This window comes from Sinomonas atrocyanea, assembly GCF_030812675.1.
Lineage (GTDB): Bacteria > Actinomycetota > Actinomycetes > Actinomycetales > Micrococcaceae > Sinomonas > Sinomonas atrocyanea_B.
Map to the genome: position 1 here is coordinate 57,672 of NZ_JAUSTE010000002.1, position 56,967 is coordinate 114,638.

The window sequence follows — 56,967 nt, forward strand, 5'->3', positions numbered from 1 at the left end:
GCGGCGACCCGGGCGATGTCGTCGGCGAGCGCCTGCCCGCGCTCGGCGACCTTGACCTTGACCGCCTGCACCGGCCCGAACGCCGCGAGCACGTCCCGCACCTGGCCGGCGGGCACCGCGGGCACCGTCGCGTTGACCGGAACCCGCCCGCGCACGGGCTCGGGGAAGCCCTCCCACGCCGCCTCGATGCCGGAGGCGAGCCAGCGCGAGGCCTCGGCGTCCTCGTACTCGAGGAACGGGGAGAACTCGCCCCAGCCGGCGGGCCCGCGGACCAGCAGCGCCTCCCGCTCGGTCACGCCGCGGAACTTCACCCGCATCGGCAGGCGCACGACGGCGGCACCCGCCTCGAGCTCGGCGAGGTCCGGCAGGGCGGGGCGCGGGGCAGTGATCACGTGCCCACTGTACGCACGGCGCCGTCGAGCAGGACCCACGAGACGGCCCCGGCGAGCACGATCACCGCGGCGAAGGAGGCGAGCCACACGGCCGAGGGCACGCCGGTCCTGCGGGAGAGGATGTACGCGTCCGAGCTCGCCAGCTCGCGGCGCCGGCGGGTGTGGACGGTCACCACGTTCCACCAGTCGCGGGCGGCGCCGAGCACGAGGGCCAGGCCCACGGCGAGGGTGATGTGGACCTGGGTGTCAGGGGGCACGGCCACGACGATCGCCGCGACGGCGAAGATCGCCCCGACGAGGATCAGCACGCCCTGGAGGTTGCGGATGAACAGGAACACGAGCGCGAGCAGCACCACGGCCACCGACAGCGCTGCGCGGCCGAACCCGGCGGCCGACGCCCACACGAGCACCGCGCCCACCACGGCCGGGGACGGGTAGCCCCAGAACCCGAACCACACGGCCCTCCCCCGGCCCACTCCGTGGGTGGTCCCGCCCTGGTCCATGCGCAGGGTGATGCCGGTGACGCGCATCCCGGTGGCGAGGCCCGCGAACGCGTGTCCGAGCTCGTGCACGATCGTGACGAAGCGGCCGAAGAACCGCCACAGGAACGGCACCACGCACAGGGCCGCCGCGGCGGCGAGCACCATGGCCAGCTCCGAGGCCGGGACCGCGAGGGGCTGGGTGCGGGCGAAGCCGCCCACGAAGCCGTCGACGAACGCCTGCCACCAGTCCTTGATCACGTCTCCCGAGGGTAGCCGAGCCCGCTGGGAGCGCGCCGGGGCGCGGGCGCCGGGCGATTCTGCTCTCGGTTGCCGGGGCCCCCGGGCGACACGCGCACGCCACGCCGCCGGGCGCCCGGAGGGCCTGCGGGCGTGAGCAGAATCGCACACTGCAGCGGCGCCGCCAGGACCCCTCGAGTGGTTTTGGCCCGCGCACAGCCGGGTATGGGACGCTGGGTGTCATGCCCGCCCCGATCCGAGCCCCCGAGATGACGCAGGCAGCGCGCCCCGACGCCCCTGGACAGGAGCCCGGCCTCGCCCACCGCGGCCTGCGGTTCGCGCCCTTCCTCCTGGGCTCGCTCGCCGCGGTCGCTGCCCTGCTGGGCACCTACCTGTTCTTCGTGCGGACCACCACGGGCCAGTACATCGACGAGTCGGCGCTCGTGGAGTCCACCGAGCTGTACGGGCCTGCCAGCAAGGCGTCGCTGCGCTTCCTGGACTGCCTCCCGGCGATCTCGGTGCTCCTGGCGGTGGCCGGGCTGGGGTACGCCACGCTCGTACGACGCCGGTGGGCCGCCTCGCTCGTGGCCCTCGCCGCGGCGGGGGGAGCCAACCTGGCGACCCAGCTCCTCAAGAACGAGGTGTTCACGCGCCCGTACCGCGGGATCGAGACGTTCGCCGGGAACTCCCTGCCCTCGGGCCACACGACCGCCGCCGCCTCAGCGGCGGCCGCCGTGTTCCTCGTGGCCTCGCCGCGCTGGCGCCCGCTCGTCGCCTTCGCGGGAGGGACGTACGCCGTCGGCACGGGGGTCGCGACGCTCGTGAACCAGTGGCACCGGCCGGCGGACGTCGTCGCGGCGTTCCTCGTGGTGGCAGCCGTGATGTCCCCGGCGGCCTGGCTCGTGCTGCGCCGCGGCGGCAGCTGGAACACCTGCGAGGGGTTCGGCAGCCACCCCGCGTCGTGGCGGCTCTGGGTGGCGCTGCCCACGCTGATCGGCCTCGGCGCCGCGGCGGTGGCCGTGGTGGAGCTCGTGCGGATCGCCCCGGGGCTCGGGCGCGAGGCCAGCACCACCAACTACTTCTGGGCGGGCTGCGCCCTCATCGTCATCAGCGGCTACCTCGTGGCGAGCGCCGCGTCGTGGCTGCTCGCGACCTCCTCACGCGGCCGCGGACCCGGCGGCCGCGGTCCGGAGCCTAGCCGCACCTAGGCGGTGCTGCGCTGGGCTCGGGGGACGCTCCAGGCGAGGACCCCGGCCGCTGCGAGGCCGAGCGCCCCTGCGGCGGCCACGCCGATCCCCAGGCTCGCCGCGGCCGTCACTGCGGAGAGGATCACCGGGCCCAGGGTGCTGCCCGAGTCCGCCATGAGGCGCCACAGTCCGAGGAACTGGGCCCGGCCGTGCGCGGGCGAGAAGTCCGCCCCGAGGGTCATGATCATGCCCGAGCCGATCCCGTTGCCGAGGCCCAGGAGGCAGGAGACCGCCAGGAAGGGCCAGAACGAGGTGCTGAGGGGCATCGCGACGAGCGCGGCGCCCATGATGAGCATGGACGGCAGCGCGACGGCGAGCCGTCCGCGCAGGTCCATGAGCCGGCCGCCCGGGTAGAACAGGAGCAGGTCCACCCCGCCGGCGATGCCGTAGACGAGCGAGGCCGTCGGTGCGTCCATGCCCAGGTGCTCGGCCCACAGCGGGATCACGGCCTGGCGCGACTGCCGGACGGCGGAGACGAACAGGACGCCCAGTCCCACCGTGGCCAGGACCTTCCAGTGGGCCGCGGCCACGCGCCCGAGGCGGGGCTGCACGGCCCGGCCCGGCCCGGCGGCGTCGTCCTCGAGGTCCGGCATGAACCAGGCCACGGTCGCCGCCCCCGCGTACACGGCCGCTCCCACCCAGTACGCCCCGCGCAGTCCCCACACCTGCATGGCCGCCGCGCCGAGGAAGGGCCCGAGGAAGAGGCCCACGCGCAGGGTGCCGCCGAGGGTCGAGAGGGCGCGGGCCCGGAAGCCGGGCGGCACAGCCTCCGTGAGGTACTTCTGCCGCGCGAGGTTGGTCACGCTCGAGGCCATGCCGAGCGCGACGAGGGCGGGCATGAACTGCCACAGCTCGCGCGAGAGCGCGGCGACGACGAGGGCGACCGCCCCGGTGGCCTGGGCGCCGATGATGGCCCAGCGTTCGCCGAAGCGGATCGTCAGGAGGGACGCGGGGAGGTTGAAGACCAGCGAGCCGAGGCCGATCAGCGTGACGGTGAGCGCGGCGACGGCCACGGATCCGCCGAGGTCCCGGGCCGAGAGCGCCACGACCGGGAGCACCGCCCCCTCGCCGAGCGAGAAGAGCACCGAGGGGCCGAACGCCGGGACGGCTATGGACAGCAGGGAGAACTGATCGTTGCCTTCTCGAACCACTCCCCCACTCTAGGTCCCCCCGGAGCGCTTCCGGCGGTGTCCGGGGGTGTGGGGCGGCGGGGGCTACCTCTGGTAGCCGGAGACGATCGCCGCCGCGATCTCGCGGTAGGCCTGCCGGGTCGCCGGGCGGAGCCGGTCGAGGGCCACGAGGTCGCCGTCGGCCATGGAGCGGTCGTGCGGGACGGTGACGAGGGCGCGGCACATGCCCGAGAGCGTGGCCTCGATCGCGGCCTTGTCGACGCGCCCGGAGACCCCGTCCTTGTCCGTGACCACCACGATCGCCCCCTGCGCGAGGCGGTCGTAGCCGTGCGCGGAGAGCCAGCGCAGGGTGTCCCGGGCCCGCTTGGCGCCGCTGACGGCGTAGCCGGCGACCACCACGATGTTGTCCGCGTCCTCGAGGATCCCGCGCATCGCCGGCCGGCTCACGCCCGTCCCGCAGTCCGTGAGCGTGACCGCGAAGTGCTTGGACACGAGCGCCTGCACGCGGCGGTAGTCCTCGGCCGTGAGGGAGTCGGAGAGCTCGGGGTCCTGCTCGCCCGCCAGCAGGTGCAGGCTGCCGGCCTGGTGGAGGTAGCGCAGCAGGTCGGCGCGCGTCTGCACGGCGTCGAAGTCCCGCAGCAGGGCCGTGATGGAGCGGCGCCGCTCCGATTCGTAGGAGCCCTCCCCCAAGGCCCGCTCCACGAGGTCGCCGGCATCCGGGTTGGCGTCGATCGCGCAGGGCGGCTCGGAGCGCAGCTCGGCGAGCGTGAGGCCCACGCCCACGGTCGTGGAGGTCTTGCCGATCCCGCCCTTGAGCGACAGGAAGGCGGTGTTCCAGGTCCCCTCGAGCCGGCGGCCGATCTGCTTCTCGAGCAGCTCCGCCTGGCGGTCCTGCTCCGACGGCCCGAGGTTGAGCGCCCCGCCGCTGATCCGGTACAGGAACCCGCGTAGGCCCCCCGAGGGCGGCATGGGGGCGGAGCGGATGAACCCCGCGGGGGCTTCCGCCGGCTCGGCCGGCGGGGCGGGCCGCGCGGGCGCCGGGGGTGTGCTCGGCCGGGCCTGTCGCGGGGCCGCCTGGTTCGCTGCGGGCGGGGGTGGCGCGGGTCGGCGGCCCGGCGCGGGCCGGACGGCCGGAACTGCGGCGGTCGGGGCGTCGTCGGGCGCGGGGGTGCCCCGGTGGGTCGGCTGCTGGGGGGCGGTGTGCTGGTGGGCGCCGTGCGGGCGGGTCGGCGGTGTGCCCGGCCTGGGCGGGGAGGGGGCGGCTGCGCCGGGCTGCGTGGCCGCGGCGGCCTCCCCGGGCTGGGCCGCCGCAACGGACGACGGCGTCTCCCGCGCCTCGGCTGTGTTGCGGGCTCCGGCTGTGTTGCGGACCTCTGCCGTGTCGGGGGCCGGCGGCGCGGCCGTCGAAACGTCCGGCATCGGAGGCCGCGCCGGCGCCAGCCGCTCGGCCGGCGCTGGGGGCCGCGCCGGCGACGGAGGCTCGAGCACCGGAGGCTGGGGTGGGGCCGGCTCCACCGGAGGCCGGGGTGGGGCCGGCTGCACCGGTGCCGGTGACTCGGCCGGCATCGACGACCGCGCAGCGCGCCGGGCCTCCTCCGCCTCACGGAGCCGCCGCGCCTCGCGCCGGGTCAAGGGCGCAGACGAGGACGGCCTCCCGCCTTCGGGGTGGTTCTCGGTCATGCTGGCCCCTTGCCTCTGACGCGGTCTGGCGCTGGCTCGGTCCGGCGGCGCTGGCCCGGGCTCCCCCTCCGGCCGGTCAGCCGAGGCTTGCGGCCTTGAGGCGCCGGATGAACAGGCGGGACTGCTCGGGCCCGTACGGAAGGATCGGAACCGCCTTGGTGGCGTCGTCCGGGGTCTCCCGCGTGGCCTGCAGCGCCGAGCGCACCGCCGTGGCCATCGTATCCGCCATGGTGCGCACGAACGCGTCGCTGCACAGGCCTCCGTGCCCGGGCACGAGGCTCGTGTACCGGTTCCGCAGGGCGGAGATGTGGCGCAGGGCGTCGGCCCACTCCTCCGGGAACGAGTCCCCGAACTCGGGGTAGGCGCCCTCCTCGACGAGGTCCCCCGAGAAGAGGGTGGACTGGGTGCCGACGAGCAGGTCCCCGTCCGTGTGCCCCCGGCCCAGGTAGAACAGCGTCACGGAGGCGCCGCCGAGGTCCACGAGCACGGGCTGGTCGCGCACGATCGCGGTCGGCACCACGATCTGGGTGTTCTCGCCCTCGCCCGCGGCCATCTCCGGTTCCGACTCGGCGACGGCGGGCCGGTGCGCCTCGCCGTTCTCCGCGATCTCGGCCACCGCGTTCTCGTGCGCGTAGAACTCCACCGCGCCGCCGGCCGCGAAGACGGCGTTGCCGAAGTAGTGGTCGTAGTGCGCGTGCGTGTTGACCACGACGAGCGGCAGGTCCGTCTTCTCGCGAACCTTGGCGAGGATCGCGGCACCCTGGCGCGGCCCCTGCCCCGTGTCCACGACGAGCGCCCGGTCCTCGCCCACGACCAGGCCGACGTTGAGCCGCAGTGGCTCGGTGGCGAGGACGTAGGTGTTCGCTCCGAGATCTCGCCAGTCAGCCATGGGGGTGATGCCGTCCTTCCGTAGGGCGTTCGAGGATGTGCTCGATTCTGCCATGGCCGCTACAGGTCTGCGAGGACGCCGCCGGGGTGCTCGACCGCGTCGGCCACGAAGCGCAGGAACCCGCCGGCTGTGCCCCCGTCGCAGACCCGGTGGTCGAAGGTGAGCGTCAGCTGGACGACCTTGCGGACCGCGAGCGCCCCGTCCACCGCCCACGGCCGGTCGATGATCCGGCCCACGCCGAGGATCGCGGCCTCGGGGTGGTTGATGATCGCCGCGCTGCCGTCCACGCCGAACACGCCGTAGTTGTTCAGCGTGAACGTCCCCCCGGTGAGGTCGGCGGGCGAGGCCTTGCCGTCGCGGGCGAGGGCCGTGAGGCGCCGGAGCTCGCCGTCGAGCTGGCGGGCGCTCATCGTGTGGGCGCCGCGGATGGCGGGGACCACGAGCCCGCGGTCCGTCTGGGCCGCGAAGCCGAGGTTGACCCCCTCGAACCGGACGATCTGCTGGCCGCCCTCGCTGGCGTCCTCGAGGCGCGTGTTGAGCTCGGGGTACTTGGCGAGGCCCGCGAGCACGAAGCGCGCGATGAACGCGAGCAGGCTCGGCGCGGACTCCGGGTCCCGCCGCTTGAGGTCGGCCCGCAGGCGCACGAGCTCCGTCGCGTCCGCATCGACCCACACCGTGGCCTCGGGGATCTCGGTGCGGGAGCGGACCATCGCCTGCGCCACCGCCTTGCGCACCCCGGTGACGGGTGTCCGGGCGGCCACGCCCAGTCCCGTGCGCGCGTCCACCTCCCCCGCCGAGGTAACCCCGCCAGACGCCGAGGTCACCCCGTGGACGCCCAAGGTCATCCGGCCGGCATGCGAGGCCGCCCCGGCCGACTCGACGTCGCGGCGCACGATGAGCCCATCGGGCCCCGTCCCGGAGACCATGGCGAGCGAGACATTGAGGTCCCGGGCCAGCCTGCGCACGATCGGCGAGACGACGCGCACGGCCTGCTCCGGCGCCGTCGTGCGCGCCGCCGGTGGCGCGGCCACGGGAGCCGAAGCGGGAGCGGACGACGGCGCGGCCCCCTTGCGTCGCCGGGTGCGGCCGCCTGCCGTCCCGGCAGGGGTGCCGTAGCCGATGAGCACGTTCCCGGAACCCGAGGCCTGGCTCGCCTGGCTCGCCTGGCCGGGCTGGCCGGACTGGCCGGGCTGGCCGGACTGGCTGGGCTGGCGCGCGCCGGCGCGTTCCTCGGTCCGGTACTCCTCGCCCGCCGACGCCCCGACCTCACGAGCCCCCTGGGCGACCTCGGCGATGGTGATGAGCGGGGTGCCGACGTCGATCGTCGACCCGGCCTCACCGTGCAGCTGCGCGACGGTCCCGCCGAACGGCGTGGGGACCTCGACGATCGCCTTCGCCGTCTCGACCTCGGCCACGGGCTGGTCCACGGCGACGGTGTCCCCGACGGCCACGAGCCAGCGCACGAGCTCGGCCTCGGTCAGGCCCTCCCCGAGGTCGGGGAGCAGGAACGTCTTCTGGGCCGTCGCTTTCTGGGCCGTGCCGCCCTGGGCGGTCAGTGCGGTCGCCATGTCAGTCCTCCCACTGCAGGTCGTCGAGGGCGTCGAGGATGCGGTCGACGCTGGGCAGGTAGTAGTGCTCGAGCTTGGGCGGCGGGAAGGGGATGTCGAACCCCGTCACGCGGCGCACCGGAGCGGCGAGGGAGTGGAAGCAGCGCTCCTGGACCCGCGCCACGATCTCGGAGGCCACCGAGGCGAAGCTGGCAGCCTCCGCGACCACCACCGCACGGCCGGTCTTGCGGACCGAGGCGGCCACGGTCTCGTCGTCGAACGGCACGAGGGTGCGCACATCGACGACCTCGACGGACCGGCCCTCCGCGGCCGCGGCCTCCGCGGCCGCGAGCGCCGTCGGCACCGAGGGGCCGTAGGTGATGATCGTCGCGTCCGTGCCGGGGCGGGCCACCACGGCGGCGCCGTCCACGCTGAGCCGCCGCCCGCCGTCGTGCGCCTGCGAGCGGGGGCCGTCCGGGGAGCCGTCGAATTCGGCCCGCAGCGCGGCGAGGTCCACGAGGTCCTTGGACCAGTAGAGCTTCTTGGGCTCCATGAAGACCACGGGGTCGTCGCTCGCAATGGCCTCGCGGAGCATGCGGTACGCGTCCTGGACCGTGGCGGGGGTGAAGACCTTCAGGCCGGGGGTGTGCGCGTAGTAGGCCTCGGAGGAGTCGCAGTGGTGCTCGACGCCGCCGATCCCGCCCGCATACGGGATGCGGATGACGAGCGGCAGGCGGACCACCCCGCGTGTGCGGTTGTGCATCTTGGCGATGTGGCTCGCGATCTGCTCGAACGCGGGGTAGGCGAACGCGTCGAACTGCATCTCGATCACGGGGCGCAGCCCGTTCATCGCCATGCCGAGGGACATGCCGGCGATGCCGGACTCCGCCAGGGGCGTGTCGAAGCAGCGCTGCTCGCCGAACTCCTTCTGGAGCCCGTCGGTGATGCGGAAGACGCCGCCGAGGGCTCCGACGTCCTCGCCGAACACGACGACGTTCTCATCGGCGCGCATGGCGTCCGCCATGGCGGTGGTCAGGGCCCTGGCGAACGTCAGGGCCTCTGGCGCGGGGGTGCCGGCGGCGCGGGCCGCGGCGGCTTCGGCGACCGTGCTCATGCTCGGCGCTCCTCTCCGGTGGTCTCGTCGGTGGACTGCTCGCGGGCCTGCTCCTCGGCGAGGAACGCGGCCTGCTCGCGCAGCTGCGGGGTGGGCTCGGTGAACACGAAGCGGAAGAGGTCCTGCGGGTCGGGCTGCGCCTCGGCGCCGAGGCCGTCGCGGAGCTGGCGGGCGGTCTCCTCGGCGTCGGCGGCGAAGGCTGTTTCCGTCTGCTCGCCGAGCACGCCCTCGGCGCGCAGGTACTCGCGCATCCGCTTGAGCGGGTCCTTCTCGGCCCAGGCCGCGACTTCGTCGTCCTCGCGGTAGCGCGTGGCGTCGTCGGCGTTGGTGTGCGCCTGCATGCGGTAGGTGTAGGCCTCGACGAGCAGCGGGCCCGAGCCGGCCCGGGCGAGGCGCACGGCGCGGTCCAGGACGGCGAGGAGGGCCGCGGCGTCGTTCCCGTCGACCCGCTCGCCCGCCATCCCGTAGCCGACCGCCTTGTGCGCGATCGAGGGCGCCACGGTCTGGTGGGCGAGCGGCACCGAGATGGCGTACTGGTTGTTCTGCACGAAGAAGACGACCGGGAGGTTGAACACGGCCGCGAAGTTGAGCGCCTCGTGGAAGTCGCCCTCGCTCGTGGCGCCGTCGCCGCACATCGCGAGGACCACGGTGTCCTCGCCGCGCAGCTTGGCCGCATGGGCCACGCCGACGGCGTGCAGCAGCTGGGTGGTCAGGGGCGTGGACTGGATGCCGACCTTGTGCTCGTGCGGGTCGTAGCCGCCGTGCCAGTCGCCGCGGAAGAGCGTCATCGTCTCGACGGGGTCGACGCCGCGGGTCATGACGGCGACCGCGTCGCGGTAGGTGGGGAACATCCAGTCGCCGGCGCCGAGGCACAGCGCGGCCGCGACCTGGCAGGCCTCCTGGCCGTGGCTCGAGGGGTAGACGGCCATGCGGCCCTGGCGCACGAGCGCGGAGTTCTGGTCGTTCACGCGCCGGCCGATCACGAGGCGGCGGTAGGCCTCGAGGAGGTCCTCGGCGGCGGGGATCGGATACTCGTGGCCCGGGGCGGACCCGCGCTCGTCCTCGGGGCGGAGGCTGCCGGCCTCGTCGAGGATCTGGATCTGCGGCACGCGGCCGTGCACCGGGAGCATGTAGTCCTCGATGCTGATCCCGAAGCTGCGGATGGCCTCCTGTGCCTCGGTGGGAAGGGTCATGGCTCCTCCTTGGTACGGCGCTGGACTTTCCTCAAGTATCCGCTTCCGTAGCCATTCGTATGCCGGGGAGGCCACAACCGTGGAATACTGGTGCTGGATCCAGCCCTATTGAAGACGAAATGCCAACATGAGCTGGGTCACAGGAGGTTCCGATGGACGATCTGCACGAGCCGAGGGCGCTCGACGCCGTGGACCGCGCCATCCTCGACCAGCTCACCGAGGACGCGCGTCGGTCGGTGACCACGATCGCCGAGAACGTGCACATCTCCAGGGCGCACGCCTACAACCGGCTCGCGCGGCTCCAGGCTGACGGGGTGATCACGAAGTACACGGCGCTGGTCGACCCGCTCAAGGCGGGCCTCCGCTCGAGCGCCTACGTGACCCTGAAGGTGCGGCAGCAGACCTGGCGCGACCTCCGCGAGCGCCTGCGCGCCATCCCCGAGGTGCACCACATCGCCCTCGTGGGCGGGGACTTCGACGTGATCATCCTCGTCCGCGCCGTGGACAACACGGACCTGCGCCGGGTCGTGTTCGACCAGCTCCAGAGCATGCCCGGGGTCCTCGACACCCAGACCTTCCTTGTCTTCGAGGACCTCGACACCCGCTGACCCGGGCCGCCCTCTCCCCCGGTTCCCGCGCCCCCACTCCCGCTCCTGCGTTTCGGGTACGCATCTCGTCGCCCTTCTGGGCTCTCGGGTACGCATCTCGTCGCCCTTCTGGGCTTTCGGGGCCCGGGGGGGGAGCGGGTCAGTGGTGGAAGGCGCTCCCGTGCTCCGGGTCGGGGAAGGGCCCGTCCGCGGCGTCGAGGAAGTCCACGGCGGTGCGCAGGTCCTCGAGGAAGCTCGCGGCGAGGTCGCGCGTGAAGCCGTTGCGCACCACGATCCGCTGCACGGTCAGGTCGGCCAGGCCGTCCGGCATCGGGTACGCGGGGACGAGCCAGCCGTTCATCCGCAGCCGGTCCGAGAGGTGGTGCAGGTTCCAGTTCTGCGTGTGCCCCGGGGCGAGGCTCCACGCGAAGACCGGGATGTCGGAGCCGTCGTTCCATAGCTCGAAGGCCTCCATCGCGCCGATCTCGCCGGCCAGGTAGCCGGCCACGTCCCGCGACGCCGCGTGCACGGCCCGGTACCCCTCGAAGCCGAGCCGCAGGAACAGGTAGTACTGCAGGAGCACCTGGGCGCCCGGGCGGGAGAAGTTCAGCGCGAACGTCGGCATGTCCCCGCCGAGGTAGCTGACGTGGAAGACGAGGTCGTCCGGCAGCGCCGCGGCGTCCCGCCACACGACCCACCCGAGGCCCGGGTACACGAGCCCGTACTTGTGGCCGGAGGTGTTGATGGAGGCCACCCGGGGCAGCCGGAAGTCCCATTCGAGCTCCGGGGCGAGGAACGGGGCGACCATCGCCCCCGAGGCGCCGTCCACGTGGATCGGCACGTCGAGCCCGGTGGCGGCCTGGATCGCGTCCAGCGCCCGCGAGATCTCGGCGACCGGCTCGTACATGCCCGTGTAGGTGACGCCCATGATCGCGACGACGCCGATGGTGTTCTCGTCCACGTACTCCTCGAGCCCGTGCCCGTCGAGGACCCGGTGCTCCTGCGAGATGGGCACGTAGCGGGCCTCGACGTCCCAGTAGTTGCAGAACTTCTCCCAGCAGACCTGCACCGCCGAGCTCATGACGAGGTTGGGTCGGTCCGCGGGCTTCCCGGCCGCGCGGCGGTCGTGCTGCCAGCGTCGCTTGAGCGCGAGCCCTGCGAGCATGCACGCCTCGGACGAGCCGATGGTGGAGGTCCCGACGGCGTGCTCGGGCTCGGGCGCGTTCCACAGGTCGGCGAGCATGCGCCAGCAGCGGTGCTCGATCTCGGCCGTCTTGGGGTACTCGTCCTTGTCGATCATGTTCTTGTCGACGGTCTCGGCGTACAGGCGCGCCGCCTCAGGCTCCATCCAGGTGCCCACGAAGGTCGCGAGGTTCAGGCGCGCGTTGCCGTCCAGCATCGCGTCGTCGTGCACCACCTGGTACGCCGTCCCGGGCAGGCTCTCCCCCTCGGGCAGGGTGAAGCGCGGGAATTCGCTGGCCTCCCCGGGCCGGCTGAAGAGCGGGTTCAGCTCGACGTTCGACGCCGGCTCGCGGCGCCCGCGCCGCCCTCGCCCGTCGGAGGAGGGATGGAAGGTGGAGCGGGAGGCAGACACGGTGGCACTCCTGGGGGTCGCGTCGAGTGGGCGCCGCGTCGGAGCACAGGATCGGCCGGGCCGACGGACGGCTCCCACGCTACCGGCGCCCCGCCGGGGCGTCGAGGACCCCGCGGCGTGCGATGGTTGGTAGTGGATGGGCGACCCGGATGGGCGACCGGGCCGGCGACCCGAAGGAGGGGCCATGGCGAACGACGACGGCGGTCCGGCCGGCGCCCCCTCGCGCCCTCCGTGGGTGGCGGTGCTCGTCGCAGCGTGCGTCGTGGTCGGCGTGGGGGTCGTGGTGGCCATCGCCGCGCTGTTCATGGGACCGTCCCCCCAGCCGCCCGCACCGGCGCCGACGCCGGGAGCGTCAGGCGAGGCCGCGCCGTCGGCCGCGCCGGGCCAGGGCTACAGCCTCAGCGACCCGCTCCCCCTCGCGGCCCGGCCGGTCTGGCACGCCGCGCCGAGCGCCGAGTACCGGCTCACCGCGGCCCCGGACGAGCTGCGCTACGTCTCCGACGCCGGCTGCCGCCTCTCCTTCCGCGCGGGGCCGCTGCAGGCGGGCGCGTCGCCGTCGAACGCGGCTCCGCGCACGACGCCGGCACCCTCCTCCGCGTCCGCCTCGCCCTCCCCGGATCCGGAGACGGCGGCCACACGCGGCGCCCTGGCCGACGCGATCGAGGCCGAGCGCAAGGCCTCTTCCTCCGTGGGGGTCACCGAGCAGGGGCTCGTGGTCGTGACCACCCTGGGGTCGCAGGGCGGCCCGCTGGTGGACATGGCGGGGGCAGCGCTCACCGTCGGGCATACGGACGGAACGGCCACGTACGTGCGCCTGGCCGTGCGTGCGGTGCCGGCGGCTCATGCGGCCGTGGCGATCGAGGCCGAGTGCCCGCAGCCGGAGCAGGCGGCCACGGCGATGAACCACGCGAGCGTGCACGCGTACCTCGCCGACCATTAGGCGGGCCCGTGGCGCTGCAGCGCGCTGCCGCAGCGAGCAGCCCCGGCCGCCCTTCCTCCGGTCTTCCGTCTGAGAGTCACCTCCTGAAGGGCAGGTCCTGGGGGGGTCACCTCCTGCGGGTCGCCGGCGCGCCGACCCGCAGGAGGTGACCCCCAGGAAGTGACTCCCAGAAGGTGACCCCCAGAAGGCGCGGCTCAGCGGCCGGCGAAGACGGGCTTCCGCTTCTCCTGGAAGGCCTTGAAGCCCTCGGCGTAGTCCTCAGACCCGCAGAGCGCGGCCTGGGCCTTGTTCTCGGCGTCCATGGACTCCCAGAGGCCGAGCCGGCGGTCGCGGACCTGCGCGACGAGCTCCTTGGACGCGACGAACGCGCCGGTGGCCCCGGCGGCGACGCGGGCCACGATGCCCCGCGTGCGCTCGAGCAGCTCGCTGGCCGGGAAGGACCGGGAGAACATGCCCGAGCGCACGGCGTCCGCGCCGCTCATCAGCTCGGCGGTGTAGACGAGGTCCAGCGCGCGGTGCATGCCGAGCCGCTCGGTGAAGTACCAGTGGCCGCCGGAGTCCAGCGTGGCACCGAGGTTGGCGAACGGCGAACCGATCTTGGCCTCGTCGGCCACGTAGACCACGTCGGTGGCCAGAAGGAGCCCGAGCCCGACGCCGAGGGTAGCCCCCTGCGCGGCGGCGAACGTCGGCGCGGGGAATGCGGCCATCTTCTGCATGAGCGGCGTCACGAGCCCGCCGAGGTAGCCGAGCACGTCATCGTCGGCGGGGTCCACGCCGGAGATGTCGCGTCCGGCGCAGAAGGCCCGGCCCTCGCCGCGCAGGAGCAGCGCCCGCACCTCGCCGCGGGAGGCGGCGGCAGCGGCGTCGTCGTACGCGTCGGAGAGCTCGCGCAGTGCGGCCTCGTCGAGGGCGTTGAGCTTGGCGGGCGCGTCGAGGACGACCTCGGCCATGCCGTCGGCGATGGAGAGCGTGATCATGAGGGCCTCCTACGCGTCGAAGTCCACGGACACGCGGTCCGAGGTCGGCCGGGACTGGCAGGTGAGGACGTAGCCGCGCTCCACCTCGTCGGGCTCGAGCGCGTAGTTCTCGGCCATGTCCACGGTGCCGGAGACGAGCTTGGCCCGGCACGTGCCGCAGACGCCGCCGGCGCAGGCGAAGGGCACGTCGGGGCGCACGCGGAGGGCCGCGTTGAGGACCGTCTCGTTCGCGGAGACGGGCGAGGCCACCACGCCCGTGAGGCCGTCGAGCGTGAACTCGATCTCGACGTTCGCGCCCGAGGGGTCCTCCACGACCGGGCGGCCGATGTTGCCCTCGAGGTTCGTGGGCGTGCCCGTGGTGAAGAGCTCGTAGCGGACCTTCTCCGGCTCGACACCGCGCGCCGAGAGCGTGTCCCGGACCAGCTGGACGAGCTCGAACGGACCGCACAGGAACCACTCGTCGACGTCGTCGGCGTGGATCACGGTGTTGAGCAGCGTGGTGAGCTTCTCGGAGTCGACCCGGCCCGAGAGCAGCGGGGAGATGCGCTGCTCGCGCGAGAGGACGTGGTGGAGCGCGAACCGGGAGGGGTAGCGGTCCTTGAGGTCCGCGAGCTCCTCGACGAACATGACGTCCATCGCGGCCTTGTTGGCGTAGACGAGATCGAAGCGGACGTGCTCGTCGGCCGCCAGGACGGTGCGGGCGATCGCCATGATCGGGGTGATCCCCGACCCTGCGGCGACGGCCACGAACGTGTGCTCGCGCTCAGTGTCGATGCTGCTCGGGTCGTTGAGGCCGGTCATCCGGTGCTTGGAGATGAAGGCGCCCGCGGGGCTCATGACGTCCAGCGTCGCGCCGGCCTCGAGGCTCTCGTTCGCCCACGTGGAGAAGACACCGCCGAGGTCGCGCTTGATGGCGACCTTGATCTCGCTCGAACCGTCCTCGAAGCGGCGCGGCGCGGCGCAGATCGAGTAGGAGCGGCGCACCTCGCGCGGGGCGCCCGACTCGTCGGGGAACTGCGCGCGCAGGGCCACGTACTGGCCGGGGATGTAGTCGTACTCGTCGGCGAGCGCGGCGGGGACGCCGAACGTCACCTCGATGGAGTCGTTGGTGAGCCTGCGGACCCCGCTCACCTCGAGCGGGTGGAAGGACGCACGACGCCGGGCGGTCCCCTCCGTCTGCTCGCCCGCGGCGGCGTCGGCCGGCTCGGCCGCAGTTTCGTTCAGCTGGTCAGTCATCTAGAGCACCTTGAAGTAGTCGAAGGGTTCGTGGCAGTCCTGGCACACGTAGAGCGCCTTGCAGGACGTGGAGCCGAAGCGGGACATCTCGCGGGTGTTGAGCGAGTGGCACTGGGGGCACTTGACGGTGAGGCCGAGCCGGATGGGTCCGCTGTGGCCGGCCTTGCCGGTGGGCGGGGCGATCCCGTACTCCTCGAGCTTGGCCTTGCCCGCCTCGCTCATCCAGTCAGTGGTCCAGGCCGGGGAGAGCACGAGGTCCACGCGGACCTTCTCGTGCCCGGCCTTGGCGAACACCGTGGCGAGGTCCGCGCGGATCGTGTCCATCGCGGGGCATCCGGAGTAGGTCGGGGTGATCGTGAGGCGGACGGTGCCGTCCGGCTCGAGGTGCCCGTCCCGGAGGATGCCGAGGTCCTCGATGGTGAGCACGGGGATCTCCGGGTCGGTCACGGTGGCGGCGAGCGCGCGGACCTCGTCATCGGTGGTGATCATGGGTGTTCCTTCGTGGGCGTGTGCCGTTCCCGGGCCTACCAGGTGGCGCCGGGATGCTTGCGGGCGAGCACCTGCATCTCGGCGAGGATGTAGCCGAGGTGCTCGGTGTGCTCGCCCCGGCGGCCGCCGCCGCGGGCGCGGGGGACGTCGGGCAGGGCCAGGGTGGCCTCGTCGAGGACCTCGGCGATGTGGGCGTCGAAGGCCCCGCGCAGGCTCGAGGGCCGCACGCCGGCGTCGCCGACGGCGTCGATGAGGGCATCGTCGTCGAAGAGCTCGTCCACGTACGGCCAGACGAGTTCGAGGGCGGCCTGCATGCGGGCGTGCGACTCCTCCGTGCCGTCGCCGAGGCGGACGGTCCACTGGATCGCGTGGTCGCGGTGGTAGTCGACCTCCTTGAGCGCCTTGGCGGCGATCGCGGCGAGGGTCGCGTCGCTGGAGCCCACGAGCCCCGAGTAGAGCAGGTACTGGTAGACGGACATGACCAGCTGGCGGGCGATCGTGACGCCGAAGTCGCCGTTGGGCTGCTCGACCAGCCAGGCGCTGCGGAACTCCTCCTCCTCGCGCCAGTAGGCGAGGTCGTCCTCGGTCTTGCCCCAGGCGTGCCCCGCGTAGGTCAGGAAGGAGCGCGCGTGGCCGAGCGTGTCGAGGGCGATGTTGCCGAGGGCGATGTCCTCCTCGAGCTCGGGGCCGCGGGAGATCCAGTGGCTCAGGCGCTGGGCGAGGATGAGGGCGTCGTCCCCGAGGCGGAGGGCGTACTGGGCGACGTCCTCGCTCGGCTTCTCCGGGGAGAGGGCGATGTCCTCGGGGCGCAGCGCGTTGCCCGGGGTGACGCGGGTGGCCGACGCCGCGGCGTCGCCGAAGCTGTCGAGCGTGTGGTCGGCGTGGGCCGGGGCCGGGTGGGCGGGGGTCGGCGCGTTCACAGGTGCTTCACGCCCTCGCTCTTGGTGTAGTACGTCGCGTGGCGGTAGTCCTTGCCCTGGGGCGACTCGAAGTACGCGCCCTTCGAATCCGGGTCGGACGAGGCGATCGCCTCGGACGGGACCACCCAGATGGACACGCCCTCGTTGCGGCGGGTGTACAGGTCACGCGCGTTGCGCAGCGCCATGGCGGCATCCGGGGCGTGCAGCGAGCCCGCGTGCACGTGGGAGAGGCCACGGCTGGACCGCACGAAGACCTCCCAGAGGGGCCAGATGTTGCTCTGCTCGCTCACTTAAGCTGCTCCGATCTCTTCTGCGGCACGCTTCGCGGCCTGCTTCTTCGCGTACGCGCGGGCCGCCTCGCGGACCCAGGTGCCGTTCTCGTGGGCCTCGCGGCGGCGCTCCATGCGCTGGGCGTTGCACGGCCCGCGGCCCGCGATGACATCCTTGAATTCCTGCCAGTCGAGGTCCATGTGGATCCACCGGCCGGCTTCCTCGTCGTAGCGGAGCTCCGGGTCCGGGAGGGTCAGGCCGAGGACCTTGACCTGCTCGGCGATCATGCCGACGAACCGCTGGCGGAGCTCGTCGTTGGAGAAGCGCTTGATGTTCCACGCCATCGACTGCTTCGAGTTGGGCGAGTCGTCGTCCGGCGGACCGAACATCATCAGCGCCGGCGCGTAGAAGCGGTTGACGGCGTCCTGCGCCATCTGCTTCTGGGCGGGGGTGCCGTTGGAGAGCTCGAGGAGGATCTCGAAGCCCTGGCGCTGGTGGAAGGACTCCTCCTTGCAGATGCGCACCATGGCACGCCCGTAGGGGCCGTAGCTCGCCCGGCACAGCGGCACCTGGTTGGCGATCGCCGCCCCGTCCACGAGCCAGCCGATGGCGCCCATGTCGGCCCAGGTGCGGGCCGGGTAGTTGAAGATCGAGGAGTACTTGGCCTTCCCGTCCAGCAGCTGCTGGTTGAGGACGTCGCGCGGGGTGCCGAGGGTCTCTGCCGCCGAGTACAGGTAGAGCCCGTGGCCGGCCTCGTCCTGGACCTTGGCCATGAGGATGGCCTTGCGCTTGAGGCTCGGGGCGCGGGTGATCCAGTTCGCCTCGGGCTGCATGCCGATGATCTCGGAGTGCGCGTGCTGGGACACCTGGCGCACGAGCGTCTTGCGGTACGCCGCGGGCATCCAGTCGCGCGGCTCGATGCGCGAGTCTTCGGCGATGACGCGATCGAAGTATGCCTGTCCCGCGATGTCCTCAGCGGACGGGGCGTCGTCGCCCTGTCCAGCCTGGGGCTGGGGCACGGACTGCAGGTTCGCAGCTGCCATGTCTCCTCCTCAAGAAATAATTACCGACCGTTCGTTCAGAATATGGGGAGGCGGATACTGACGTCAAGGTAGGCAGGGCGGATCGCGGCACTCCTGCGAGGACCCCGGCGGCCCTCGCCTCCGAGGTGGCGGGGCGCCCGGGTCGGACACTGCCGGCCTCATCGACGCCAGCCGGCTCGCGGCGCCCGGTGCTAGCGTGATCCGGTGACGAGCGCCGACCGCCTGCGAATCCTGACCGTCTGCACCGGCAATGTCTGCCGGTCCCCGCTGGCGGAGCGCCTCCTCCAGGCCGGGTTCGACGAGATCTGCCCGGATGCCGTAGAGGTCCGCAGCGCAGGGACCCACGCCCTCGTCGGATCCGCGGCCGAGCCGGGGTCCCGGGCGATCGCCTCGGCCCTCGGCGCCTCGCTCGCCGGATTCACCGCCCGCCAGCTCACGACGCCGATGCTCACCGGGGCGGACCTCGTCCTGGCCCTGGCCACCGAGCACCGCTCGGCGATCCTCCAGCTCGCGCCGTCCGCATTCAGGAAGACCTTCACCCTGCGCGAATTCGCGCGGGTCCTCGAGGGCACCGCGCTCGAGGGCGCCGGAGCCGAGGTCTGCGCCGTCCGCCACGCCTGGCTGGCCACGATCTCCGACGCCGCGGCCCGGCGCCAGGCTGGGGCCGCTGCCGACGACGACGTCACGGACCCCTTCCGCCAGGGCCCGGAGGTGTACCGGACGATGGCGGAGGAGCTCGTGCCCGCGGTCGATGCGATCCTCACGGCCGGGGACTCCGTGCGCAGACGCAAGCACGCCGGAAGTCCCTGACTTCCGGCGTGCTGGCCGTGCTGCTGCGAGGCGAGGCCCCGGGCGCTGTCCTCAGACCCCGCGGCGGCGCGAGCCGTAGGACTCGCGCACGCGGGCCGGGAGCCACACGCCGTCGTCGGCCGCGGGTTCCTCGACATCGCTGGGACGGAGGTCGCGATCGTCCGCGTAGCCCGACTGCACCCACCCGGAATGGTCGCGGGGCGCTTCCGACTGCCGGGGCTCGACGGGCATGTCCCGACGGGGCTCCGCCGAATAGGGCGCAGCGAACCCGTGCGCCCGCGGGCCGCCGCCCTCGCCCGGACGGTCCCACTGCGCCGCCGCGCCGTCGTCCGCCAGCGCGTGTCCGGCACCGAGCCAGTCGTCGGCCGCGGCCGCCCGCCGGCTGCCGGCCTCGTGCTGTGGCGCCGCTGCTTCCGGCGCGCGGCCCTCGGTGGGCGGTTCGCCGTAGCCGTAGCGGCCGTAGTATCCCCGGGCGCGGGCGTCGGCGCCCTTCGAGGGGATGCCGTTGAGGATGAGCCCGAGGACCCGGCCCTTGACCCGCTGGATGTTGCCCAGGGCGTGGGAGAGCTCGTCCACCTTGGTCCGGTTGGCCCGCACCAGCACCAGGGTGCCGTCGGCGATGCGGGAGAGGACGGCTGCGTCGGTGAAGGGCAGCACCGGGGGCGCGTCCACCAGCACGAGCGCGTCCTGCGAGAGCGTCGCCAGGAGGTTCCGCATGGCCTGGGAGCCGAGGAGCTCCGACGGGTTCGGCGGGATGTGTCCGGCCGCGAGGACGCGGACCAGATCGTTGCCCGGCCATGTCTGCATGACATCGTCGATCCGGGCACGCCCGGAGAGGATGTCGGTCACCCCGACGTCGCCGACCACATCGAAGACGTTGTGGACGTTGGGCCGGCGCAGGTCTGCGTCGACCACGATCACGGGCTCGGCGTCGGCCGCCAGGGTGGAGGCGAGGTTCGCGATCACCGTCGACTTGCCCTCCGAGGGCAGCGAGCTCGTGACGAGCACGATCCGCGGCTGGTGGTCCACGTCGATGAAGCGCAGGTTGGTGCGGAGCTCGCGCAGCGACTCGCTCATGAACTGGTGGCCGCCGGCCCCCTCGAGGACGCTGGAGCCCTTCACGAGGACGTCGTCCAGCGGAAGCGTGCCGATCACGGGGTAGCCGAAGCGCTCCGCCTCCTCGGAGGTGCGGATCCGGCGGTCCACGCGGTCCCGGATGAACGCGTAGGCGAGGCCCAGCAGCAGCCCGCCGACCACGCCGACACCCAGCGCGAGCGTGAGCTTGGGCGAGACCGGCTCTGTGGGGACCATCGCCGTCACGAGCGGCACCACCTTCACGGCGGGGTTCCCCTTCGTGTTGGCGTTGGCGTCCCGCTCAAGGTCGCTGACCTGGGACGCCAGGGCCTTCACCCAGTCGTTCGCCACCTTCTGCGACTGGACCGGGTCCCGGTCGCGCGCGTCGACGCGGATCTCGGTGCCGTCGGTGGGCACGGTGACCGTCACGTTCCCCAGGAGGTCCTGGGCCGTGGTGGGCAGGCTGAGGTCGCTGATCACGCGGTCCGCGACGGACGCGGACTCGGCAACGGCCTTGTACGACTTCGCCTTCGACTTCGCGAGGCTGTCGCCGGCGAGCGACCAGGAGAGGTTGTCGGCACCGGAGCTGATCACCATGCCGCTCGCCTCGGCCGAATAGATGCGGGGCTGGATGAGATACCAGCCGAAGGCGGCCACGGTGGACACCAGGACGAGCGCCACGATGCCCTTCCAGAACCGCCGCGCGATCCGCAGATAATCCGTCAGTGACATCCCTTGTTCGGCGCTGAGGCCAGTGCCCTGCTCCACCCGCGTGTACCTCCCCAATGGTCATGGCGCTGGCGTGCGCACAGTCACGGAAATGGTACCGCACGCGCGGGTGCCTTCCGCGGGCGCTGTCGGCGGCGGCCGCTAGGGTGGGGCCATGACTGAAGCTGCCGCTCCCCAGGCCCCTGTCGCGAAGAAGGTGCCCACGAGGCGCGAGCGTCACGGCGACGCCTTCGTTGACCCGTACGAATGGCTGCGTGAGAAGGACAATCCGGAGGTCGTCGAGCATCTTACCGCCGAGAACGCCTACACCGATGCGGTCACGGCCGGCCAGCAGCCCCTCCGCGAGGCGATCTTCGAGGAGATCAGGCGCCGCACCCAGGAGACGGACCTGTCCGTCCCGGCCCGCAAGGACGGGTGGTGGTACTACGCCCGCACCGTCGAGGGCCAGCAGTACCCGATCTACTGCCGGGTCAGGGCCGATGGCGCCGGCCGCGCAGACGACGGCGGCGACCTCCTCGGCGCGTGGACGCCGCCCGCCGTCGTGCCCGGCACCGCGGTCCCCGGAGAGCAGGTGCTGCTGGACGGGAACGCCGAGGCCGAGGGGCACCCCTTCTTCGCGCTCGGCGGGGCCGCCGTCTCCCGCGATGGGAACCTGTACGCCTACTCGGTCGACACCGCCGGAGACGAGACCTTCACCCTGCGCATCAAGGACCTCCGCACCGGCGATCACCTTTCCGAGGTCATCGAGGGCGTGTTCTACGGCCTCGAGTTCGATCCGGACGGCTCGCGGCTGTTCTACATGGTCGCGGACGACTCCTGGCGCCCCTACCAGGTGCGCGTGCACGTGCTCGGCACCCCGCCGGAGCAGGACACGGTCCTGTACCAGGAGGACGACGTCGCGCAGTGGACCGGGATCGACCTCTCCTCGGACCGCCGCTGGCTCCTCGTCGGGATCGGCAACTCGGAGTACTCGGAGACCCGCGTCCTCGACCTGGCCGGCCCCGACGCCCGCCTCCGGCTCGTGCTGGGGCGCGAGGAGCGCATCCTCCACACCGCCGAGCCGTTCGAGCACGGCGGCCGCACGCGGCTGCTGCTCCTGCACGACGGGCGCCCCGAGGGCCCCGAGGGCTCGGCCCCGAACAGCATGCTCTCCCTCGTCGACCTGGCCGAGACGTCCAAGCCGCTGTCCGAACAGCGCTGGTCGACGCTCGTTCCGCACGACGAGCAGGTCAAGGTCGAGGGGGCGGACGTCTCCGCGACGCATCTCGTCGTCACGCTGCGCAGGGACACCGTCACCACCGTCCGCTTCGCACCCCTCGCGGACGCCGTCGAGGCCGCGGACGCCGGCCGGACGCCGTCGTTCGTCGAGCCGCAGTTCGGCGAGGAGCTCTACACGGCCGGCGGCGGTGTCACCGAGCATGGCGCCCCGGTCGCGCGGCTGAGCTTCACCTCCTACGTCACTCCCCCGCGCGTCTACGACTACGTGCTGGCCACCGGCGAGCTGCTCCTGCGGAAGGAGACCCCGGTGCTCGGCGGATACGACCCGGACCAGTACGTGGCGGAGCGGGCCTGGGCGACGGCCGAGGACGGCACGCGCATCCCGCTGTCGGTGGTCCGGCGGGCGTCGGTCCAGCGGGACGGGACGAACCCGGCCCTCGTCTACGGGTACGGCTCGTACGAGGTGAGCATGGACCCGGCCTTCGCCGTGGCCCGGCTCAGCCTCCTGGACCGGGGCATCGTGTTCGTCGTCGCCCACGTGCGCGGCGGCGGCGAGCTGGGGCGCCACTGGTACGAGGACGGCAAGAAGCTGAACAAGCGGAACACGTTCACCGACTTCGTCGCCGCCACCGACTGGGTCGCCTCCTCGGGGTGGGCGGACCCGGCCCGGATCGCCTGCATGGGCGGCTCCGCCGGCGGCCTGCTCATCGGTGCGGTGCTGAACCTGGCCCCGGAGAAGTACGCGGCCGCCGTCGCCCAGGTCCCGTTCGTGGACGCCCTCACCACGATCCTGGACCCCGAGCTGCCGCTCTCCGCCCTCGAGTGGGAGGAGTGGGGCAACCCGATCGAGGACGCCGAGGTCTACGCCTACATGAAGTCCTACACGCCCTACGAGAACGTGCACTCGGCCCCGTATCCGAAGGTCGCCGCCGTGACGAGCTTCAACGACACGCGCGTGCTGTACGTCGAGCCGGCCAAGTGGGTCCAGGCGCTGCGCGAGGCCACCACATCCGGGCAGCCGATCGTGCTCAAGACCGAGATGGACGCCGGGCACGGCGGCGCGTCGGGACGCTACGAGGCGTGGAGGGAGCGGGCCTGGGACTACGCGTTCATCGCGGACGCCCTCGGCGCCACGGAACTCCTCCCCCGCTGATCCCGGGGGGTCACCTTCGGGGGGTCACCTTCTGGGGGTCACCTTCTGAGGGTCACCTCACGGACGCTGACCCCCAAGCGCGGAGGGCCTCAGACGTTCGCGTCCACGCTCTCCGCCTCGGCGTCGCCGGAGGCTGCTGCCGCGGCCGCCTCCCGGCGCCGGACGAGCAGCCAGCCGAGCCAGAGGAGCAGCGCGATCACCGGAACGCTGAGGATGGTGTACAGGCCGATCGGGAAGACCTCGCCGGTGGCCTTGTCCGTCATGGTGTCGAACGCGATGAGCACCGTGATCGCGGCCAGCGCGGCCAGACCGAGCCAGCTGGTCCAGGGCGAGCCGGGCATCGGAAGCGAGGACGCGCCGTCGCCCTTCTTCTTCCGCAGCATGAGCTGGCACGCGAAGATCGAGCCCCACGTGAAGATCACGCCGATCGAGGCGGTGTTGAGCGCGAGGTCGAACGCGTGCGTGCCGCCGGCCCAGATGTTCACGAGGATGCCCACCAGGTACACGGCGGCGATGGCGAGGATCGCAGCGTAGGGCACGTGCCGCTTGGACATGCGGGTGAGCCAATGCGGCGCGTGGCCGTTGGAGGCCATGGTGCGGAAGATGCGGCCGATCGAGTAGAGGCCGGTGTTGGACGAGCTCAGCGCGGCGGTGATGACCACGAGGTTCATGACGTCGCCGATCCACCCGACGCCGAGGTGGTCGAAGACCGTGACGAACGGGCTCACGCCGGCCTTGTACTGGTCCGAGGGCAGCAGCATCGCCAGGAGCAGGACGGAGCCGACGTAGAAGACGACGATCCGCAGCACCACGGCGCGGATGGCGCGGGGGACCTCCCGCTGCGGGTCCTCCATCTCGCCGGCGGTGATGCCGACCAGCTCGATCGCGTTGTAGGCGAAGATCACGGCGTTGAGCACGAGGATCATCACGAAGAAGCCGTGCGGGAACATGCCCCCGTCGCCGGAGAGGAGGTTCGACGGGGACGCGTGCGTGGTACCGATCCGGGTGTTGAGGACCACCATGACCGTGCCGGCCACGAGGAAGAGCGAGATCGCGGTCACCTTGAGCACGGACGCCCAGAACTCGAACTCCCCGAAGGCCCTGACGCTGAGCAGGTTCACGGCCACGAGCAGGGCCAGCGCACACAGCGCCGAGACCTCCACCGGCACGTTCGGGAAGAAGTACTGGAAGTACAGGCCGATCGCGAGCAGTTCGGCGATGCCGGTCATGGCCCAGTTGACGAAGTACATCCACCCGGACAGGTAGGCGCCCTTGGCCCCGAACATCTCCCCCGCGTAGCTCACGAACGAGCCCGACGTCTGCCGGTACATGATCAGCTCGCCGAGCGCCCGCATGAGCAGGTACGCGATGGCGCCCGCGATCGCGTAGGAGAACACGAGCGCAGGACCGGTCGAGGCGAGCCGTCCGCCCGCGCCCATGAACAGGCCGACGCCGATGGCGCCGCCCATGGCGATCATCTGCACATGGCGGCGGCTGAGAGCCCTCTCATAGCCCTCGGCGGACACGGCTGGGGGCGTGGAGGCGTGGTGGTTCTGCTGCACAAGGGTCCTTCGTCAGACATGCGCCGCGCTTCGATGCGCGGGCCGCCGTCAAGTGTAGGACCCGCGAGTGTGCCTCAGGTCTCGCGTGTGGGCCAGCTCTCGTGTGGTGCTCGTCTCATGCGGGCCTGACCTGCTGGCGGACGACGGCGGCCGTCGCCTCCGCGATCGCCCTCTCCTCGTCGGTGGGAACCACCAGGAGCGGGATGGCGGACTCGGGGGCCGAGACGGCCCGCGGCTCCTTCGAGCGGACGGCGTTGAGCCCGTCGTCCAGCACCACGCCGAGGGCGCCGAGGCGGGCGGCCACGCGGGCCCGGAACGGCGCGGAGTTCTCCCCGATGCCCGCGGTGAAGACGATCGCCTTGGCCCCTCCCACAGCCACGTGGTAGCCGCCGATGTACTTCGCGACGCGGTACGAGGCGACGTCGAGGGCCACCTGCGCGCGCCGGTCGCCGCCCTCGGCGGCCTCCACCACGGTACGCATGTCGTTCGAGCCCGCGAGGGCCTTGAGCCCGGACTCGCGGTTGAGCAGGTCATCGATCTCGTCCGCGCCGTGCCCCTGGCGGGCAAGGAACACGAGGATCGAGGGGTCCAGGTCCCCCGAGCGCGTGCCCATGACGAGGCCCTCGAGCGGCGTGAAGCCCATCGACGTGTCGATGCTCTCCCCGCCCTGCACCGCGGTGGCGGACACCCCGTTGCCGAGGTGGAGCACCACGCCGTCGAACTCCTCCGGGGCGATCCCCATCAGCTCGGCGGCGCGGCCGGCCACGTACTGGTGCGAGGTGCCGTGGAAGCCGTACCGGCGGATCCCGTGGTGGGTGTAGAGCCAGTCCGGCACGGCGTACCGCCAGGCGTGCTCGGGGATGGTGCGGTGGTAGGCGGTGTCGAAGACGGCCGCCTGCGGCATGTCCGGCCACTTGGAGGCGATGGCCCGCAGGCCGAGGACGTTCGCGGGGTTGTGGAGCGGTGCGAGCGGGTTGAGCCGCTCGATCGCCCGGATAATCTCGTTGTTCACGAGCACAGGCTCGGAGAACCGCTCGCCCCCGTGGACCACGCGGTGGCCCACGGCGTCGACCGCGCGTCCGCCGAGCACGCGGTGCAGCTCGGCGTCGACCTGTCCGAGCGCCTCGGCGTGGTCCCGGGGGCCGCCGTCGAACCCGATCCGCTCGATCAGCCCCTCGGCGAGGACCGCGGGCTCCGGTTCCTGCCCGCCGTCGGCCTCCCCGACGTCGCGGAGCTGGTACTTGAGGGAGGACGAGCCGGAGTTGATGACGAGGACGAGCACGCGGGACTCCTGGGGCTGGGTCTGGAGGGCTGGGACTAGACGGACTGGGCGGCGGGCTGGGCGGCCCGGACGTTCTGGGCCTGGATGGCGGTGATGGCCACGGTGTTGACGATGTCCTCGACGGTGCAGCCGCGCGAGAGGTCGTTGACCGGCTTGCGCAGGCCCTGCAGGACGGGGCCGACCGCGACGGCACCCGAGGACTGCTGGACCGCCTTGTAGGTGTTGTTGCCGGTGTTGAGGTCCGGGAAGATGAACACGGTCGCCTGCCCCGCCACGTCCGATCCGGGCAGCTTCGAGGCTGCGATCGAGGCGTCCACGGCGGCGTCGTACTGGATGGGGCCTTCCACGGCGAGGTCCGGGCGGTGGGCGCGGACGAGCTCGGTGGCGCGGCGGACCTTGTCCACAGCCTCCCCGGATCCCGAGAGGCCGGTCGAGTAGGAGAGCATCGCCACGCGCGGCTCGACGCCGAACTGGGCCGCTGTCTCCGCCGAGGCCAGCGCGATGTCCGCGAGCTGCTCCTCGTTCGGCTCCGGGTTCACGGCGCAGTCCCCGTAGACGAGCACGCGGTCCGCCATGAGCATCAGGAACACCGAGGAGACGATCTTGACCCCGGGCTTGGTCTTGACGAACTCGAGCGCCGGCCTGATGGTGTGGGCGGTCGTGTGGGCGGCGCCGGAGACCATCCCGTCCACGATCCCGAGCTGGACCATCATGGTGCCGAAGTAGCTCACATCGAGCATGACCTCGAGCGCCTTGGCGAGGTCCACGCCACGGTGGGCGCGCAGCCGGGCGTACTCCTCGGCGAAGCGCTCCCGCAGCGGGGAGAGGGCCGGGTCCACCACATCGATGCCCTCGAGCGGGACGCCGTTGGCGGCCGCGATCTCGCGGACCTGGCTCTCGTTGCCCAGCAGCGTCAGGTCGCACACGTCGCGGCGGTGGAGGATGTCCGCGGCCCGCAGGATGCGCACGTCCGTGCCCTCGGGCAGCACGATGCGGGTGCGCTGGGCGCGGGCCCGGCCGATCAGCTCGTGCAGGAACCGCAGCGGCGTCATCGTGTCCGGGCGGGGCAGGTTGAGCCGCTCGACCAGCTCGTCGTCGTCCACGTGCCGGGCCCACGCTCCCAGGGCCGAGGCGACCTTCCGGCGGTGGCCGGTCCAGATCTCGCTGCGGACCTCGGAGACGCTGCGGGCGGCGTGGTAGGTGTCGCCCTCGTAGGCGAAGACGGGGAACGGCGCCTGCGCGAGCAGCGGGAGGATGTGCGCGTCCGGGGCGAGGCCACCGGTGAGGACCATCGCGGCGGGGACCGGGAACTCGGGAGAGAACGTCGAGGCGAGCGCCCCGACCATCACGTCGGCCCGGTCGCCGGGGACGATCACGAGGTCGCCGTTCTCGAGTGCGCCGATGAAGTTCGCCACGCTCATGGCGGCGACCTTCACGCCGCTGACCTCGCGCTCCATGTCGGCGCTCCCCGCGATCTGCCGCAGCGCGAGCGCGCCGGAGACCTCCCCCGTGGTGGGCCGGGAGATCTCCGCGAGCTCGGGGAGGACGTAGACCGGCCGGTGGGACACACCGGGCCGGATGGCGGCCCTGATCGCGTCCATCTGCTCGGGGTCGGCACGGTTGACCATCATCACCAGGAGGCTGCAGCGCGCCGCGTAGAGCTCCTTCCGGGCCACGTCGACGGCGTCCGCGATCTCCTCGGGGGTGCGGTCCCTGCCGCTCACGACGGCGAGCATGGGGCAGCCGAGGTCGTTGGAGAGCCGGGCGTTGAGGGCGAACTCGACGGCGGAGTCCTGGCCGGTAAGGTCCGTGCCCTCCACGACGACGATGTCCACGCGGGCGGCGATCTCGGCGAAGACCTCGACGCAGCGGGCGTCGATCTCCTCCCGCTGCCCCTCGGCGAGGAGCCGGCGGACCTCACGCGCCGTGAGGCCGCCCCGGCACACCGCGGGGTCGAGGTCGAACCGCGAGCGCATGAGCGCCACCATCGGGTCCTCGCCCGGGGCGTCCGCGAGGACCACGGGCTTGAAGAATCCGATGCTCCCGGTGCGGGCGTGGAGTGCCTCGGCCACTCCGAGGGCGATGAGCGACTTCCCCGATCCGGGGGTGGTGGCGCTGACGTAGATGCCTCGTGACATGTGGGCTCCTGTTCGGGTGCCGCCGGGCTGGTCAGGACCAGTCTTGCAGGTCGCCGGCGAGCTCGCTCAGCACCCTCCGGGCGGGTCACGGCGGGGTGTGCTCCTTGACACGTCCGGGCGTTATGGGATTACCTAATGAACATTCGGTAAAGAATTGCGAGAAGGTGCCCCATGAGCGAAGCTGCTCCCGCCCACACGCTGGCCCACCCGATCCTCACGGACGACTACGCGACGGAATGGATGGGCCTGTCGGTCCTCGAGCTCGGCGACGGCACGGCCACCGTGTCCACCACGCTGCGGCGGGAGATGCTCAACGGCTTCGGCATCGCCCATGGCGGGATGCTCTTCGCCATCGCCGACTCGGCCTTCGCCCTGGCGTGCAACCCGCACACGCCCGAGGAGGGCCACAACACCATGACCGTCGCCTCCGGCGTCGACGTGAACTTCCTCGCCCCAGCCCACGAGGGCGAGCTGATCACCGCCGTCGCCGCCCGGCGGGCCCATGCGGGCCGCAGCGGCCTCTACGACATCCAGGTCTTCGCCTCCCCCGCGGACACCCCCCACACGGCGGAGTCCCCCGGCCGCCTCGTGGTCGAGTTCCGCGGGCGCTCCCGGACGATCCCCCAGCGCTAGCCGGGCCGCCCGGCCCGGCGCCAGAGCACGACGGCGTGTGCCCGCCCGCTGTGCGCCCCGGACCCCGCTCCCCGCATCGACCCCGCCCCTCCCCAGCCGACAACGAAGTGAGCACCGCAGTGACCCAGACCGCATCCGCCCCCGAGACCCCGACCTCCTCGGCCTTCGGCCCCGCTGTCCTCGATGCCGAGGAGACGATGAGCCGCGACCAGATCGAGGCCCTGCAGCTGACCCGGCTGCAGGAGACCGTCAAGTACGCCTACGAGCGTGTGCCGCACTACACGCGCAAGTTCGACGAGGCCGGGGTCCACCCCGAGGACCTCAAGGAACTCGACGACCTCGCGAAGTTCCCGTACACCACCAAGGAGGACCTCCGCGAGGAGTACCCCTTCGGCATGTTCGCGGTGCCCATGAACGAGGTCACGCGCATCCACGCCTCCTCCGGCACGACCGGCCGCCCGACGGTGGTCGGGTACACCCGGCAGGACCTCGACACTTGGGCCACCATCGTGGCGCGCTGCTTCCGCGCCGCGGGCGTGCGCCCCGGCATGAAGGTCCACAACGCCTACGGCTACGGCCTGTTCACCGGCGGCCTCGGCGCGCACTCGGGCATCGAGAAGCTCGGCGCGACGGTCATCCCCATGTCCGGCGGCCAGACCGAGAAGCAGATCCAGCTCATCGAGGACTTCGCCCCGGATGCCATCTGCTGCACACCGACCTACCTGCTCACCATCGGCGACGCGATGCTGCACAAGGGCCTCGACCCCCGCAAGACCTCGCTCAAGTACGCCGTGCTCGGGGCCGAGCCGTGGACCAATGAGATGCGCGCCGAGCTCGAGGAGATGTTCGGCATCAAGGCCTCGGACATCTACGGCCTCTCGGAGGTCATGGGCCCCGGCGTGGCCGGGGAGTCCGTCGAGACCCAGGACGGCTCGCACATCTGGGAGGACCACTTCCGCCCCGAGATCGTCGACCCGTTCGACCTCACCAAGACCAAGGCCGACGGCGAGACGGGCGAGCTCGTCTTCACCTCGCTGACCAAGCAGGCCCTGCCGATCATCCGGTACCGCACCAAGGACCTCTCGACCCTGCTGCCGGGCACCGCCCGCCCGGGCCACCGCCGCATGGGCCGCATCTCGGGCCGCACGGACGACATGATCATCCTGCGCGGCGTCAACCTGTTCCCCTCGCAGATCGAGGAGATCGCCCTGCGGATCCCGGAGCTGAGCCCGCACTTCCAGCTCGTGCTCACCCGCCCGGAGGGCCGCCGCATGGACGAGCTCACCGTCAAGATCGAGCCGCGCGAGGGCACCACGCCGGACCAGCGCGACGCCGCCGGCGCCTCCCTGCGCCAGCAGATCAAGATCCACATCGGCTCCTCGTGCCGGATCGACGTCGTGGAGCCCGGCTCGCTCGAGCGCTCCAACGGCAAGCTCCGCCGCATCTACGACCTGCGCGAGAAGCAGGCCTGACTCCCCTTCCCGACGGGGCCGCCGGTGAATCCGGCGGCCCCGTTCCCTTCCCTAGACTGGATCCCATGCCTACAGCCCCCACCACCGCCTCCGGCGCCCCCTCCTCCACGGGCCGCCGGGGCCGCCCCGGCTACGACCAGCAGACGGTGCTCAATGTCGCCGTCGAGGTCTTCAACCGGCATGGCTACGATGCAACGAGCATGGGCATCCTGGCCGAGAACCTGGGCATCTCGAAGTCCGCGATCTACCACCACGTGCCCTCCAAGGAGGACCTCCTCTCGCTGGCCCTCGAGCAGGCCTTGGGGGGCCTGGAGTCGGTGTGGGAGGCGCCGGAGTCGCAGTCCGGCAGGGCCGAGGAGCGCCTCGAGTTCGTGGTCCGCTCGACCGTCCGGGTGCTCACGGAGCGGCTGCCCTTCGTGACGCTCCTGCTGCGCCTGCGCGGGAACACGGAGACGGAGCGCGCGGCCCTGCAGCGCCGCCGCAGCTTCGACCGCAAGGTCGCCGAGCTCATCGGCGAGGCCCGGGCCGAGGGCACCATCCGCACGGACATCGACCCGCGCACGGCGTCCCGCCTGCTCTTCGGCACGATCAACTCGATCGTCGAGTGGTACCGCCCCGGAGGCTCGCTCACCCCGGCGAAGCTCGCCGACGACGTCGTGGCCGTCCTCTTCGACGGGCTGCACACCCGCAGCTGACGAGGCCCCTCCGCCCCTCGGGGTGAACACTTGCTGAACTGATGGGGAAGCCCGGGCCAAACCGGGAACTTCCGGCGGACCACCGCCTTAGGGTCGGTGCGGGGAACCACTCGCACCGCCACCCGGGGCCACCATCCACCGTGAGAAAGTCACAGCCCATGCCCAAGTTCAGCATCCGCGCCGCGGCCGCGACGAGCGCCGTGGCGTTCGCCGCAGCGGCGGCCGGAGGCGTCGCCGCTGCCATGCCCGCCCAGGCCGCGTCCACGACCTCCACGCCCATCAAGCACGTCGTCGTCATCTTCGGCGAGAACGTCTCGTTCGACCACTACTTCGCCACGTACCCGAAGGCCGCCAACGCCCCCGGTGAGAAGGTCCAGGGAACCGGCGCCGCGGCGTCGTCCTTCACGGCCGCCCCGAACACGCCGAAGAAGGTCGGCACCCTCGCCAGCGCCGGCCTGCTCGCGCCCCACAACCCGAACTCCGTGCAGCCGTTCCGCCTCAGCCCGTCCCAGGCCGGCACCTGCGACCAGGACCACGCCTACAAGCCCGAGCAGCAGGCGTACAACGGTGGCCTCATGGACAAGTTCGTCCAGTACACGAGCACCGACGCCTGCGGCGCGCCGCTGTACGGCCGCGACGGCCTCACCATGGGCTACTACGACGGCAACACCGTCACCGGCATGTGGAACTACGCCCAGCACTTCGCGATGAGCGACAACAGCTACGACGACGAGTTCGGCCCCTCGACCCCGGGCGCCCTGAACCTGGTCTCGGGCCAGACGCACGGCGTGGTGAGCGTGGACCCGTTCACGGGCCAGCAGACCTCCGCCCCTGACGCGTACACGGTCAAGTCCCCGAACACGCAGGGCGTCGGCACCGTCACCGGCGATCCCGACCCGGCCTTCGACGACTGCTCGGACAACAGCCACGCCAAGTCCAACGCCCTCGCCGCCATGCAGGGCACCAACGTCGGCGACCTCCTCAACACCAAGGGCGTCTCGTGGGGCTGGTTCCAGGGCGGCTTCCGCCCGCAGGGCACCGCGACGATCAAGGGCACGGACTACGCCCAGTGCACCACGAAGCACACGTCCGTCGCCGGGGTCTCCTCGATCGACTACAGCCCGCACCACGAGCCGTTCCAGTACTACGCCTCCACGGCGAATCCGCACCACGTCGCGCCGGCGAGCGACGCCGAGATCGGCCACAGCGGGCCGGCCAACCACCAGTACGACATGACCGACTTCGACAAGGTCGTGAACACCGACAGCATGCCTGCGGTCTCCTTCCTCAAGGCGCCGATGTACCAGGACGGGCACGCCGGCTACTCGGACCCGATCGATGAGCAGCAGTTCGTGGTGAACGAGATCAACGCGATCCAGAAGTCGAAGAACTGGGACTCCACGGCCGTGGTCCTCGCCTACGACGACTCCGACGGCTGGTACGACCACGTCGCCGCCCAGGTGAAGAACGCCTCCAACGACCCGGCGAACGACGCCGCCTGGTGCCAGAACGCCGCCGCGGCCGGGACACCGATCCTGGGCGGCTACCAGGACCGCTGCGGGCCCGGCCAGCGTCTGCCGCTGCTGGTGGTCTCGCCCTACGCGAAGAGCAACTTCGTGGACCACACGCAGACCCAGCAGTCCTCCGTCCTGCGCTTCATCGAGGACAACTGGGGCCTCGGCCGGCTCGGCGACGGCTCCTTCGACGCCACCGCGGGCTCGCTGGGCGCGATGTTCAACTTCGACGCCCAGCCGCGCCGTGACGGCCTGATCCTCGATCCCTCGAGCGGCTCGGTGGTCCCGGGCGCGTACTGCGACGGCAACGAGGGCCAGCACCTCGGCCAGGGCGGCTCCTGCCGCTGAGCCCGTACGCTGCCTGACCTGGACGGGGCCTCCGGCGCGCACCACGCCGGGGGCCCCGTTGCCATCCCCGGCGCCACAGGCCACGCTTGCCCTATGGCCATCAGGATCTCCCACGAGCTCAAGCGGCTCCTCCCCCAGCTCCGGTACGAGCCCACGCCCAAGCGGCTGCGGGCCCGTCTCGGCGACGTCCTCGTGCTCGACTCGCGGCGCGCCGTCGTCCTCTGGGAGCCGCAACGGTACCTGCCCCTCCACGCCGTGCCGGAGGACGACGTCGTGGCCCGCCTCGAGCCGCTCGGCGCGGCTCCCGCGGGGGCCGCGGAGGCGCCGGAGGTGTCGGGGCCGCCGAGCTCGCCGGACCCGTTCTCGTCCCACACGGCCGAGGGCGAGCGGCTTGCCGTCGTCGTGGGCGGGATCAGGCTGCCCGATGCGGCGTTCCGGCTCGCCGACCCCGATCTGGCCGGCTACGTGGCCTTCGACACCGACGCGTTCGCGTGGTTCGAGGAGGACGAGCCGGTGATCGGCCATGCGAGGGACCCCTTCAGCCGGATCGATATGCGGGCCAGCCGTGCGCACGTGCGCGTCCTGCTCGACGGCGTGGTCCTCGCCGAGTCCAGTGAGACGGTGCGCCTGTTCGAGGGCCGGCTGCCGCCGCGGACCTACTTCCGCCGCGAAGACGTCCGCTGGGAGCGGCTCGCCGAGGACCCGCTGCGCACGGTCTGCCCGTACAAGGGCGTCGCGGAGTACTGGACCGCGCCGGGACTGGGCGAGGCGCGGCCCGTGGCGTGGAGCTACGGGGCCGCGACCCCCAGCTTCCCGGAGATGGCCCAGATCCACGGCCTGGTGGCCTTCTTCGACGAACGGGTGGACGTCGAGGCGGACGGCGAGCAGATCGGGCGGCCCCGGACTGCCTGGTCCTGATAATCGGCAGTCGCCATGCATCTTTTTCCCGGAAGAACTTGTCTGCGGCGTCCGTGCTTGCCTACACTCGAAAGCGTGACCTGCATCTCAATGGCGCGATGCAGGTTTTTCTCTGCCCTGGCCCAGGCACGCCCGGCCCGGCCGCCGCAGGAGGGCGCTCGGGGATGGGCCTGACCTCGCGCCGGGCGTTCCTCGGGCTGGCGCTGGCGGGCACAGCGTCCGGTGCGGCCGCAGCGCTCGGCGCGTGCACGCCGTCGTCCACCGCCCCGCCCTCATCAGCCGCCACGGCCTCCTCCGCGGCCGGCAGCCCAGCGCCCGGCACGGCCTCGGGCGCTGCACCAGCCCCGCGGGTGACCGGGACTGTTGCCGGCGGGCTGGACACGCCGTGGTCGATCGTGTTCCTTCCCGGCGGCTCGGCGCTCGTGTCCGAACGCGGCACCGGCCGCATCCTCGAGGTGCCCGCGGGCGGCGGCGCGGCCCGCGAGGCCGGGCGGATCGACGTCCGGACCGACACGAGCGAGGGCGGCCTCCTCGGCCTCGAGCTCTCGCCGAAGTTCGCCGCGGATGCCACGGTCTTCGCCTACTGCACCGCCGGCCCCGGCAACCGGGTCGTGGCCCTGCACTGGGACGGGCGTTCGGTGGGCGGCGCGCGGGTGCTGGTGGACGGGATCCCTGCCGGGACGTTCCACAATGGCGGCCGGATCAAGGTGGGCCCGGACGGCATGCTGTACATCGGCACCGGCGACGCGACGCGCCAGTCCAACTCCCAGGACCTCGGCAGCCTCGGCGGGAAGGTCCTGCGCGTCGCACTCGACGGTTCGCCCGCGCCGGGGAACCCCTTCGGGACCCGGGTCTACACGTACGGCCACCGGAACGTGCAGGGCCTCGCATGGGACTCCGCCAGCCGCCTCTGGGCGAGCGAGCTCGGGCCCGACCGCGACGACGAGCTCAACCTGCTCGCCCCGGGCGCCCAGTACGGGTGGCCCGCCGTGACCGGCGCCCGCAGCGTCAACGGCAGTGTCCCTGCCGTCCACGTCTGGCCGAACACCGCGGACGCGTCGCCGAGCGCCCTCGCGATCGCGGACGACGTCGCGTACGTCGCGTGCCTGCGGGGCCAGCGGCTCTGGCGGCTCCCGCTCCCGGCCCCGGGCTCGCCAGTGCCCGGCGGCGGGGCCCTTCCGGGCGCGGCCGAGTACTTCAGGGGCCAGTACGGGCGGCTCCGCGAGGTGGTCCGGGTCCCGGGGCGGCGGGAGCTGTGGATGGCGACGAACGAGGGCACGGGCTCGCGCATCCTCGCCGTCGCCATCTAGGGAGCTAGCCCCCGCCCCCATCCCCGCCCCGACCCACCGCGTTGAGGGGTCATGTCCCAAGGTTGAGAGGTCATGTCCCAAGGTTGAGGGGTCATGTCCCTGCGAGCGCCGTCCGCGGCGTCCTAGGGACATGACCCCTCACCGTAGGGACATGACCCCTCACGGGGCTGGGGGCGGCGTTCAGTCGGGCTGCGCCGCCCCCGCCGGCCTGACTCTAGCCTCCTTGACCCGAGCCGCGACCGCGTTGTGGAGCGGGTGGCCGGCGGGGAGGCCCGTGATCTCCTCGACGAGGGCCTCGTCGGTGGACTGGCCGGCGAGCATGGCCTGGAGGCGCTGGGCCTCCTCGTCGTCGGCGGCGTCGAAGGCGAGGGCCGCGCCCATCGCCTCCACGAGCGAGTCGGCCACCATGCCGCGTTCGGCAAGCTCGGCCGCCGGACCGATGAACCGCTCGTGGCGGGACAGCTTGCGCAGCGGCGCGCGGCCCACACGCTCCACCGTGTCCGGCAGCGCCGGGTTGGCGAACCGGCCGAGGATCTTCTCCACGTAGGCCTGCTGCTGCTCGGGCGCGAAGCCGTACTTGGCCACGAGCAGCGACTTGGTCTCGGCGAGGACGGCCTCGACCTTCGCCCGGACCTCGGGCATGGCCAGGGCGTCCGAGATCTTCTCGGCCCCGGCGCGCCGCCCGAAGTACGCCGCGGAGGCGTGCCCGGTGTTGACGGTGAAGAGCTTGCGCTCGATGTACGGCCCGAGCGAGTCCACCCACGTGACGCCGGGGATCTCGGGCACGTCGTCCCCGAAGGGCTCCTGCTCGATCGCCCACTCGAAGTACGGCTCGACCCGCACGTCGAGGCCGCCGGCGGGGTCCTGGTTCGGCACGATCCGGTCCACGGCGGTGTTGGCGAACACGGCGCGCGCGTCCACGGCCGCGTCATCGAGCCCCTCCCCCGCCGCCGCGGCACGGATCTCCGCCTCGAGGATGTCCGTGGCGTTGATCGCGTTCTCGCACGCCATCACGGCGAGCGGGCCAGCGCCGGCGGGCCGCGCGGCGATGCCGCGCGCGATCGCCGGGGCGACGAACCTGAGGATGCTCGGGCCCACCGCCGTGGTGACGATCTCCGCCTCCGCGATCCGGTCGACGAGCTCGGCCTCGTTCGTGGCCGAGTTCACCGCCGTGTAGCCGTCCACCACGTGGTCGACGCCGCCCTCGCCCACCTCGTGCACGGTGTACGAGGGGGTGGCATTGATCGCGTCGATGAGGGGCGCCGCGACGTCGGCGAACACGAGCCGGTAGCCGGCGTTGTGGAGCAGGAGCCCCACGAAGCCGCGGCCGATGTTCCCTGCGCCGAAGTGGACCGCGGTACCCCGGGACCCTGTCGCTGCCTCGCTCACGCGTTCACCTTTCCGAAGATGTCCAGGACCTCGTCGGCCGTCGTCGCGGACTCGAGGCGGGCCACCTGCTCCTTGTCGCCGAAGACCTTGGCGATCTTGGCGAGGATGCCGAGGTGCTCCTTGCCCTTGCCGGCGATCCCGACGACGAACTTCACCGGCTTGCCCTTCCAGTCGACCGGCTCGTCGTAGCGGACGAACGTCACGGCCGAGGCCTGGATGTGGTCCTTGGCCTCGTTGGTCCCGTGCGGGATGGCCAGGAAGTTGCCCATGTACGTGGAGACCGAGCTCTCGCGCTCGTGCATCGAGGCCACGTAGGCGTCGTCGACCGCGCCCGCCTCCTTGAGCAGGCGGCCTGCCTCGTCGATCGCCGCGGCCATGTCAGCCGCCGTGCCGGTGAGGACGATCGACTGGCGGCGCAGCACGTCCGGCGTCTCCGCGTGACGGTGCGGCACCGGGACGTGGGAGGCCGCGGCCTCCGACTCCGAGGCGGGCTCAGACTTGGCGGCGACGCCCTCGAACGGGACGTCCTCGGTGGCCTCCTGCTCGTCGAGGAGCGCGACGATCTCGTCGTACTTGGGGCTGCCCATGAAGTTGTCGACCGTGACGATCTGGGCGCTCGGGGTCTTCTGCTCCGCGCGGAGGGCGAGGTCCTGGTGGACCACGACCATGTCGTAGGTGTCGGTGAGGTTCGCGATCGCCTGGTTGACCACCGTGACGTCCTTGTGGCCCGCGGCCCGAATCTTGTTGCGCAGCACCGAGGCGCCCATGGCGGAGGAGCCCATGCCCGCGTCGCACGCGAAGACGATCTTCTTGATCTCGGTCGCCGTCGCAACGCCGCCGGCGCCGCCCCCGAGAACGCTCGAGGCCATGGACTTCCTGCCCTTCATGCTCTCCATCTGGGACGTGGCGGCCGCGAGGTCGCCCTCGCCCTTGTCCTTCGACGCGCGCAGGATCACCGAGGCGATGATGAACGAGACGGCGCAGGCGAGGATCACGGACAGGATCACGCCGAAGTAGCTGTCCCTCGCGGTCTGCGCGAGCACGGCGATGATCGAGCCCGGGGCCGCCGGGGCCACGAGGCCGGAGTGGGTGATCGCGAGCGTGGCGATGCCGGTCATGCCGCCGCCGATGGTGGCGAGGATGAGGATCGGCTTCATGAGCACGTACGGGAAGTAGATTTCGTGGATGCCGCCGATGAAGTGGATGAGCGCCGCACCGGGGGCCGAGGCCTTGGCCGCGCCGCGGCCGAAGAACATGTAGGCGAGCAGGACGCCGAGGCCGGGGCCGGGGTTCGCCTCGAGGAGGAACAGGATCGACTTGCCCTGTTCGAGGGACTGCTGGGTGCCGAGCGGGGTGAGGACGCCGTGGTTGATGGCGTTGTTGAGGAAGAGGACCTTGGCCGGCTCGATGAGGATCGAGGTGAGCGGCAGGATCCCGTTGTTGACCAGGAACTGCACGACGTTGCCCGCGGCCGTGCTGAAGGCCTGGACCACGGGGGCGATCCCGAAGAAGCCGACGAGGGCCAGGATGGCTCCCCAGATTCCAGCCGCGAAGTTGTTGACGAGCATCTCGAAGCCCGGCTTGATCTTGCCGTCCCAGACAGCGTCGATCTTCTTCATGGTCCAGCCGCCGAGGGGGCCCATGATCATGGCGCCGATGAACATCGGGATGCCGGCGCCCACGATCACGCCCATGGTGCCGATGGCCCCGACCACGCCGCCGCGCACGTCGTAGACCATCTTGCCGCCCGTGTAGGCGATGAGGAGCGGCAGGAGGTAGGTGATCATCGGGCCGACGAGGCCCGTGTAGGGCTTCCCGTCCGGGCCGTTGCCAAAGCCGCCGAGCTCGGGGACGGGGATGAAGCCCTTCTCGATGAAGAGGGCGGTGATGAGGCCCCAGGCGATGAAGGCGCCGATGTTCGGCATGATCATGCCCGAGAGGAACGTGCCGAACTTCTGCACCCCGGCCCGGGCCGTGTGCAGTCGCGACGGCGCTGCTGTGGTCGACATGGTGATCCTGCTTTCTGTTCAGGACGCAGCACGCGGCTGCTGGGATCGGGGTCAGCTCGTCCCGTCGGTCCGGCGCCCGGGCGGCGCGGGGGGCGCGCTCGAGAGCCGGTGGAGCCATTCGAGGAAGAGCTTCATCTCGGTGCCGGACAGCTGGTCCGGGTGCGAGGACTGGAGCGTGGCGTTGAGGGCGATGGCGGCAGCCACGTAGCTGGGCTGCCCGTCCTGGCCGGCCGGCGCTCCCGCGCGGGGGGTGTCAACGAGGGCGGGGTCCGTGAGCACCGAGCGCAGCACTGCGTCCCGGGTCTGCACGGACAGGGCGGAGGCGGACAGCGGTTCTGCGGCCGCCGGGGACGTGTCCCTCGCGGCTGCGTCTCGGGCAGCCGAGTCTCCGTCCGCGTCCGCGATGAGCATGAGGGTCACCCCGATGTTCGAGGCGAGGACGGCACGGGCCGCCTCGACGGGACGGACGGCGAGGTGCCCGGCGACGGCGAGCCTTGTGAGCTCGGCCTCGAGGAGCCGTTCGGCCTCCACGACCACCCCTGGGCGCCGGCTCGGGCCCGCATTGCCGAACATCAGCAGGTACAGCTGGGCATGGGTCACGCCAAACTGCACGTGCACGTCCCAGAGCCGCTTGACGTCCTCGATGGGCGCATCCGTGTGCTCGATGCTGCCCTCGCTGCGGATGAACTCCTCGAAGCCCCGGGCCACCACCGCCTCCATGAGGCCGTCCTTGTCCCCGAAGTGGTGGTAGAGCGTGGGCGCCGTGACGCCCGCCCTCTCGGTGATCTGGCGCGTGGAGACGGCGTTCCCGTCCGAGGCGGCCACCAGTTCCATCGCCGCCTGGAGGATCCGCTCCCGGGGTGAGGGTGCGGCGGCGCGCTGCTGCGGCCCGTCCGCCGCAGCACCTCCGGCCACCTCGACCGCCCCCTTGCGCATGGCCGCTACGGTAGTCCATATAGCAGCGCTATACAAGACCTGTCTGTGATCCACGCCATGCCGGGCTTGCTACCGTGGTCGCCAGCGCCCCACCCCACCACGTCGGACTCAGGAGGAGCCATGGCCCCCACCTTCGTCTTCGTCGCCTGCGCAGGCGGCGGCGCCGTCGACACGCTCTCCCTCGACCCGCTGTCCGGCCAGCTTGAGCACGTCTCCCGCGCCGCGGGGCTGCCGAAGGTCACCGCGCTCACCCTCGACCCGGCGGGAACGCTGTACGCCGGGGTCAACGGGGAGCCGCGGCGCACCGTGGCCCTCGCGCTCGACCCCATGAGCGGCACCGCCTCCCCGGTGGGCGCCCGCGAGGTCCCCGCCACGACCTGCTTCCTGTCGCTGCGCCCGGACCGCGGCGTGCTCTTCAGCGCCTCGTACCACGAGGGGCTCATGGCGGCCTACGCGGTCCCGCAGGATTCCGCCGGCCCCGACGGTTCCGCCGGTCCGGTCACCGAGTACCGCTCGGGCCCCAACACCCACTCGGCCGTCCCGAGCCCGGACGGCCGGTTCGTCTACGCGGCCTCGCTCGGGACGGACCGCATCTCGTGGTTCCCCCTCGACGCCGGGGCAGGGGCTGCCGCGGCGTCCGGAGGCTCGGTGGTCCGGGCCGCCGGCCACGTGGACGCCTCCCGGGGCTCGGGGCCGCGCTTCCTGCGCCACAGCGCCGACGGCCGGCGCGTGTACGTGAGCCACGAGCGCACCGGCACCGTGGACGTCTACTCCCGCGACGCCGGCTCTGGCGCGCTCGAGCTCCTGCAGCGGACCTCAGCGGTGGAGGGCCTGGGCCTGGAACCCGGCCCGATCCGCTCGCCGAGCACCCCGGATCCGGGGCCCGGCGTGGTGTGGTGCGCGGACATCCGCCTGACCCCGGACGAGCGCTTCGTCTACGTGACCGAGCGCTCCACGAGCACCATCGCCGCGTTCGCCGTGGGCCGCGGCGGCCGCCTCTCCTTCCTGCGGCGGACCGAGACGGAGGCGCAGCCCCGCGGCATCGGGATCGATCCCTCCGGCGGGTGGCTCCTCGCGTGCGGGGAGCGGTCGGGCCGCGTCACGTCCTACGCGATCGGCCACGACGGCCAGCTTGAACCGGTGGGCCGCGCCCAGACCGCGGCCGGCCCCCTCTGGATCGAATGCTGGAGGCCTTCGCACGCCGACTAGGGTTGGACCATGGGTGAGGGGACCACTGGCGGTCAGCCCGCGGGGCGGCCCCCCGGGCCGGCCCACGGGCTGAGCGCCGAGGAGGTCGCCGAGCGGGTCGCGTCCGGCGCCACGAATGACGTCCCCGCACGCCCGGGCCGCAGCACGTGGGAGATCGTCCGGGCGAACGTCTTCACGCGCATCAACGCGATCTTCGCGGTGCTCGCGGCGATCATCTTCGCCACGGGCCACCTGTTGGACGGGCTCTTCGCGGGCCTCATCGTGGCCAACTCGATCGTTGGCATCGTGCAGGAGCTGCGTGCCAAGCGCACCCTGGACCGGCTCGCGATCGTCGGCCAGGCACACCCCCACGTGCGCCGGGACGGCGGCACCGTGCAGCTGCCGCCGCATCGGATCGTGCTCGACGACGTGATCGAGCTCGGGCCCGGCGACCAGGCCGTCGTGGACGGCGAGGTGCTGTGGGCGGACGGCCTCGAGCTCGACGAGTCCCTGCTCACCGGGGAGGCCGACCCGATCCCCAAGGCCCCGGGCAGCCCGGTCCTCTCGGGCTCCTACGTCTCCTCCGGCACGGGGCTTTACCGGGCCACGAAGGTGGGCCGGGATGCCTACGCTGCCCAGCTCGAGGCCGAGGCGAGCAAGTTCACCCTCGTCGACTCCGAGCTGCGCAGCGGCATCAACATAATCCTCAGGGTCATCACGTGGCTGCTCGTGCCCGCGGGCCTCCTCTCGGTCTACAACCAGCTCACGGGCCGGCAGGAGCTCCCGGACGCCCTCCGCGGCATGGTCGCTGCCCTCGTGCCCATGGTTCCCGAGGGGCTCATCCTCATGACCACGATCGCGTTCGCCGTGGGCGTGGTGCGGCTCGGGCGGCGCAACTGCCTCGTCAACGAGCTGCCGGCGATCGAGGGGCTGGCCCGCGTGGACGTGGTCTGCGCCGACAAGACCGGCACCCTGACCGAGAACGCGATGGAGCTCGCCGAGGTGCGCGGCCTGCCGGGGGCCTCGCCGGAGACGCACGACGCCGGCCCGCGCCTTCCGGAACACCGGCTCGCCCTCGCGGCGCTCGCCGCCGCAGACCCTCGCCCGAACGCGAGCATGCAGGCGATCCGGGACGCATTCCCGGACGCCCCCGGCTGGGCGGCGGTCCAGACCCTGCCGTTCTCGTCGGCCCGGAAGTACGGCGGCGTCGCGTTCGAGGGCCAGGGCGCGTGGCTGCTCGGGGCCCCGGACGTCCTCCTCCCGGACGCCTCGCCGGCACGGGCCGAAGCCGAGGAGCTCGGGGCCCGCGGCCTGCGGGTGCTCCTCCTGGCCCGCGCCGCAGATCTGCCGGCCACCGTCGCGCCCCCCGCCCAGCCCGGGCTCGAGCCCGCGGCGCTCGTGGTGCTCGAGCAGAAGGTGCGCGGGGACGTCCGCCCCACCCTCGACTACTTCGGGGCCCAGCACGTCACGGTCAAGGTCATCTCCGGGGACAACGCGGCCTCGGTCGGGGCGGTCGCCGGCCAGCTCTCGCTGCCCGGCGCGGAGGCACCCGTGGACGCGCGCACCCTCCCCGAGCACGGGGACGGCCTCGCGGACGTGCTCGAGGAGCGCACCGTGTTCGGCCGGGTGAGCCCGGCCCAGAAGCGGGGCATGGTGCGGTCCCTGCAGGCGCGCGGGCACACGGTGGCCATGACGGGCGACGGCGTCAACGACGTGCTCGCGCTCAAGGACGCGGACATCGGCGTCGCGATGGGGGCGGGCAGCCCGGCGGCGCGGGCCGTCGCGCAGATCGTGCTGCTGGACAACAGGTTCGCCACGCTTCCCCACGTGGTCGGCGAGGGCCGGCGCGTGATCGGGAACATCGAGCGGGTCGCGAACCTGTTCCTGACCAAGACCGTGTACTCGGTGCTGCTCGCGCTCCTGGTGGGCGTGCCGGGGCTGATCGGCCTCGAGGCCCTGCCGTACCCGTTCCTGCCGCGGCACGTGACGATCACCGGCTGGTTCACGATCGGCCTGCCCGCGTTCGTCCTCTCGCTCGCGCCGAACCACGACCGGGCGCGGCCGGGGTTCGTGGGGAGGGTCATGCGGATGGCGGTCCCCGCCGGCACGGTCATCGCAGCGGCCTCGTTCACGTGCTACCTGCTGGTGCGCCCCGCGGTGGCCGGCGGGGGGACCACGCAGGTGCAGGCGAGCACGTCCGCGCTCATCACCCTCATCGCGATCGCGCTCTGGGTCCTCGCGATCGTCGCCCGGCCGTACGCGTGGTGGAAGGTGCTGCTCGTGGCGGTCATGATGGCCGCCTCGTTCGCGATGTTCGCCCTGCCGCTCACCCGCGGGCTGTTCGAGCTCGATCCGGGCAACGCCGGGCACACGTGGACTGCGCTGGCCTGCGCCGGGGTCGGGATCGTGCTGGTCGAGCTCGCGTGGTGGGTCGACGGCTGGCTGCGCAGCCGCAGGGCCTAGACCCTTCCGGCGCTCAGCGCGCCCACTCGAGCGGCGAGGTGCCGTAGCGCACCGGCGGGTGGGGGTACTCGAGCGGGCGACCGTCGACGGCGAGTGGCGGGCCCACGTAGTCGAGCTCGCCGTAGGAGGACGCCGCCCTGCGGACCCCGACGGTCAGGTCGGCGGGTGCCGAGGCCGGCGGCGGACCGGCGCGCAGGAGCTCGTGCGCCGTGGCGGCCAGGCTGAGCCGGGCACTCCCCGCGATCCCCCGCGTCCGTGCCGCGAGGAGCGCGACGGCCGCGGCGGCCATGCCCATCCCCGTCGCGTGGTCGAGCGCCTGGACAGGCAGGGCGCCGGGCCGCCAGGCGCCGTCCTGCGGCGCCCCCTCCGACGTGCCGGCAGGCGTGCCGTACAGGTCGGAGATCCCGCACGCCGCCTGCACAATGCTGTCGAACCCGCGCGCGTCCACCCAGGGCCCAGACCAGCCCCACGCGTCGAGGGCCACGACGGCAAGCTGCGGGCAGTCCGCGCGCAGCGACTCCACGTCCAGCCCGAACCGCGCGAGCGAGGCCTGCCGGTAGCCCAGCAGCACAGCGTCGGCCGCGCGGGCGAGCGCCCGGACCTGGCCGAGCTGCTCGACCACGCGCAGGTCGGCAACGGCGCTGCGCTTGGCGAACCCGGTGTCCAGATGCGCGTCGAGCAGCTCTGGGTGGTGCGGCGGGTCCACGCGCAGCACGTCCGCGCCGAGCGCCCCGAGGAGCCGGGACGCGCTCGGTCCGGCGATCACCCGGGTGAGGTCCAGCACCCGCACGCCGTCCAGCGGGAGTCCCGGAGCTGCGTCGTGCGCCACCGGGACCGCGGGGGCTTCTGCGATCGACCACCGGATCCAGAGCTCCCCCGCCGCGGCGGCTCCCGCCTCCGACGCCGTCCACTCGGCCGGGGTGCGCACGGCGGCCGCCACTCCGCCGGCAGCGCGGACGGTGGCTTCGACGTCGAGGGCGTCGCGCTCGAGGACGGCGGCGTCGAGCCGCTCTGGACCGGCGATGCCGAGGCCCGCCAGAAGTGCCTGCGCGTGGTGCGGGTAGTTGGCGTGGAGCCGCACCCAGCCGTCACGCGCGCGCCGGAAGCCGGACATGGGCGCCCAGATGTCCGGTGCCTTCCCGTCGACACGGAGCCGGCGGATGGAGTCGAACGAGGCGGCGGCGAGCGCGGACGACGTCGCGAGGCGGCTGCCGCCGGCAGCCTCGCCCCGGGCCTCGGCCAGGGAGGCGAGCGCCGCGATGAGCGCGCCGAGGGAGCCGAGGGCGAGGCCCTCGACGTCGAGCGCTCCGGCCCACCACGTGCGGGGGCCCGACCACCAGCCGGCGGGCTCGGGAACACCGCCGGAGACACCGTCCAGGGCGGGCGCGAGGAAGTGCCGGAGCCCGAGGAGCCCAGCGTCGGGTGACGCGCCCGCGCCCGGCGACGCGGCGCCGTCGTGCACGCTCATGTTTTCCCCTCCCTCTGCGACGCGGCGGCGACCGGGTCGAGGTCGTCGAGCGTGAGGCGGCGCGTGGGCCCGTCCGGGAACGGGTTGGTCCGGGTGAGAGTGAGGTTGCGGTCCACGTGGAGGAGGACGCCGGGGTCCATGAGGTGCCAGCGGAGGTCGTTGGCCATGGGCTCGGTCGCGACGAGGACGAAGTCGCCGATGTCTTCTCCGTGCGCCGAGATCCGCGGGCTGCGCGCGCGGAGGTGGCGACCGGGCGCGGGGGCGCCGGTGCGGTCGTCCAGGACGTGGAGCTCGTGGGTGTCCGGGTAGCGCACGGCCCACAGGTCCGTGGACGTGGTCAGGATGAAGTTCAGGCTGAGGACGGGCACGTTCTGCGCGATCCACGTCACGGCGGCGGCGATGCCGGCCGCGACGTCGCCGTCCGCCCTGCGGGTCTCTGCGGTGATGAGCGCGAACATGCGCTCGCTGTCGGTCTGGCCCCGCACGAGGCCAGCGGCACCGAGCTCCTCGAGCCGCCGGTCGAGGGCTGCGACCTCGGTGAATGCGCCGTTGTGGGCGAACAGCCGCCCGTCCTGCTCGAAGGGGTGCGTGTTGGCCCAGGTGTGCTCGCCGATGCTCGCGTAGCGCACATGGGCCAGGAACGTGGAGCTCACCAGATCCCGGGCCTCGCGGGCGAAGGCCCGGTCCTCCCAGGCGGCGATCGGCTGCTTGTCCACTCTGGGCACGCCGTCCGCGGTGAAGGTGCCGATGCCCGTGCCGTCGGGCTCGCGGCGGCTCTGCACCTCGAGACTGTCCGGAGCCGTGAGCAGCCAGAAGGTCGCGTGCACGGACCTGCGGCCCGCGTGCATTCCGAACAGCCGGCACATGGGCCCATCATTGCAGGTCGGGCCCAGACAGCGGCGGGCCGGGTGCGAAACCCGGCCCGCCGCCGTCGTGCGCTGCAGGAGCGCGCTACATGTTGTACTCGACCGTGCCGCCCTCGTGCAGGCAGAGGATGTTCCCATCAGGATCCGCGAACCAGCAGGCGCGCTCGCCGGCCGTGGAGAAGATGTGGTGCTCGTCCGTGGTGAGGTTGGGCAGGTCGTAGTCCTCGAAGTGCACGCCGTGCCCCTCGAGTTCCGCCATGGAGCCCTCGAGGTCGTCGACCTCGAACGTCAGGGCGGTGTGGCCGGTGTGGACGGCGTTGGCGTCCACCATCAGGCCCAGTGATGCGGATCCGTCCAGACCCAGGATCATCATCCCGGTCGGGTCCTTGCCGCGGACAGGGAGCCCCAGCGCTCCCTCGTAGAAGTCCTTCGCGCGGGCCTCGTCGGCCACGGTCAGGATCGTGGTTGCCGGTCTTGTTGCCAGCGTCATGGCACACCTCCACGAGGGGAACTGACGCGGCCAGTTTAAGCCCGGAGGACGGGGTACGGACCCCGCCCTCCGCGACGAATCACGCCTTCCTCGGCCACTCCTTCTCGACCAGGGTGAGGACGTCGTAGTTGGCGATCAGCGTATCGTCCTGGTTGGTCAGGACGGCGTCCCACCGGACCTCGCCGTACTCGTCGGTGACGCGCGGGGTGATCTGCTTGGCCGTCAGGGTCACGCGGATCGAGTCGCCGGCGGGGACGGGCTGGAGGAAGCGCAGGTTGTCCAGGCCGTAGTTCAGCAGCACCGGGCCGGGCTCGGGCGAGACGAACAGGCCGGCGGCCCAGCTCACGAGCAGGTAGCCGTGCGCCACGATGCCCGGGAACACGCCGGCGGCGCGGGCGGCCTCGTCGTCCATGTGGGCGTAGAACGTGTCCCCGGTCTCGGCCGCGAACTTCGCGATGTCCTCGCGGGTGATCTGCCGCAGCTCGGAGCGCATGGCGTCGCCCACGCGCAGCTCGGCGAGGGACTTGCGGAACGGGTGCGTCGAGGGGTCTGCAGGATCGGCGAGGTTGCGGTCCGCCCCGGTGTGCCACACCCCGGTGACGGCGGTGAGCATGTTGGGCGAGCCCTGGATCGCGGTGCGCTGCATGTGGTGCTTGACGGAGCGGATGCCGCCGAGCTCCTCGCCGCCGCCCGCGCGGCCGGGGCCGCCGTGGACCAGGTGCGGGACCGGGGAACCGTGGCCGGTCGAGGTCCTCGCGTCCTCGCGGTTGAGCATGAGCACGCGGCCGTGGTGCGCGGCGATGCCGGTCACGAGCGTGCGGGCCGTCTCGGGGTCGTTGGTGCAGACCGAGGCGACGAGCGAGCCGGCACCCAACGCCGCGAGCCGGACGGCCTCGTCGAGCGAGGAGTAGCCGACCACCGAGGAGACGGGGCCGAACGCCTCGGTGCCGTGCAGGGCCGGCGCCTGGACGTCGTCCCAGGTCAGGACGACCGGGGACATGAAGGCGCCGTCCTCGACGACGGCCCTCTCGCCGCTCGCGGTGACGACCTCGGGGACGTCGAGGGAGCCGAACGCGATCTTGCCGCCGGCGGCGACGAGGGACTCGACCGCGCCCCGGACGTCCTTGAGCTGCTCCACCGAGGCGAGGGCGCCCATCGTGACGCCCTCGGCGCGGGGGTCGCCGACCACGACGCGCTCCGTCACCCGCGCGCCGATGGCGGCGACGACGTCGTCCACGAGCTCGGCCGGGACGATGCTGCGGCGCACCGCGGTGCACTTCTGGCCGGCCTTGACGGTCATCTCGGTGACCACCGACTTCACGAACGCGTCGAACTCGGGGGTCCCGGGGACAGCGTCCGGGCCGAGGATCGCGGCGTTGAGCGAGTCCGTCTCGGAGGTGAAGCGGACGCCGCCGTGGACCACGTTCGGGTGGGACTTGAGGAGGTTCGCGGTGGCCGCCGACCCCGTGAAGGAGACCATGTCGCGGTAGTCGAGCTCGTCCAGGAGCGTGCGCGCCGAGCCTGAGATGAGCTGGATCGAGCCGGCCGGGAGGATCCCAGAGTCGACCATGAGCCGGACCATCGCCTCGGTCACGTACCCCGTCGGGGTGGCGGGCTTGACGATCGTGGGCACGCCGGCCACGAACGCGGGGGCGAACTTCTCGAGCATGCCCCAGACGGGGAAGTTGAACGCGTTGATCTGGGCGGCCACGCCCGGGATGCGGGTGTAGATGTGCTCGCCGGCGAACGAGCCGTCCTTCGAGAGGACCTCCATCGGGCCGTCCACGATCACGTTGCTGTTGGGCAGCTCGCGCCGGCCCTTCGAGCCGAACGTGAAGAGCACTCCGATGCCGCCGTCGATGTCCACCATCGAGTCGATCTTGGTGGCGCCGGTCTTGTAGGAGAGCTCGTAGAGCTCGTCCCGGTGGCCGTTGAGGAACTGCGCGAGCTCCTTAAGCTTGAGGGCGCGCTCGTGGATGGTGAGCCGGCCGAGCTCGGCCTGGCCCACGGTCCGGCCGTGCTCCACCATCGCGGCCAGGTCGAGTCCGTTCGAGCTCACGACGGCGAGCAGCTCGCCCGTGCTGGCATCGCGCACCTCGGCGGCCTTGCCGGCCTCGTCCGGAGTCCACCAGCCGTCACGGATGTAGCTGGGGACGACGGCGACGCGCGTCGAATCTGGGGCTGCGGTCTCGGTGGCAGTGGTCATCGTCGACGGGTCCTTCCGATGGGGGCCTGCGCGCCGGCAGAAATTACTGACCGGCCGTTCGGTAATGGGACCAGAATACACGGAAGGGGGCGGAGCGCGTCACTGTCTTCTGCGCCTCCTGTGGCCTGTGGGCATGAAGTGCCGGAAGACTCTAGGCGGACGGCCGGCCCGTCGGCCATCGTGAGGGCGCGAGAACCCGAACATCGCCGCCCGTCCCGCACGTGGTGCCGCCGCCCGGCGGCAGCGCGGCGGCCTCCAAGCCGCGACCTCCAAGGAGCCCCGATGAACCTCACCCGGTTGCGCAGCCTCGGTGCCAGCGCCCTGACAGCCCTCAGCCTCGTTGCGGGCGCCACCGCCCCAGCCGTCGCCGCACCACCGCAGCCGGGCTGGTACTACGCGCTCGGCGACTCGATCGCGGCCGGCGTCGGCGGAACGCAGTACGTCCTCGACGGCACCGACTGCGGCCGCACCCTCGACTCCTACGCCACGGACCTCAGCGCGAAGAAGAACATCGGCTGCGACGGTGCCACGACCGCCGATGTCCTGAAGCAGGCGAAGACTATTCCGCCGACGACCGGCCGCATCAGCGTGACGGTCGGAGCCAACGACCTCGGCGTCGACGCGCTCGCCGCCGCGTGCCTGGCGGGTGCGCCTTCATGCCCCACCCTCATCGACGACGCCCAGGTGGCGATCCCCACCCTCGGACCCAAGATCGCCGCCGTGATCGACGCGATCCGGGCGAAGTCCCCCGACGCCAAGATCGTGCTCACCGGCTACCCGCTGCTGCTCGACCCCAGCTCGAGCGCGCTCGCGGCCACCATCGACGGCGGAATCACGAGCCTGAACGGCGTCATCCAGGCTACAGCCGCCGCGAAGGGCGCCGGCTACGCCGACGTTGTGCCGGCGTTCTACGGGCACTGGATCGGATCCGCGGATCCCTGGATCAACGCGCCGGGCACCCCGGGCGCGTTCCACCCGACCGCCGCCGGCTACAGCGGCGGCTACGCACCCGCGGTGGCCGCCGCCTTCGCTGCCTTGCCCTGACCGTGCGACGCACCCGGCGTCAGCGGAGGACGACGACGGGCGGCCCCGTCGTCGTCCTGCGCTGCGCGGGCGGCAGCCCGGGTCATCCCCGCCGGGCGAGCCGCAGCTCGAGCCCGTTGCGGACCATGGGCCACTCGGAGGCGATCACCGAGTAGACCACGGTGTCCCGCAGCGACCCGTCGGGCATGAGCTGGTGGCTGCGGAGCACGCCGTCCTGCTTGGCCCCGAGCCGCTCGATCGCTGCCCGGGACTGCCGGTTCATCCAGTGCGTGCGGAACTCGACGGCGATGCAGCCGAGCATCTCGAACGCGTGGCGCAGGAGGAGGAGCTTGGACTCCGCGTTGGTGCCCGAGCCCTGGGCGCTCGCCGCGTTCCAGGTCGAGCCGACCTCCACGCGGCGGTTCGCCGGATCCGCGTTCATGTACGTGGTCATGCCGATGACGCGGCCGTCCGAGGCGCGGCGGGCGGCGAAGGGGAGCATCGAGCCGGCCTCCTGCAGCGCGAGGCGCCGGGCGATCTCGGCGCCCATGCCCTCGGGCCGTGGGACGGCGGTGTACCAGAGGCGCCACAGTTCGCCGTCCCGGACCGCGTCCTCGAGCTCGTCGCAGTGGTCCTGGGAGAGCGGCTCGAGGGTCACGAGGCGGCCACGCAGCGTCACGGGGTTGAGGAAGGGCATGCGGCGAGGATACCCGCGGCGGGGCGGTGCGTCGCGGAGCCGGCCTCAGCCCTTCGTCGAGGCGAGCTTGGCCCTGATGGCGGCGATGTCCGCGGGAGCGAGGCCGTGGTCGAGGAGGAAACGCTCCACGTCGAGTCCGGCCGCGAAGGCCGCGAGCGCCTCCTGCCGTTCGGCGATCATCGGCGCCAGCTCGGCGTCGTCGTGCCAGCGTTCGTAGGGATGCCTGACCGGGCTGATCCGGTGCCACTCGTTGATGCCCCGGACGCTGGCCTCGTACTGCGCGGCGACGGCCTCCGGGGCTGCGGCCGGGTCCGCGAGCTGCAGGAGCATGGTGACGACCAGGCCCGTGCGGTCCCGGCCCGCCGAGCAGTGCAGCACGACGCCGGCCGGCGCCTCCGCGACCGTACGGAACACGGCGGCGATCAGCTCGGGGAAGAGGCGCACCGTGCCCGGGTAGCCCTTGGGGTGGTTCAGGTACGGGACGAGCTCGGCCGCGAACCGCGCCGCGTGCTCGGGGTGGGCGGGGTCCTCGGTGGGCGTGTTCACGATCGTGATCCCGTCCATGGCCTCGGGCCGGACGTCGGGGTCGGTCGGGCGGCGGCGCTGCTCGTCCGGGTTCCGCAGGTCGATCACGGTGCGGACGCCGTCGTCGTGCATCTGGCGCCACCCGCGCTCGGTGAGCCATTCGCGCCGCCCCATCCGGTAGACCGAGCCGAGGACGCGCCGGGCGTTGACGGAGCCTTCCCAGGCGACAGCGTCACTCGGTGCGTCCCTCATGGCACCATCTTCCCCCTTCCTTGCGGGGTCCCTGGCGCGTCGTTGCGGGGTCCCTGGCGCGTCGTTGCGGGGTCCCTGACGGGTCGTTGCGGGGTCCCTGGCGCGGCGAGGCCCCGCAACGGCATGCCAGAGACCCCTCAATGGAGCGCCAGAGACCCCTCAACGGGTCGCGGCGGCGGTCAGGACCAGTTGTAGAAGCCCTTGCCGGTCTTCCGGCCGAGTTCGCCGGCGGCGACCTTGTCGCGCAGGATCTGGGGCGGGGCGAAGCGGTCGCCGAGGGTGGAGGCCAGGTACTCGGCGATGCCGAGCCGGACGTCCAGGCCCACGATGTCGGTGGTCTTCAGCGGGCCTGTGGGGTGCTTGTAGCCCAGGACCATGGCGTTGTCGATGTCCTCCGCGGACGCCACCCCCTCCTCGACCATGCGCATCGCCTCGAGCGCGATCGCCACGCCGAGGCGCGAGGACGCGAACCCGGGGGCGTCCTTGACCACCACGGCCGTCTTGGCGAGCCCGGCGACCCAGCCGCGGGCGGCGGCCTCGGTCTCCGCGGACGTCTTCTCGGCGATGACCACCTCGATCAGGGTCGAGGCCGGGACCGGGTTGAAGAAGTGCAGGCCCAGGAACCGCTCGGGCCGGGCGAGGGACTCGGCCAGCTTCGAGACGGACAGGGAGGAGGTGTTGGTGGCCAGGAACGCGCCCGGGGCGAGCTCCGCCTCGACCGCGGTCAGCGCCGAGACCTTCAGGGCCGGGTCCTCGGGCACGGCCTCGACCACGAGGTCCCGGCCGCGGAAGTCGGCGTAGTCCACGCTCGTGGAGAAGGACTCGAGGATCTCGTCGAGATTGCCCTCGGCCGCGCCGCGCTCGATCGACTTCGCCACCGATGCCTCGACCCGTTCCCGGGCCCCCTGGGCGGCCTGCTCGTCGCGCTCGACGACGACCACGTCCGGCCCGCCCATGAGGAACGCGTGCGCGATCCCGGCGCCCATCCGCCCGCCGCCGAGCACTCCCACGCGTGCGGGCAGGCCCTCGGCCAGAGTGATCTTTCCCATGTGTCTACTTCTTCTTTCGGTCGAGGAATGCCTGCATGCGGTCGAACTTGGCCTGGGACTCGAACAGCATGCCCTGGGCCAGGGTGTCGATGAGGGGGTGGACCTCCCGCGGGCTGTGGAACACGGCCTTGGAGATCCGCACGGCCAGCGGGTCCTGGGCGCCGATCCGGTCCGCGAGCCGGTGGGCAGCAGGGATCAGGTCCGCCGGCTCCACGAGCTCGGTGATCAGGCCCGCGGCGAGGCACTCGGCGCCCTTGAGCACGCGCCGGGCCAGGAGGATCTCCTTGGCCAGCGGCTCGCCGACGAGCTCGCGCAGCCGCCACGTCGCGCCGGCCGCGGCCATGATGCCCAGCCCGGTCTCGGGGTTGCCGACCCGCAGGGACTCGGTGCCGATCCGGAAGTCGGCCGCGTAGGCCAGCTCGGCCCCACCGCCGAGCGCGTAGCCCTCGAGCGCGGCGATGACGGGCATGGGGAGCTTGGCGATCCGGTCGAACACGGTCGAGTTGATGCCGGCGAGCGCGTCGTCCCGGCGCCGCTCGCGCAGCTGCGCGATGTCTGCGCCCGAGGCGAAGATCCCCTTCGCGCCCGACTCGGGATCGGCCGGGGTGCCGGAGAGGATCAGGACCTTCGGGTGGGCCTCGAGGTGCGCGCAGACGGCGTGCAGCTCCTCCACCATCGTGGCATCGATCGCGTTGCGCACCGCCGGGCGGTGCAGCCGCGCGTGCAGCCGGTCCGCTCCCTCCTCGACCACGAGCGCGGTGAAGCCGGTCGCGTCGAGGCGAGGGGCGCCGTCGTGCGCCGTATCTTCAGCGGACGACGCCGGCACCTCCCCCGCCGCGGCGGCCCCGCCGCCCGTCGTGGTCGCGGCAGTGTCGGTGCCCTCCGCCATCTAGACCCCCTCGATCAGCAGGGCAGTGCCCTGACCGACGCCGACGCACATGGTGGCCAGGCCGAGCTTCCGGCCCTCGCCGGCGAGCTCGCGGTCCATCCGGCCGAGCAGGGTCACGACGAGGCGGGAGCCGGAGGAGCCGAGCGGGTGGCCGAGGGCGATCGCGCCGCCGTCGGCGTTGACGATCTCCTCGTCCAGCTTGAGCTCGCGCATCACGGCCAGGGACTGCGAGGCGAAGGCCTCGTTCAGCTCCACCGCGCCCAGGTCCGCCACGGAGACGCCCTGGCGCTCGAGGACCTTCCGCGTGGCCGGGACCGGGCCGATGCCCATGATCTCCGGGGCCACCCCGGCGGAGGCGCCGTCGAGGACGCGGGCGCGCGGGGTGAGGCCGAACCGCTCGATGGCGGCCTCGGAGGCCACCACGATCGCCGAGGCGCCGTCATTGAGCGAGGAGGCGTTCCCGGCGGTGACCACGGAACCGCCCTTCACGACCGGGCGCAGCTTCGCAAGGACTTCCATCGAGGTGCCCGGGCGCGGGCCCTCGTCGGTGTCCACCACAGTCTGGGCGCCCTTGCGGCCCGTGACCGTCACGGGGACGATCTCGTCGGCGAACCGACCGGCCTCGATGGCGGCGAGGGCACGCTCGTGGGAGCGGACCGCGAACGCATCGCAGTCCTCGCGCGAGGTGTCGAAGACGCGGGCGACCTCCTCGGCCGTCTCCGGCATCGAGTACGTGGCCTTCCCGTCCCGGGAGAGCTCGCCGGAGAGGAAGGCGGGGTTGGTGAAGCGCCACCCGATCGAGGTGTCGAACACGGCCCCGGGCTTGGCGAACGCCGCGGTGGGCTTCTCCATGACCCACGGGGCACGGGACATCGACTCGACGCCGCCGGCCACGACGAGGTCCGCGGCCCCGGCCTTGACCATGTGCGAGGCCATGATGATCGCAGACAGGCCCGAGGCGCACAGCCGGTTCACGGTGATGCCCGGCACGCTGTCCGGGAACCCGGCCAGCAGCCACGCCATCCTGGCCACGTTCCGGTTCTCCTCGCCCGCGCCGTTGGCGTTGCCGAAGATGACCTCGTCCACGAGGGAGGGATCGATCCCGGCCCGCTCCACCGCGGCCCGCACCGTCAGCGCCGCAAGGTCATCGGGACGCACCGCGGACAGCGCACCCCCGTACCGCCCCACCGGGGTCCGCGCCCCGCCGACCAGAAAAGCCTCAGCCATGTGCACTCCCTCATGCCTCGTTACGCGCAGGATCCGGCCGGGAGCCTTCCGTCCACGAAATAGTTACCGACCGTTCGTTCTATAAAGGTTCTCACCCGGCCACCCTCGGGTCAACCTCCCGGCCGTCCGCCCGGCGCCGCCCGGCGCCGCGCGGCCGCCGCCGGTGGGGCGCGCGGAACCGTGCCGGGGCCGCGTTCGTTCTGACCGTTGATGCTCCGATCGCCCTCCACGTCGCCCAGCACGCCGCGGCGTTTCACCCGGTACACGCCCGCGGACGCGCTCGCCGTCGTGCTCTACCTCGGCCTGCCCTTCGCGCTCGTGTTCCTGCCATTCGACCGCGTCGGCTGGCTCACCCAGGACCCGCTGGTGGGCACCTACCTGCTGAACCTCGCGCTCTACGCGGCCGTCTTCGTCGCCGCCATGGTGGCTGCCGGGCACTACGTGGTCCGCGACGCGCGGATCCTCGCGACGAGGCCATGGTTCACCCTCGGGATCCTGCCCCTGCTGCTCGTGGCCATGCTCATCGTGACGGTGATCGTGGTCTCGCTCGCCGGCGGGGTCGAGGTCTCGGTGAACCAGACCGGGCTCCAGGACATGACGGCCCACGTCCCCTGGTACCTCACGGCGCCCCTGCTCGTGCTGATCGGCCCCTTCGTCGAGGAGTACATCTTCCGGCACCTGCTGATCGGCAAGCTGAGCCAGTACATCAACCGATGGATCTGCTACGTGGCATCGGTGGTACTGTTCGCAGCGCTGCACATCGCGGGCCGCGAGGCGATCACCTTCCAGGCCCTCGCGCCGTACCTCGGGCTGGGCCTCGTGCTCGTGTTCGCGTACGCGTGGACGGCCAACAACCTCATGTTCAGCTACTCCCTGCACGCCCTCAAGAACCTCCTGTCCGTGGTGCTCATGTACACCGTGGACGTCAGTTCGCTCACCCGCTAGGACTATGGACAGACGCCGACTCCTGATCCCCCTCGTCATCGTCGTGGCACTGATCGCCGCCGTGGTGATCGGCGGCCCGCTCGTCTATGCGGCCGTCACGCCGAAGGCGCAGGACCCGTTCAGCGTCACCGCGGCGACCGGTGCCGCTGCGAGCACGACGCCGCGGCCCGCCTCCGCCGACAACGGCACCTGGGGCGTGGCCTCGGGCTCGCAGGCCGGGTACACGGTCAATGAGGTGCTCAACGGCAAGGCGCTGGCTGTGGTGGGCCGCACCGACAAGGTGACCGGGTCGGCGTCGGTGGCCGGCGGGAAGCTCACCGGTGCGACCGTCACCGTCGATGCCGGCAGCATCGCCACGGACAGCACGGGCCGCGACAACTACTTCCGCTTCACCGTGATCTCGGCGGGCAAGTACCCGCAGGCCACGTTCACGCTACGGGCGCCGGTGGCCCTGCCGGACCTCGGCGGCCAGCCCGTCGACGTGACCGTGCCCGGCACCCTCTCCCTTGCGGGTGAGACCCGCAGCGTGAGCGCGGACGTGAAGGTGGTGCGCGACGGCGACCGCATCGCCGCCGCCGGCTCCATCCCGATCGCGGTGAAGGACTTCGGGATCGACCCGCCGAACCTCGGCTTCGTCAAGGTCGAGGACCACGCGCTGGTCGAGTTCCGGGTGAACCTGGCCCAGGCCGGCTGAGCGCGAGCCGCCGCCCGGCTCCCCCGGGGCCGTCGAGTGCCGCGAACCAGCGCGACAGCGCCCGGTCGTGGCTGGCGATCACGAGAGTCCCGCGGTATCGGGCGAGGGCGTCCTCGAGCTCGTCCACGAGCAGGGGCGCGAGGTGGTTGGTGGGCTCGTCAAGCAGCAGCAGCCCCGGGCGGCCGGCGAGGATCCGGGCGAGGGCCAGGCGGCGGCACTGCCCTGCCGAGAGCGATCCGACCGGCACGAAGAAGTCCTGCACCCGGAACAGCCCCGTGTGCATGAGGGCCTCGGCGTGGTCGTCGAGATCGCCCGGGAGGCCCGCCGCGTAGGCCGCGAGGAGCCGGACGTGGGGGTCGGCGGGCGGCGGGATCTCCTGGGGGAGCAGGGCCACGGCGCCATTTTGGGCCCCCGGGGCCGCGACGACCTCGGCCACCCCCGCGCACGGCAGGGCCCCCGCGAGCACGCCGAGCAGGGTCGTCTTCCCCGCGCCGTTGGGCCCCGTGACGAGCAGCCGCTCGCCGGCCGCGAGGTCCAGGTCCACCGGTGCGAGCCTGCCCGGCACCGAGGCTCCGGCCAGCGTGAGGGAAGCGCCGGCGTCGGCCTCGAAGGCGGCCGCGAGGTGCAGCGGCCGGGGCGGCGGCAGCACCGGCTCGGCCTCCAGCCGGCGCAGCCGCTGGCGGGCAGATCGCACCTGGCTCTCCACTGCGGCGGAGACCCGCTGGCCGAAGTAGTTGTACCCCGACTTGTCGTTGTCGGTGCGGCGGCCGTACGCGACCCGGTCCGCCACCAGGGCGGCCTTCTCGCGCTCGCGCTCCTTCGCCGCCACCCACGCGGCGTACGAGCGCTCCCACTCGCGCCGCTCGCGGGCCTTCTCCGCCCGGTATCCCGCGTAGCCGGCCCCGTAGCGGCGCACGGTGCGGGTGTCGGCGTCGACCTCGAGGACCACGCGGGCGAACCGCTGCAGGAAGTCGCGGTCGTGGGAGACCGCGACGACGATCCCGGGGCGGGCGGCGATCTCCGTCTCGAGCCACGCGAGCGCCTCGGCGTCGAGGTGGTTGGTGGGCTCGTCGAGGAGCAGGATCGGGGCCGGATCGGCGAGCGCGAGCGCGAGGGAGATGCGCTCGGCCTCCCCGCCGGAGAGGCTCCCGAGGGTCCGGTGGGCACCGGTGCGGGCGAGGTGCCCGACGCCGAGACGCTCGAGCGCGATCGCCACCGCGACCTCCGCGCGGACGACGGCGCTCGCCGCCTCATCCGGGTCGTCTTCCTCGCCGCTGGGGCTGGCTCGCAGCTCGTCCTCGGCAGCCCGGGCCGCGGCCCCGGCCATGAGGGCGCCCACGCACGCGTCGGGGTCCTGGGTCTGACCGAGGCGGGACGAGCGGCCGTGGACGGCGACGGTCCCGGCTTCGGGCCGCTCCTGGCCGGCCAGCAGGCGGAGGAGCGTGGACTTGCCCGCGCCGTTCTCGCCCACCACCGCGATGCGTTCGCCGTCCGTGATCGTGAGGTCCACGCGGTCGAGGAGGAGCCGGTCCCCGTAGCCGTGGCTCACGCCGCTGAGGGCGATGTGCACCGCGGGGCGCCGGGCAGCGCCGGTGTGGGCGCGCAGCTCGGGGCGGCTGTTCTGGAATCGGCTGAGGGGGGCATGCATCGGCTGTCTCACTTCGCGGCTCGCGGGCGCAGGAAAGGGCCCGGGCGGACGGGGGTCGGGGCGAGGATCAGCGGAGCATGCCTCCAAGCGTCCCGGGCGCCGGGCGAGGTGTCAAGGGCGGCCGGGCTTCCCTCGGGGAGGCCGGGGACGGGCGCCAGCTACAGGCCGGCCTTGCTGAAC

General features: G+C 72.5%; 49 protein-coding genes (2 of these 49 running past the window's edge). 16 read left to right on the forward strand and 33 right to left on the reverse strand.

Annotation, left to right across the window (positions count from 1 at the left end):
• On the reverse strand, positions 1-317 hold the 5' end (the start) of the coding sequence (locus J2W20_RS04035) for an o-succinylbenzoate synthase (RefSeq protein WP_307005437.1). It extends 631 nt beyond the left edge of the window; only the first 317 of its 948 coding nucleotides appear in the window; the start codon lies at positions 315-317; its stop codon lies off the left edge, out of view.
• 71 nt (positions 318-388) lie between these two features.
• Positions 389-1,132, reverse strand: coding sequence for a M50 family metallopeptidase (locus J2W20_RS04040; RefSeq protein WP_307004820.1), 744 nt, complete (start codon positions 1,130-1,132; stop codon positions 389-391).
• Between the two features lie 221 nt (positions 1,133-1,353).
• Between J2W20_RS04040 and J2W20_RS04045 the strand changes: the two genes are divergently transcribed.
• Complete coding sequence (locus J2W20_RS04045; protein ID WP_307004822.1) at positions 1,354-2,319, forward strand: phosphatase PAP2 family protein; 966 nt, start codon at positions 1,354-1,356, stop codon at positions 2,317-2,319.
• Here J2W20_RS04045 and J2W20_RS04050 read toward each other — a convergent pair.
• The 6 genes from J2W20_RS04050 to pdhA all read right to left on the reverse strand — a co-directional run bounded on the left by J2W20_RS04050 (position 2,316) and on the right by pdhA (position 9,911).
• Complete coding sequence (locus J2W20_RS04050; RefSeq protein ID WP_307004823.1) at positions 2,316-3,509, reverse strand: MFS transporter; 1,194 nt, start codon at positions 3,507-3,509, stop codon at positions 2,316-2,318. The genes J2W20_RS04045 and J2W20_RS04050 overlap by 4 nt on opposite strands.
• Before the next feature lie 63 nt (positions 3,510-3,572).
• Positions 3,573-4,457, reverse strand: a complete 885-nt coding sequence (locus J2W20_RS04055) for a MinD/ParA family ATP-binding protein (protein ID WP_307004824.1) — start codon at positions 4,455-4,457, stop codon at positions 3,573-3,575.
• A 787-nt stretch (positions 4,458-5,244) separates the two neighbouring features.
• Entirely contained in the window at positions 5,245-6,057 is an 813-nt protein-coding gene (locus J2W20_RS04060) for an MBL fold metallo-hydrolase (RefSeq protein ID WP_307004827.1), read from the reverse strand.
• Between the two features lie 59 nt (positions 6,058-6,116).
• Positions 6,117-7,625: a dihydrolipoamide acetyltransferase family protein gene (locus tag J2W20_RS04065; protein ID WP_307004829.1), complete on the reverse strand. Its 1,509-nt coding sequence runs from the start codon at positions 7,623-7,625 to the stop codon at positions 6,117-6,119.
• A gap of 1 nt (position 7,626) precedes the next feature.
• The gene (locus J2W20_RS04070; RefSeq protein ID WP_307004831.1) at positions 7,627-8,718 is read right to left on the reverse strand and encodes an alpha-ketoacid dehydrogenase subunit beta; all 1,092 of its coding nucleotides are present in this window, start codon (positions 8,716-8,718) and stop codon (positions 7,627-7,629) included.
• On the reverse strand, positions 8,715-9,911 hold the full coding sequence (gene pdhA, locus J2W20_RS04075; protein WP_307004832.1) for a pyruvate dehydrogenase (acetyl-transferring) E1 component subunit alpha: 1,197 nt from the start codon (positions 9,909-9,911) through the stop codon (positions 8,715-8,717). Before pdhA ends, J2W20_RS04070 begins: the two co-directional genes overlap by 4 nt.
• Positions 9,912-10,063: 152 nt before the next feature.
• Here pdhA and J2W20_RS04080 point away from each other — a divergent pair, with 152 nt between their 5' ends.
• On the forward strand, positions 10,064-10,519 hold the full coding sequence (locus tag J2W20_RS04080; protein WP_307004834.1) for an Lrp/AsnC family transcriptional regulator: 456 nt from the start codon (positions 10,064-10,066) through the stop codon (positions 10,517-10,519).
• Positions 10,520-10,658: 139 nt separating this feature from the next.
• On the opposite strand, the gene J2W20_RS04085 is transcribed toward J2W20_RS04080, so the two are convergent.
• The gene (locus J2W20_RS04085) at positions 10,659-12,008 is read right to left on the reverse strand and encodes a glutamate decarboxylase (protein WP_307005439.1); all 1,350 of its coding nucleotides are present in this window, start codon (positions 12,006-12,008) and stop codon (positions 10,659-10,661) included.
• A 268-nt stretch (positions 12,009-12,276) separates the two neighbouring features.
• Between J2W20_RS04085 and J2W20_RS04090 the strand changes: the two genes are divergently transcribed.
• A complete protein-coding gene (locus tag J2W20_RS04090; protein ID WP_307004836.1) occupies positions 12,277-13,032 on the forward strand; it encodes a hypothetical protein in 756 nt (251 codons plus the stop codon).
• Between the two features lie 194 nt (positions 13,033-13,226).
• On the opposite strand, the gene J2W20_RS04095 is transcribed toward J2W20_RS04090, so the two are convergent.
• Genes J2W20_RS04095 through paaA form a run of 6 tightly spaced genes read right to left on the reverse strand, consistent with a single transcriptional unit; the run spans position 13,227 to position 17,967 of the window.
• Positions 13,227-14,009, reverse strand: coding sequence for an enoyl-CoA hydratase/isomerase family protein (locus tag J2W20_RS04095; protein WP_307004838.1), 783 nt, complete (start codon positions 14,007-14,009; stop codon positions 13,227-13,229).
• Between the two features lie 9 nt (positions 14,010-14,018).
• On the reverse strand, positions 14,019-15,245 hold the full coding sequence (gene paaE, locus J2W20_RS04100; RefSeq protein ID WP_307004840.1) for a 1,2-phenylacetyl-CoA epoxidase subunit PaaE: 1,227 nt from the start codon (positions 15,243-15,245) through the stop codon (positions 14,019-14,021).
• Positions 15,246-15,734, reverse strand: coding sequence for a 1,2-phenylacetyl-CoA epoxidase subunit PaaD (gene paaD / locus J2W20_RS04105; RefSeq protein WP_307004841.1), 489 nt, complete (start codon positions 15,732-15,734; stop codon positions 15,246-15,248).
• Between the two features lie 35 nt (positions 15,735-15,769).
• The gene (gene paaC / locus J2W20_RS04110) at positions 15,770-16,654 is read right to left on the reverse strand and encodes a 1,2-phenylacetyl-CoA epoxidase subunit PaaC (RefSeq protein WP_307004843.1); all 885 of its coding nucleotides are present in this window, start codon (positions 16,652-16,654) and stop codon (positions 15,770-15,772) included.
• Positions 16,651-16,944: a 1,2-phenylacetyl-CoA epoxidase subunit PaaB gene (gene paaB, locus J2W20_RS04115; RefSeq protein ID WP_066499886.1), complete on the reverse strand. Its 294-nt coding sequence runs from the start codon at positions 16,942-16,944 to the stop codon at positions 16,651-16,653. Before paaB ends, paaC begins: the two co-directional genes overlap by 4 nt.
• Positions 16,945-17,967, reverse strand: coding sequence for a 1,2-phenylacetyl-CoA epoxidase subunit PaaA (paaA, locus tag J2W20_RS04120; protein ID WP_307004846.1), 1,023 nt, complete (start codon positions 17,965-17,967; stop codon positions 16,945-16,947).
• Between the two features lie 204 nt (positions 17,968-18,171).
• On the opposite strand from paaA, the gene J2W20_RS04125 reads away from it, so the two are divergent.
• The gene (locus tag J2W20_RS04125) at positions 18,172-18,777 is read left to right on the forward strand and encodes an arsenate reductase/protein-tyrosine-phosphatase family protein (RefSeq protein ID WP_307004848.1); all 606 of its coding nucleotides are present in this window, start codon (positions 18,172-18,174) and stop codon (positions 18,775-18,777) included.
• Between the two features lie 51 nt (positions 18,778-18,828).
• Here J2W20_RS04125 and J2W20_RS04130 read toward each other — a convergent pair whose 3' ends face one another.
• A complete protein-coding gene (locus tag J2W20_RS04130) occupies positions 18,829-20,583 on the reverse strand; it encodes a polysaccharide biosynthesis tyrosine autokinase (protein ID WP_307004850.1) in 1,755 nt (584 codons plus the stop codon).
• A 151-nt stretch (positions 20,584-20,734) separates the two neighbouring features.
• On the opposite strand from J2W20_RS04130, the gene J2W20_RS04135 reads away from it, so the two are divergent.
• Positions 20,735-22,951: a S9 family peptidase gene (locus J2W20_RS04135; protein ID WP_307004852.1), complete on the forward strand. Its 2,217-nt coding sequence runs from the start codon at positions 20,735-20,737 to the stop codon at positions 22,949-22,951.
• Positions 22,952-23,040: 89 nt separating this feature from the next.
• Here J2W20_RS04135 and J2W20_RS04140 read toward each other — a convergent pair whose 3' ends face one another.
• From J2W20_RS04140 to pta, 3 genes are all read right to left on the reverse strand, one after another.
• Entirely contained in the window at positions 23,041-24,513 is a 1,473-nt protein-coding gene (locus J2W20_RS04140; RefSeq protein ID WP_307004853.1) for an amino acid permease, read from the reverse strand.
• 115 nt (positions 24,514-24,628) lie between these two features.
• Complete coding sequence (locus J2W20_RS04145) at positions 24,629-25,795, reverse strand: acetate/propionate family kinase (RefSeq protein ID WP_307004854.1); 1,167 nt, start codon at positions 25,793-25,795, stop codon at positions 24,629-24,631.
• A 35-nt stretch (positions 25,796-25,830) separates the two neighbouring features.
• Complete coding sequence (gene pta / locus J2W20_RS04150) at positions 25,831-27,933, reverse strand: phosphate acetyltransferase (protein WP_307004855.1); 2,103 nt, start codon at positions 27,931-27,933, stop codon at positions 25,831-25,833.
• A gap of 171 nt (positions 27,934-28,104) precedes the next feature.
• Here pta and J2W20_RS04155 point away from each other — a divergent pair, with 171 nt between their 5' ends.
• The 6 genes from J2W20_RS04155 (at position 28,105) to J2W20_RS04180 (ending at position 34,823) form a co-directional block, all read left to right on the forward strand.
• Positions 28,105-28,566: a hotdog fold thioesterase gene (locus J2W20_RS04155; RefSeq protein WP_307004857.1), complete on the forward strand. Its 462-nt coding sequence runs from the start codon at positions 28,105-28,107 to the stop codon at positions 28,564-28,566.
• Between the two features lie 197 nt (positions 28,567-28,763).
• On the forward strand, positions 28,764-30,038 hold the full coding sequence (paaK, locus tag J2W20_RS04160) for a phenylacetate--CoA ligase PaaK (RefSeq protein WP_307005441.1): 1,275 nt from the start codon (positions 28,764-28,766) through the stop codon (positions 30,036-30,038).
• Positions 30,039-30,103: 65 nt separating this feature from the next.
• Positions 30,104-30,733, forward strand: a complete 630-nt coding sequence (locus J2W20_RS04165; RefSeq protein WP_307004859.1) for a TetR/AcrR family transcriptional regulator — start codon at positions 30,104-30,106, stop codon at positions 30,731-30,733.
• A gap of 158 nt (positions 30,734-30,891) precedes the next feature.
• Entirely contained in the window at positions 30,892-32,595 is a 1,704-nt protein-coding gene (locus J2W20_RS04170) for a phospholipase C (protein ID WP_307004860.1), read from the forward strand.
• A gap of 93 nt (positions 32,596-32,688) precedes the next feature.
• On the forward strand, positions 32,689-33,513 hold the full coding sequence (locus J2W20_RS04175) for a DUF427 domain-containing protein (RefSeq protein WP_307004862.1): 825 nt from the start codon (positions 32,689-32,691) through the stop codon (positions 33,511-33,513).
• 164 nt (positions 33,514-33,677) lie between these two features.
• Positions 33,678-34,823, forward strand: a complete 1,146-nt coding sequence (locus tag J2W20_RS04180) for a PQQ-dependent sugar dehydrogenase (RefSeq protein ID WP_307004864.1) — start codon at positions 33,678-33,680, stop codon at positions 34,821-34,823.
• Positions 34,824-35,003: 180 nt separating this feature from the next.
• Here the strand turns inward: J2W20_RS04180 and J2W20_RS04185 are convergent, their stop codons facing one another.
• From J2W20_RS04185 to J2W20_RS04195, 3 genes are read right to left on the reverse strand one after another with little or no spacing between them, the layout of a single operon-like run.
• Complete coding sequence (locus J2W20_RS04185; protein ID WP_307004866.1) at positions 35,004-36,212, reverse strand: mannitol-1-phosphate 5-dehydrogenase; 1,209 nt, start codon at positions 36,210-36,212, stop codon at positions 35,004-35,006.
• Entirely contained in the window at positions 36,209-38,221 is a 2,013-nt protein-coding gene (locus J2W20_RS04190; protein WP_307004868.1) for a PTS mannitol transporter subunit IICBA, read from the reverse strand. Before J2W20_RS04190 ends, J2W20_RS04185 begins: the two co-directional genes overlap by 4 nt.
• Before the next feature lie 51 nt (positions 38,222-38,272).
• Positions 38,273-39,157: a TetR/AcrR family transcriptional regulator gene (locus J2W20_RS04195; protein ID WP_307004870.1), complete on the reverse strand. Its 885-nt coding sequence runs from the start codon at positions 39,155-39,157 to the stop codon at positions 38,273-38,275.
• Between the two features lie 120 nt (positions 39,158-39,277).
• Between J2W20_RS04195 and J2W20_RS04200 the strand changes: the two genes are divergently transcribed.
• Positions 39,278-40,366, forward strand: a complete 1,089-nt coding sequence (locus J2W20_RS04200) for a lactonase family protein (RefSeq protein ID WP_307004872.1) — start codon at positions 39,278-39,280, stop codon at positions 40,364-40,366.
• Between the two features lie 9 nt (positions 40,367-40,375).
• A complete protein-coding gene (locus J2W20_RS04205) occupies positions 40,376-42,808 on the forward strand; it encodes an HAD-IC family P-type ATPase (protein ID WP_307004874.1) in 2,433 nt (810 codons plus the stop codon).
• Positions 42,809-42,821: 13 nt separating this feature from the next.
• Here the strand turns inward: J2W20_RS04205 and J2W20_RS04210 are convergent, their stop codons facing one another.
• The 4 genes from J2W20_RS04210 to paaZ form a co-directional block, all read right to left on the reverse strand.
• Entirely contained in the window at positions 42,822-44,276 is a 1,455-nt protein-coding gene (locus J2W20_RS04210; protein WP_307004875.1) for a CoA transferase, read from the reverse strand.
• Positions 44,273-45,142: a class II glutamine amidotransferase gene (locus tag J2W20_RS04215; protein WP_307004877.1), complete on the reverse strand. Its 870-nt coding sequence runs from the start codon at positions 45,140-45,142 to the stop codon at positions 44,273-44,275. The genes J2W20_RS04210 and J2W20_RS04215 overlap by 4 nt, the downstream gene beginning before the upstream one ends.
• An 85-nt stretch (positions 45,143-45,227) precedes the next feature.
• Positions 45,228-45,632 (reverse strand): VOC family protein, encoded by a 405-nt coding sequence (locus tag J2W20_RS04220; protein ID WP_307004879.1) that lies wholly within the window; start codon positions 45,630-45,632, stop codon positions 45,228-45,230.
• 79 nt (positions 45,633-45,711) lie between these two features.
• Positions 45,712-47,838 (reverse strand): phenylacetic acid degradation bifunctional protein PaaZ, encoded by a 2,127-nt coding sequence (gene paaZ / locus J2W20_RS04225; protein ID WP_307004881.1) that lies wholly within the window; start codon positions 47,836-47,838, stop codon positions 45,712-45,714.
• 282 nt (positions 47,839-48,120) lie between these two features.
• Between paaZ and J2W20_RS04230 the strand changes: the two genes are divergently transcribed.
• Positions 48,121-48,882 carry an SGNH/GDSL hydrolase family protein gene (locus J2W20_RS04230; protein ID WP_307004883.1) on the forward strand — a complete coding sequence of 254 codons (762 nt, stop codon included), beginning with the start codon at positions 48,121-48,123 and terminating at the stop codon, positions 48,880-48,882.
• A gap of 82 nt (positions 48,883-48,964) precedes the next feature.
• Here the strand turns inward: J2W20_RS04230 and J2W20_RS04235 are convergent, their stop codons facing one another.
• The 5 genes from J2W20_RS04235 to J2W20_RS04255 form a co-directional block, all read right to left on the reverse strand.
• Entirely contained in the window at positions 48,965-49,558 is a 594-nt protein-coding gene (locus tag J2W20_RS04235; RefSeq protein WP_307004885.1) for a GNAT family N-acetyltransferase, read from the reverse strand.
• 45 nt (positions 49,559-49,603) lie between these two features.
• Positions 49,604-50,335, reverse strand: coding sequence for a tyrosine-protein phosphatase (locus tag J2W20_RS04240; RefSeq protein ID WP_307004887.1), 732 nt, complete (start codon positions 50,333-50,335; stop codon positions 49,604-49,606).
• Positions 50,336-50,514: 179 nt separating this feature from the next.
• On the reverse strand, positions 50,515-51,384 hold the full coding sequence (locus J2W20_RS04245) for a 3-hydroxyacyl-CoA dehydrogenase family protein (RefSeq protein WP_307004889.1): 870 nt from the start codon (positions 51,382-51,384) through the stop codon (positions 50,515-50,517).
• 4 nt (positions 51,385-51,388) lie between these two features.
• The gene (locus tag J2W20_RS04250; RefSeq protein WP_307004891.1) at positions 51,389-52,273 is read right to left on the reverse strand and encodes an enoyl-CoA hydratase/isomerase family protein; all 885 of its coding nucleotides are present in this window, start codon (positions 52,271-52,273) and stop codon (positions 51,389-51,391) included.
• Positions 52,274-53,500, reverse strand: coding sequence for an acetyl-CoA C-acyltransferase (locus tag J2W20_RS04255; protein ID WP_307004893.1), 1,227 nt, complete (start codon positions 53,498-53,500; stop codon positions 52,274-52,276).
• A gap of 210 nt (positions 53,501-53,710) precedes the next feature.
• Here J2W20_RS04255 and J2W20_RS04260 point away from each other — a divergent pair, with 210 nt between their 5' ends.
• Both J2W20_RS04260 and J2W20_RS04265 read left to right on the forward strand, forming a co-directional pair.
• Positions 53,711-54,445, forward strand: coding sequence for a CPBP family intramembrane glutamic endopeptidase (locus J2W20_RS04260; RefSeq protein WP_307004895.1), 735 nt, complete (start codon positions 53,711-53,713; stop codon positions 54,443-54,445).
• Positions 54,446-54,449: 4 nt separating this feature from the next.
• On the forward strand, positions 54,450-55,139 hold the full coding sequence (locus J2W20_RS04265) for a YceI family protein (protein WP_307004898.1): 690 nt from the start codon (positions 54,450-54,452) through the stop codon (positions 55,137-55,139).
• Here the strand turns inward: J2W20_RS04265 and J2W20_RS04270 are convergent.
• Both J2W20_RS04270 and J2W20_RS04275 read right to left on the reverse strand, forming a co-directional pair.
• Positions 55,081-56,787 carry an ABC-F family ATP-binding cassette domain-containing protein gene (locus J2W20_RS04270; RefSeq protein ID WP_307004899.1) on the reverse strand — a complete coding sequence of 569 codons (1,707 nt, stop codon included), beginning with the start codon at positions 56,785-56,787 and terminating at the stop codon, positions 55,081-55,083. The genes J2W20_RS04265 and J2W20_RS04270 overlap by 59 nt on opposite strands.
• 158 nt (positions 56,788-56,945) lie before the next feature.
• On the reverse strand, positions 56,946-56,967 hold the 3' end of the coding sequence (locus J2W20_RS04275) for a hypothetical protein (RefSeq protein ID WP_307004901.1). Its footprint extends 1,403 nt past the window's final position; 22 of the gene's 1,425 nt are visible here — the last part of the coding sequence; its start codon lies off the right edge, out of view; its stop codon occupies positions 56,946-56,948.

Bases quoted from the DNA above. Each gene is read 5' to 3' on its own strand.
- J2W20_RS04045 (WP_307004822.1), top strand. From the start codon at position 1,354: ATGCCCGCCCCGATCCGAGCCCCCGAGATGACGCAGGCAGCGCGCCCC.
- J2W20_RS04055 (WP_307004824.1), bottom strand. From the start codon at position 4,457: ATGCCGCCCTCGGGGGGCCTACGCGGGTTCCTGTACCGGATCAGCGGC.
- J2W20_RS04060 (WP_307004827.1), bottom strand. From the start codon at position 6,057: ATGGCTGACTGGCGAGATCTCGGAGCGAACACCTACGTCCTCGCCACC.
- J2W20_RS04065 (WP_307004829.1), bottom strand. From the start codon at position 7,625: ATGGCGACCGCACTGACCGCCCAGGGCGGCACGGCCCAGAAAGCGACG.
- J2W20_RS04070 (WP_307004831.1), bottom strand. From the start codon at position 8,718: ATGAGCACGGTCGCCGAAGCCGCCGCGGCCCGCGCCGCCGGCACCCCC.
- pdhA (WP_307004832.1), bottom strand. From the start codon at position 9,911: ATGACCCTTCCCACCGAGGCACAGGAGGCCATCCGCAGCTTCGGGATC.
- J2W20_RS04080 (WP_307004834.1), top strand. From the start codon at position 10,064: ATGGACGATCTGCACGAGCCGAGGGCGCTCGACGCCGTGGACCGCGCC.
- J2W20_RS04090 (WP_307004836.1), top strand. From the start codon at position 12,277: ATGGCGAACGACGACGGCGGTCCGGCCGGCGCCCCCTCGCGCCCTCCG.
- J2W20_RS04095 (WP_307004838.1), bottom strand. From the start codon at position 14,009: ATGATCACGCTCTCCATCGCCGACGGCATGGCCGAGGTCGTCCTCGAC.
- paaE (WP_307004840.1), bottom strand. From the start codon at position 15,245: ATGACTGACCAGCTGAACGAAACTGCGGCCGAGCCGGCCGACGCCGCC.
- paaD (WP_307004841.1), bottom strand. From the start codon at position 15,734: ATGATCACCACCGATGACGAGGTCCGCGCGCTCGCCGCCACCGTGACC.
- paaA (WP_307004846.1), bottom strand. From the start codon at position 17,967: ATGGCAGCTGCGAACCTGCAGTCCGTGCCCCAGCCCCAGGCTGGACAG.
- J2W20_RS04130 (WP_307004850.1), bottom strand. From the start codon at position 20,583: ATGTCACTGACGGATTATCTGCGGATCGCGCGGCGGTTCTGGAAGGGC.
- J2W20_RS04135 (WP_307004852.1), top strand. From the start codon at position 20,735: ATGACTGAAGCTGCCGCTCCCCAGGCCCCTGTCGCGAAGAAGGTGCCC.
- pta (WP_307004855.1), bottom strand. From the start codon at position 27,933: ATGTCACGAGGCATCTACGTCAGCGCCACCACCCCCGGATCGGGGAAG.
- J2W20_RS04155 (WP_307004857.1), top strand. From the start codon at position 28,105: ATGAGCGAAGCTGCTCCCGCCCACACGCTGGCCCACCCGATCCTCACG.
- paaK (WP_307005441.1), top strand. From the start codon at position 28,764: ATGAGCCGCGACCAGATCGAGGCCCTGCAGCTGACCCGGCTGCAGGAG.
- J2W20_RS04165 (WP_307004859.1), top strand. From the start codon at position 30,104: ATGCCTACAGCCCCCACCACCGCCTCCGGCGCCCCCTCCTCCACGGGC.
- J2W20_RS04170 (WP_307004860.1), top strand. From the start codon at position 30,892: ATGCCCAAGTTCAGCATCCGCGCCGCGGCCGCGACGAGCGCCGTGGCG.
- J2W20_RS04175 (WP_307004862.1), top strand. From the start codon at position 32,689: ATGGCCATCAGGATCTCCCACGAGCTCAAGCGGCTCCTCCCCCAGCTC.
- J2W20_RS04180 (WP_307004864.1), top strand. From the start codon at position 33,678: ATGGGCCTGACCTCGCGCCGGGCGTTCCTCGGGCTGGCGCTGGCGGGC.
- J2W20_RS04190 (WP_307004868.1), bottom strand. From the start codon at position 38,221: ATGTCGACCACAGCAGCGCCGTCGCGACTGCACACGGCCCGGGCCGGG.
- J2W20_RS04195 (WP_307004870.1), bottom strand. From the start codon at position 39,157: ATGCGCAAGGGGGCGGTCGAGGTGGCCGGAGGTGCTGCGGCGGACGGG.
- J2W20_RS04200 (WP_307004872.1), top strand. From the start codon at position 39,278: ATGGCCCCCACCTTCGTCTTCGTCGCCTGCGCAGGCGGCGGCGCCGTC.
- J2W20_RS04205 (WP_307004874.1), top strand. From the start codon at position 40,376: ATGGGTGAGGGGACCACTGGCGGTCAGCCCGCGGGGCGGCCCCCCGGG.
- J2W20_RS04210 (WP_307004875.1), bottom strand. From the start codon at position 44,276: ATGAGCGTGCACGACGGCGCCGCGTCGCCGGGCGCGGGCGCGTCACCC.
- J2W20_RS04215 (WP_307004877.1), bottom strand. From the start codon at position 45,142: ATGTGCCGGCTGTTCGGAATGCACGCGGGCCGCAGGTCCGTGCACGCG.
- J2W20_RS04220 (WP_307004879.1), bottom strand. From the start codon at position 45,632: ATGACGCTGGCAACAAGACCGGCAACCACGATCCTGACCGTGGCCGAC.
- paaZ (WP_307004881.1), bottom strand. From the start codon at position 47,838: ATGACCACTGCCACCGAGACCGCAGCCCCAGATTCGACGCGCGTCGCC.
- J2W20_RS04230 (WP_307004883.1), top strand. From the start codon at position 48,121: ATGAACCTCACCCGGTTGCGCAGCCTCGGTGCCAGCGCCCTGACAGCC.
- J2W20_RS04235 (WP_307004885.1), bottom strand. From the start codon at position 49,558: ATGCCCTTCCTCAACCCCGTGACGCTGCGTGGCCGCCTCGTGACCCTC.
- J2W20_RS04240 (WP_307004887.1), bottom strand. From the start codon at position 50,335: ATGAGGGACGCACCGAGTGACGCTGTCGCCTGGGAAGGCTCCGTCAAC.
- J2W20_RS04245 (WP_307004889.1), bottom strand. From the start codon at position 51,384: ATGGGAAAGATCACTCTGGCCGAGGGCCTGCCCGCACGCGTGGGAGTG.
- J2W20_RS04250 (WP_307004891.1), bottom strand. From the start codon at position 52,273: ATGGCGGAGGGCACCGACACTGCCGCGACCACGACGGGCGGCGGGGCC.
- J2W20_RS04255 (WP_307004893.1), bottom strand. From the start codon at position 53,500: ATGGCTGAGGCTTTTCTGGTCGGCGGGGCGCGGACCCCGGTGGGGCGG.
- J2W20_RS04260 (WP_307004895.1), top strand. From the start codon at position 53,711: ATGCTCCGATCGCCCTCCACGTCGCCCAGCACGCCGCGGCGTTTCACC.
- J2W20_RS04265 (WP_307004898.1), top strand. From the start codon at position 54,450: ATGGACAGACGCCGACTCCTGATCCCCCTCGTCATCGTCGTGGCACTG.
- J2W20_RS04270 (WP_307004899.1), bottom strand. From the start codon at position 56,787: ATGCATGCCCCCCTCAGCCGATTCCAGAACAGCCGCCCCGAGCTGCGC.